The sequence below is a fragment of the Streptococcus ictaluri 707-05 genome, assembly GCF_000188015.2.
Classification (GTDB): domain Bacteria; phylum Bacillota; class Bacilli; order Lactobacillales; family Streptococcaceae; genus Streptococcus; species Streptococcus ictaluri.
In genome coordinates this window covers 460,313-517,983 of sequence record NZ_AEUX02000006.1, presented here as the reverse complement: position 1 = coordinate 517,983, position 57,671 = coordinate 460,313, and the positions used below count along the sequence as shown (strand labels likewise).

Annotated in this window: 44 protein-coding genes, 7 pseudogenes and 1 riboswitch (2 of these 52 running past the window's edge); of the genes and pseudogenes, 45 read left to right on the top strand and 6 right to left on the bottom strand. The window is 37.8% G+C overall.

All coding sequences use genetic code 11. The features are described 5' to 3' along the window. Positions 1–437: the 3' end of a surface-displayed alpha-enolase gene (eno, locus tag STRIC_RS07610; RefSeq protein ID WP_008089274.1), read on the top strand. 871 nt of this gene lie to the left of the window's left edge; only the last 437 of its 1,308 coding nucleotides appear in the window; the start codon falls outside the window, past its left edge; the stop codon is at positions 435–437. A 212-nt stretch (positions 438–649) separates the two neighbouring features. Here eno and STRIC_RS07605 read toward each other — a convergent pair whose 3' ends face one another. Further along, entirely contained in the window at positions 650–1,513 is an 864-nt protein-coding gene (locus STRIC_RS07605) for an IS982 family transposase (RefSeq protein ID WP_008088535.1), read from the bottom strand. A 143-nt stretch (positions 1,514–1,656) separates the two neighbouring features. Between STRIC_RS07605 and STRIC_RS07600 the strand changes: the two genes are divergently transcribed. From STRIC_RS07600 to STRIC_RS07585, 3 genes and pseudogenes are all read left to right on the top strand, one after another. Next, positions 1,657–1,857 carry a hypothetical protein gene (locus tag STRIC_RS07600; protein ID WP_008089498.1) on the top strand — a complete coding sequence of 67 codons (201 nt, stop codon included), beginning with the start codon at positions 1,657–1,659 and terminating at the stop codon, positions 1,855–1,857. Between the two features lie 162 nt (positions 1,858–2,019). Further along, positions 2,020–3,125 (top strand): IS3 family transposase gene (locus STRIC_RS07590; RefSeq protein ID WP_156033603.1). Its coding sequence is split into 2 segments (ribosomal slippage): positions 2,020–2,296 and positions 2,296–3,125, totalling 1,107 coding nucleotides; the frame shifts between segments, so codons are not numbered across the junction. A 19-nt stretch (positions 3,126–3,144) separates the two neighbouring features. Continuing rightward, positions 3,145–4,634, top strand: a pseudogene (locus tag STRIC_RS07585) (nuclease); the annotation flags it as partial. 55 nt (positions 4,635–4,689) lie between these two features. Here the strand turns inward: STRIC_RS07585 and STRIC_RS07580 are convergent. Then, positions 4,690–5,712, bottom strand: a pseudogene (locus tag STRIC_RS07580) (IS30 family transposase). A 9-nt stretch (positions 5,713–5,721) separates the two neighbouring features. On the opposite strand from STRIC_RS07580, the pseudogene STRIC_RS07575 reads away from it, so the two are divergent. The 27 genes and pseudogenes from STRIC_RS07575 to STRIC_RS11885 all read left to right on the top strand — a co-directional run. Then, positions 5,722–6,828: pseudogene (locus STRIC_RS07575) on the top strand (LPXTG cell wall anchor domain-containing protein); the annotation flags it as partial. A 155-nt stretch (positions 6,829–6,983) separates the two neighbouring features. Next, positions 6,984–7,085, top strand: a riboswitch (PreQ1 riboswitch). Next, positions 7,083–7,589, top strand: a complete 507-nt coding sequence (locus STRIC_RS07570) for a QueT transporter family protein (protein WP_008088759.1) — start codon at positions 7,083–7,085, stop codon at positions 7,587–7,589. (Overlaps the previous riboswitch by 3 nt.) Before the next feature lie 92 nt (positions 7,590–7,681). Beyond that, complete coding sequence (gene ligA / locus STRIC_RS07565) at positions 7,682–9,640, top strand: NAD-dependent DNA ligase LigA (protein WP_008089097.1); 1,959 nt, start codon at positions 7,682–7,684, stop codon at positions 9,638–9,640. A 13-nt stretch (positions 9,641–9,653) separates the two neighbouring features. Further along, positions 9,654–10,676 carry a diacylglycerol kinase family lipid kinase gene (locus STRIC_RS07560; protein ID WP_008089369.1) on the top strand — a complete coding sequence of 341 codons (1,023 nt, stop codon included), beginning with the start codon at positions 9,654–9,656 and terminating at the stop codon, positions 10,674–10,676. Between the two features lie 8 nt (positions 10,677–10,684). Beyond that, positions 10,685–12,958, top strand: coding sequence for a type I pullulanase (gene pulA, locus STRIC_RS07555; protein WP_008088833.1), 2,274 nt, complete (start codon positions 10,685–10,687; stop codon positions 12,956–12,958). Positions 12,959–13,085: 127 nt separating this feature from the next. Continuing rightward, positions 13,086–14,969, top strand: a complete 1,884-nt coding sequence (glgB, locus tag STRIC_RS07550; protein ID WP_008089293.1) for a 1,4-alpha-glucan branching protein GlgB — start codon at positions 13,086–13,088, stop codon at positions 14,967–14,969. An 80-nt stretch (positions 14,970–15,049) separates the two neighbouring features. Further along, complete coding sequence (locus STRIC_RS07545) at positions 15,050–16,189, top strand: glucose-1-phosphate adenylyltransferase (RefSeq protein ID WP_008088676.1); 1,140 nt, start codon at positions 15,050–15,052, stop codon at positions 16,187–16,189. Beyond that, positions 16,179–17,312 carry a glucose-1-phosphate adenylyltransferase subunit GlgD gene (gene glgD / locus STRIC_RS07540; protein WP_008088945.1) on the top strand — a complete coding sequence of 378 codons (1,134 nt, stop codon included), beginning with the start codon at positions 16,179–16,181 and terminating at the stop codon, positions 17,310–17,312. The genes STRIC_RS07545 and glgD overlap by 11 nt, the downstream gene beginning before the upstream one ends. Continuing rightward, positions 17,309–18,739 carry a glycogen synthase GlgA gene (glgA, locus tag STRIC_RS07535; RefSeq protein ID WP_008088842.1) on the top strand — a complete coding sequence of 477 codons (1,431 nt, stop codon included), beginning with the start codon at positions 17,309–17,311 and terminating at the stop codon, positions 18,737–18,739. Before glgD ends, glgA begins: the two co-directional genes overlap by 4 nt. 305 nt (positions 18,740–19,044) lie before the next feature. Beyond that, positions 19,045–19,242 (top strand): F0F1 ATP synthase subunit C, encoded by a 198-nt coding sequence (locus tag STRIC_RS07530; RefSeq protein ID WP_008089547.1) that lies wholly within the window; start codon positions 19,045–19,047, stop codon positions 19,240–19,242. A 34-nt stretch (positions 19,243–19,276) separates the two neighbouring features. Then, entirely contained in the window at positions 19,277–19,993 is a 717-nt protein-coding gene (gene atpB / locus STRIC_RS07525) for a F0F1 ATP synthase subunit A (protein WP_008089512.1), read from the top strand. Positions 19,994–20,010: 17 nt separating this feature from the next. Next, positions 20,011–20,505 (top strand): F0F1 ATP synthase subunit B, encoded by a 495-nt coding sequence (gene atpF / locus STRIC_RS07520; protein WP_008089315.1) that lies wholly within the window; start codon positions 20,011–20,013, stop codon positions 20,503–20,505. Beyond that, positions 20,505–21,041 carry a F0F1 ATP synthase subunit delta gene (locus STRIC_RS07515; protein WP_008089157.1) on the top strand — a complete coding sequence of 179 codons (537 nt, stop codon included), beginning with the start codon at positions 20,505–20,507 and terminating at the stop codon, positions 21,039–21,041. The genes atpF and STRIC_RS07515 overlap by 1 nt, the downstream gene beginning before the upstream one ends. Before the next feature lie 15 nt (positions 21,042–21,056). Then, positions 21,057–22,562, top strand: a complete 1,506-nt coding sequence (atpA, locus tag STRIC_RS07510; RefSeq protein WP_008089063.1) for a F0F1 ATP synthase subunit alpha — start codon at positions 21,057–21,059, stop codon at positions 22,560–22,562. A gap of 18 nt (positions 22,563–22,580) precedes the next feature. Next, positions 22,581–23,456 carry a F0F1 ATP synthase subunit gamma gene (locus STRIC_RS07505; RefSeq protein WP_008088946.1) on the top strand — a complete coding sequence of 292 codons (876 nt, stop codon included), beginning with the start codon at positions 22,581–22,583 and terminating at the stop codon, positions 23,454–23,456. Positions 23,457–23,615: 159 nt separating this feature from the next. After that, positions 23,616–25,022 (top strand): F0F1 ATP synthase subunit beta, encoded by a 1,407-nt coding sequence (gene atpD / locus STRIC_RS07500; RefSeq protein ID WP_008089024.1) that lies wholly within the window; start codon positions 23,616–23,618, stop codon positions 25,020–25,022. A gap of 12 nt (positions 25,023–25,034) precedes the next feature. Beyond that, positions 25,035–25,451 (top strand): F0F1 ATP synthase subunit epsilon, encoded by a 417-nt coding sequence (locus tag STRIC_RS07495; protein ID WP_008089354.1) that lies wholly within the window; start codon positions 25,035–25,037, stop codon positions 25,449–25,451. Between the two features lie 161 nt (positions 25,452–25,612). Continuing rightward, entirely contained in the window at positions 25,613–25,849 is a 237-nt protein-coding gene (locus STRIC_RS07490; protein ID WP_008089570.1) for a DUF1146 family protein, read from the top strand. A gap of 65 nt (positions 25,850–25,914) precedes the next feature. Further along, positions 25,915–27,186 carry a UDP-N-acetylglucosamine 1-carboxyvinyltransferase gene (murA, locus tag STRIC_RS07485; protein ID WP_040832256.1) on the top strand — a complete coding sequence of 424 codons (1,272 nt, stop codon included), beginning with the start codon at positions 25,915–25,917 and terminating at the stop codon, positions 27,184–27,186. Between the two features lie 3 nt (positions 27,187–27,189). Then, positions 27,190–27,378 carry a DNA-directed RNA polymerase subunit beta gene (locus STRIC_RS07480; RefSeq protein ID WP_008088884.1) on the top strand — a complete coding sequence of 63 codons (189 nt, stop codon included), beginning with the start codon at positions 27,190–27,192 and terminating at the stop codon, positions 27,376–27,378. Positions 27,379–27,408: 30 nt separating this feature from the next. Beyond that, positions 27,409–28,290 (top strand): DNA/RNA non-specific endonuclease, encoded by an 882-nt coding sequence (locus STRIC_RS07475; protein WP_008089038.1) that lies wholly within the window; start codon positions 27,409–27,411, stop codon positions 28,288–28,290. Between the two features lie 260 nt (positions 28,291–28,550). Beyond that, entirely contained in the window at positions 28,551–29,594 is a 1,044-nt protein-coding gene (pheS, locus tag STRIC_RS07470) for a phenylalanine--tRNA ligase subunit alpha (protein ID WP_040832254.1), read from the top strand. Positions 29,595–29,671: 77 nt separating this feature from the next. After that, positions 29,672–32,077: a phenylalanine--tRNA ligase subunit beta gene (pheT, locus tag STRIC_RS07465; RefSeq protein ID WP_008089246.1), complete on the top strand. Its 2,406-nt coding sequence runs from the start codon at positions 29,672–29,674 to the stop codon at positions 32,075–32,077. A gap of 77 nt (positions 32,078–32,154) precedes the next feature. Beyond that, positions 32,155–32,310 (top strand): hypothetical protein, encoded by a 156-nt coding sequence (locus STRIC_RS12695; protein WP_008089122.1) that lies wholly within the window; start codon positions 32,155–32,157, stop codon positions 32,308–32,310. Between the two features lie 214 nt (positions 32,311–32,524). Then, positions 32,525–32,911, top strand: a complete 387-nt coding sequence (locus STRIC_RS07455) for a DUF1722 domain-containing protein (RefSeq protein WP_008089258.1) — start codon at positions 32,525–32,527, stop codon at positions 32,909–32,911. Between the two features lie 67 nt (positions 32,912–32,978). Further along, positions 32,979–34,054, top strand: a pseudogene (locus tag STRIC_RS07450) (ABC transporter permease). A 10-nt stretch (positions 34,055–34,064) separates the two neighbouring features. Continuing rightward, on the top strand, positions 34,065–34,733 hold the full coding sequence (locus STRIC_RS11885) for an ABC transporter ATP-binding protein (RefSeq protein ID WP_083835432.1): 669 nt from the start codon (positions 34,065–34,067) through the stop codon (positions 34,731–34,733). On the opposite strand, the pseudogene STRIC_RS07445 reads toward STRIC_RS11885, so the two are convergent. Then, a pseudogene (locus STRIC_RS07445) lies at positions 34,648–36,201 on the bottom strand (IS1182 family transposase). The gene STRIC_RS11885 and the pseudogene STRIC_RS07445 overlap by 86 nt on opposite strands. A gap of 125 nt (positions 36,202–36,326) precedes the next feature. Continuing rightward, positions 36,327–37,250, bottom strand: a complete 924-nt coding sequence (gene ypfJ, locus STRIC_RS07440) for a KPN_02809 family neutral zinc metallopeptidase (protein ID WP_008088978.1) — start codon at positions 37,248–37,250, stop codon at positions 36,327–36,329. Positions 37,251–37,414: 164 nt separating this feature from the next. Here ypfJ and rexB point away from each other — a divergent pair, with 164 nt between their 5' ends. Beyond that, positions 37,415–40,642: an ATP-dependent nuclease subunit B gene (gene rexB, locus STRIC_RS07435; protein WP_008089022.1), complete on the top strand. Its 3,228-nt coding sequence runs from the start codon at positions 37,415–37,417 to the stop codon at positions 40,640–40,642. Position 40,643: 1 nt separating this feature from the next. Beyond that, a complete protein-coding gene (gene addA / locus STRIC_RS07430; RefSeq protein ID WP_008088689.1) occupies positions 40,644–44,279 on the top strand; it encodes a helicase-exonuclease AddAB subunit AddA in 3,636 nt (1,211 codons plus the stop codon). A 213-nt stretch (positions 44,280–44,492) separates the two neighbouring features. Here the strand turns inward: addA and STRIC_RS11880 are convergent. Next, positions 44,493–45,355: pseudogene (locus STRIC_RS11880) on the bottom strand (IS982 family transposase). A 131-nt stretch (positions 45,356–45,486) separates the two neighbouring features. Between STRIC_RS11880 and STRIC_RS07415 the strand changes: the two are divergent. The 3 genes and pseudogenes from STRIC_RS07415 (at position 45,487) to rpsU (ending at position 47,771) form a co-directional block, all read left to right on the top strand. Next, positions 45,487–46,650 (top strand): annotated as a pseudogene (locus STRIC_RS07415) (aminotransferase). 20 nt (positions 46,651–46,670) lie between these two features. Beyond that, positions 46,671–47,456, top strand: coding sequence for a transporter substrate-binding domain-containing protein (locus STRIC_RS07410; RefSeq protein ID WP_008089201.1), 786 nt, complete (start codon positions 46,671–46,673; stop codon positions 47,454–47,456). Between the two features lie 138 nt (positions 47,457–47,594). Then, complete coding sequence (rpsU, locus tag STRIC_RS07405) at positions 47,595–47,771, top strand: 30S ribosomal protein S21 (protein WP_000048058.1); 177 nt, start codon at positions 47,595–47,597, stop codon at positions 47,769–47,771. A 123-nt stretch (positions 47,772–47,894) separates the two neighbouring features. On the opposite strand, the gene mscL is transcribed toward rpsU, so the two are convergent. Continuing rightward, the gene (gene mscL / locus STRIC_RS07400) at positions 47,895–48,269 is read right to left on the bottom strand and encodes a large conductance mechanosensitive channel protein MscL (protein WP_008089111.1); all 375 of its coding nucleotides are present in this window, start codon (positions 48,267–48,269) and stop codon (positions 47,895–47,897) included. A 126-nt stretch (positions 48,270–48,395) separates the two neighbouring features. On the opposite strand from mscL, the gene dnaG reads away from it, so the two are divergent. The 9 genes from dnaG to STRIC_RS07355 form a co-directional block, all read left to right on the top strand. Further along, on the top strand, positions 48,396–50,207 hold the full coding sequence (gene dnaG, locus STRIC_RS07395) for a DNA primase (protein WP_008089050.1): 1,812 nt from the start codon (positions 48,396–48,398) through the stop codon (positions 50,205–50,207). A gap of 8 nt (positions 50,208–50,215) precedes the next feature. Continuing rightward, positions 50,216–51,325 carry an RNA polymerase sigma factor RpoD gene (gene rpoD / locus STRIC_RS07390; protein ID WP_008088972.1) on the top strand — a complete coding sequence of 370 codons (1,110 nt, stop codon included), beginning with the start codon at positions 50,216–50,218 and terminating at the stop codon, positions 51,323–51,325. Positions 51,326–51,555: 230 nt separating this feature from the next. Continuing rightward, a complete protein-coding gene (locus STRIC_RS07385) occupies positions 51,556–51,894 on the top strand; it encodes a metal-sulfur cluster assembly factor (RefSeq protein ID WP_008088853.1) in 339 nt (112 codons plus the stop codon). 13 nt (positions 51,895–51,907) lie between these two features. Next, complete coding sequence (rfbD, locus tag STRIC_RS07380) at positions 51,908–52,861, top strand: dTDP-4-dehydrorhamnose reductase (RefSeq protein ID WP_083835431.1); 954 nt, start codon at positions 51,908–51,910, stop codon at positions 52,859–52,861. Between the two features lie 119 nt (positions 52,862–52,980). After that, positions 52,981–54,135 (top strand): beta 1-4 rhamnosyltransferase Cps2T, encoded by a 1,155-nt coding sequence (gene cps2T, locus STRIC_RS07375; protein WP_008088732.1) that lies wholly within the window; start codon positions 52,981–52,983, stop codon positions 54,133–54,135. Then, entirely contained in the window at positions 54,125–55,075 is a 951-nt protein-coding gene (locus STRIC_RS07370) for a glycosyltransferase family 2 protein (RefSeq protein ID WP_008088888.1), read from the top strand. Before cps2T ends, STRIC_RS07370 begins: the two co-directional genes overlap by 11 nt. Beyond that, positions 55,059–55,862, top strand: a complete 804-nt coding sequence (locus STRIC_RS07365) for an ABC transporter permease (protein ID WP_008089419.1) — start codon at positions 55,059–55,061, stop codon at positions 55,860–55,862. Before STRIC_RS07370 ends, STRIC_RS07365 begins: the two co-directional genes overlap by 17 nt. Then, positions 55,862–57,067 (top strand): ABC transporter ATP-binding protein, encoded by a 1,206-nt coding sequence (locus STRIC_RS07360; RefSeq protein ID WP_008089500.1) that lies wholly within the window; start codon positions 55,862–55,864, stop codon positions 57,065–57,067. The genes STRIC_RS07365 and STRIC_RS07360 overlap by 1 nt, the downstream gene beginning before the upstream one ends. Positions 57,068–57,091: 24 nt before the next feature. After that, a protein-coding gene (locus STRIC_RS07355) for a glycosyltransferase family 2 protein (protein ID WP_008089083.1) crosses the window boundary here: on the top strand, positions 57,092–57,671 show its 5' portion. 428 nt of this gene lie beyond the right edge of the window; only the first 580 of its 1,008 coding nucleotides appear in the window; it begins with the start codon at positions 57,092–57,094; its stop codon lies off the right edge, out of view.

Sequence of the window (57,671 nt, the reverse complement as noted above, 5' to 3'; positions counted from 1 at the left end):
TCGAAGATGGTATGGATGAAAATGACTGGGATGGTTGGAAAGTTCTTACTGAACGCCTAGGCAAACGTGTTCAATTAGTTGGTGACGACTTCTTCGTTACAAACACTGAATACCTTGCTCGTGGTATCAAAGAAAACGCTGCTAACTCAATCCTTATCAAAGTTAACCAAATTGGTACATTGACTGAAACTTTTGAAGCTATCGAAATGGCTAAAGAAGCTGGTTATACTGCTGTTGTATCACACCGTTCAGGTGAAACTGAAGATTCAACAATCGCTGATATCGCAGTTGCAACTAACGCTGGACAAATCAAAACTGGTTCATTATCACGTACAGACCGTATTGCTAAATACAACCAATTACTTCGCATCGAAGATCAACTTGGTGAAGTTGCACAATACAAAGGTCTTAAATCTTTCTACAACCTTAAAAAATAATCTGATTATTCATTAAAGGTCAAGAAATATTGATTCTAAAACATTCTAGAAAGTTATCCTAGAATGTTTTTTTGTTTTTACAGTCGTCAGTTATTAAAGAGACAAGTCAATAAAAAATACTTTCTAGACTTGACTAGAGCTCTATCTTAGTGAAATAATATAGTGAGAAATGTCGTGTCAGACGATAAAAAATTTAAAATATACCCATGGTGCTAGTTAATTTCAAAATATCTCAAATTGTAAGCTAGTATGATTTGTTCAATCCTCAATTGCAGCCCTGTCATGCCCCTATCCAGTGTTCGTTCCATATCAAAAAGGGAACAAAGTTCTGAAAATCTAGTCTCAATGGTTCGTCTCATAGCCATTAGTTTCCAATGATTATGCTGTTTAGCCCCTTCCATATTTTGACGCAAGGGAGTCCAGAGGTGATAGCCATTTTGCTTCAACTCATCTTTCAGCTCACGGTTAAGGTAACCTAAGTCTGCTAAAATGACGGATTGTTCACACCTTTCTAGCAACTCGTAAACTGCCTTAATATCATGAACAGAGGCTGGGCTGACAACATAATTCAGAATGTAGCCTGATAAGGTCACTAGCATGTGAACCTTAAAACCGTAAAACCACATATGTTTAGAGGCGGTGTAACCAATATTAGCTATCCCATTGAAAAGTCTGACCCTGTGGTTACGAATAGATTGACAAAGTGGCAAAGGAAAGCTGTCTATAATAACAATGGTATTGGGAGAAATTTGAGTGTTCATTGCCTGACGAATCACTTGAACCAGCCAAATCAACTGTCTTGCACGCCTATTAAAGCGACTTCTTTCTAGTAATGTACCGCAGGGAAATAGCTGACAAATCCTATAAAAGTGACGTTGTGATTTAATACCTAGTTCAGCTTGTAATAGCAGTAAAACTAGAAGAGATTGGTCTGAAACTTTGGACAGACAGACGTTGCGACGGTGTTTGAAGTCTTCCGGACAATAATCTTGATAAAACTGAGAACAAATTTTTGATAATTGACGCATATTCCATTGTAAGTGATGGGATTTAGCTGTATACTGTAAGTGGCTCATTTGGACTAACCTCCTGTTTGTGTAGGCACTTACAGTATAGTCCTTTTGGGCTTTTTATTGTATTTTGAGATTAACTAACACCACGGGTAAAGTTTCTGTTACAATAAGCATGTAATAAATCGCATGATGCGAAAGGAGTTTTTATGTTGAATAGGAAATTTTTCACTTATGCCTCATTATTGGCTTTGGTTGCTGTTCCAGCAGTTTTAGAAGACGCATCAAACCAAAATCAGAGTCAAGTAGTGTATGCAGCAGAAGTGACTAACTCTGCTCCAGAATTGGTAACAGATAGCTCAAGTATTCCGACAACTGTAGTTGATACGGAAAAACTATGGAACCTATGAATGCTACCAGTGATTCAGACCTTACGGATGCTTCTGTTGCTTCGGAGCCTGTAGCGACTCCTGAAATGCCAGCAGTTAGCGCTGATAGTAAACCTGAATAGGTTACACTAAACTAGACAGAATTTATAAAGTGTTCTACACTAAAGAAAATAGGAGAATATTATGTCTAGAAAAATACGTCGCCACTTCACCGATGACTTTAAGCAACAAATCGTTGACCTTCACAATGCAGGGATGAAACGAAGTGAGCTTATCAAAGAATATGAGTTAACCCCATCAACCTTCGATAAGTGGGTACGTCAGGCTAAAACAACTGGTTCCTTTAAAACTATTGATAATCTTACAGATGAGCAGCGTGAACTGATTGAACTCCGAAAGCGTAATAAAGAACTCGAAATGCAGTTAGATATCCTAAAGCAAGCGGCGGTGATTATGGCACGAAAAGAGAAGTAATCACTGCTAATAAAGACAAATATAGCATTTCAGCCATGTGTCGTTGGTTGAACATTCCTCGTTCTAGCTATTACTACAAGGCTGTTAAACCAGTCTCTGAAGCGGAACTTGAAGAAAATATCAAAGCTATTTTTCTCGAAAGTAAGGCCAGATACGGGGCTAGGAAAATCAAGAAATGTTTGGAAAATGAAGGCATCCAGCTGTCTCGTCGTCGGATTCGTCGCATCATGCACAAACTCAACTTAGTATCCGTTTATCAGAAAGCAGCCTTCAAGCCACATTCAAAAGGGAAGAATGTGGCAGCTATTCCTAATCACTTAGCCAGACAATTTCATCAAGAAAAGCCTCTAAATGCTTTAGTAACAGACTTAACCTACGTTCGTGTCGGTAATAGCTGGGCTTATGTTTGCTTGATTATTGATCTCTTCAATCGTGAAATCATCGGTTTGTCAGTTGGTTGGCATAAGACCGCCGAATTGGTTAAACAAGCGATTCAGAGCATCCCTTACGCTCTGACCAAGGTCAAGATCTTCCATTCTGATCGTGGGAAGGAGTTTGATAATCAGCTGATTGATGACATGTTGGAAGCTTTTGGAATCAATCGTTCTCTAAGCCAAGCAGGCTGTCCCTATGACAATGCGGTAGCTGAGAGCACCTATCGCGCTTTCAAAATTGAATTTATTCATCAAGAAACCTTTCAGTCACTGGAAGAATTAATCCTTAAAACGAAAGATTATGGGCACTGGTGGAATTACCATCGCATTCATGGCAGTCTCAACTACCAGACACCCATGACATGGAGATTAATTGCTTAAAGAAAAAAGCACTTTATAAATGTTGTACAGAAAAGTGTTGCCTTTTCAACCAATTGAGGAAGTTAGAAAAAGTCCAGAAAAACAAGCTTACACAGTCTATGGCAAAATCATTAGTCCTGTAGACGGTTGGGGTGGAAAAGGATTTTATATCCAAGATAATAGCGGTTCAGGACTTTACATTTACCCTAATAAAAAAGACCTTGGCTTTAAAATGGGTGATGTGGTTGAGCTTACAGGAACTTTAACACAGTATAAGGGTGAGCTTCAGCTTAAGGACATTACAGCCTCTAAAAAAATCTCAGGCGACGTCGCAGCACCAGTAGTAGAAACAACTATCCCAGAACTTGAGAATACAAAACAAGCTACTTTAGTCAAGCTTTCTAATGTAACAGTTGGTAAAATTAAGTCTGAACAATATGAAACCTCTTCTTTTAAAGTCACCGATGCTTCTGGCAATCACGTGGCCGTTCGATTGGATAATCGCACAGGAATTAAAACCTCTGATTTGATGACCAAAGTCAATGAAGGTGATTTTATTAACTTAACAGCTATCCATTCAATGTTTGAAGGCAAACGTCAACTTAAACCATTTAGCTTGGAACAATTTGAAATTGTCAAGCAAGCGGTTCGAAAAGAAGAAGTGACACCGGAAAATCAAGTCGTCAAAATCGGTCAAATCCAAGGAGAAGGACACGTTTCTCCGCTAGTTAATCAATCTGTTACTGTAAAAGAAGTGGTTGTGACTTACCTTGATGACAAGATTCATTTTTACGTTCAAGATTTGAAAGCTGATAATAACCTAGTCACATCAGATGGTATTCGTATTTTTGCTAAGAATTTCAATGTTAAAGTAGGAGACGTTTTAACCATTACAGGAACAGTTGAAGAGTTCTTTGGTAAAGGTTATGAGGAAAGAAAACAAACTGATCTTACAATCACACAGATTAAAGCAAATAAAATCACGAAAACTGGTCAAGCCGCTGTTCCAGCGCACTTGTGCTAGGTAAAGATCGTTTAGCTCCAAAAGATATCATTGATAACAATGGCTTATCGCTTTTTGACCCTCAAGAAGATGCTATTGATTTCTGGGAGTCAATGGAAGGAATGTTAGTGGCGGTTGATAATGCTAAAGCTGTTGGACCGATGAAGCATAGTGAAATCTATGTTCTGCCAGGCACTTCAAATCGTACTTTAACCAATTCTGGTGGAGTCTTATTACAACCAAGTGTTTACAATACAGATATCATTCCAATTCTATTTAAAAAAGGTAAACAAACGATAAAAGCTGGAGATTATTTTACTGGTAGACTTGCTGGACCTGTATCCTATAGCTTTGGAAATTATAAGGTTTTTGTTGATGATACCAAGTTACCAAAATTCCAAGATGGACAATTACAGCCTGAAAAAACACATATTGTTAAAGATTTCAATAAGTTGAGCATTGCTTCTTACAATATTGAAAACTTCTCAGCTGATAAAAAATCAACTAAAGATGAAAAAGTAAAACGAACGCAAGTTGTCAAGTCAAGTACAACCAGTTCATAGATAACTAGAGTTCCAGATGTTAAGCTGTTCGGGATAGCTCAAACAGGAATTTTGAGGATTGATATTGAAGAAGTCGTCTTGGGCGCTCATTGATGGCAGTAATATAATTGTCAAGTTCTTCAGAGGTTAGTGGATTAAGTGAGACTCCTTTAGGGACATATTCTCTGAGGAGGCCATTGAAGTTCTCGTTTTTTCCTCTCTCATGTGAAGAATAGGGATGTGCAAAGTAAACTTCAACAGCTTCTAAGTTTGAGAGTAAACTAAACTCAGAACCATTATCCGCTGTGATGGATGCAATAGGATACTGACTGATGAGATGCGTGACAGCACGGTTAATGGTTTGGGACTGCTTGTCTTCTAGCTTAACTCCTAGTGCATAGCGTGTCTGGCGCTCTACCAAAGTCAACATAACAGCTTCACCTTTGGTTTTCTTGCCGAGAACCAAATCAATCTCCCAATGCCCAAATTCAGAACGATCATTAATATATTCTGGACGTTCTTCGATAGATTTACCTAAAGTCTTCTTATTCGTCTTCATGACTTTCTTAGAACGTTTTCTGATACTAACCATCTTAGGCAAATCGATTGGTTTAATAGCTAATACCCCCTCTTTGATATAACGATAAATCGTTTTGGTAGAGGGGACGACTTCTTCAGGATGGTTCACTTTGTAAGTCTGAACAAAACTATCCACACTATGGAGACGAATGTTAGCCGTCAAGGCAGATTCTAATTGTTCAATGAACCTAGCGGAGCAGTCATTCAACTTGAGATAAGAACTCTTTTGACGATTGGTTTCATAGACACGTTGCCCACTATCAGCGAAATAGGCGTTGTAAGAAGGTTTGTTTTCCATTCTTATCCTTTACCTGTTCTACTGAACCACGTTTATTTCTCGGCAGATTGTAGAACGGTGACGACCCAAGAGTCGAGCAATCTCAGCGGGTTTCTTTCCCATTTTAAGATAAGCAGCAATTTCACCCCGTTCTGTGGCTGAAAGATGAGAATAGGATGATTTTCTGGTAGAATTAATGTTGGACATGTTCATCTGCTTTCCATACTGAATTGGGGAATTCTAGTATATCAGACGAACATGTCTTTTTTGTTGCACTTCATTTTACAACGCGGGAAAGTAAAACGAATTGCGAATTCCTTCATCCATGACTTGAATTCACCAGACATTATTGGATTAATTGAAGTTCAAGATAATAATGGACCAAAAGATGATGGCACAACAGATGCAAGTCAAAGTGCACAACGTCTCATTGATGCGATTAAAGCTCTTGGCGGACCAACTTATGTGTATGTTGATATTGCTCCAGAAAATAATGTGGATGGTGGCCAGCCAGGTGGTAATATTCGTACAGGTTTCCTTTACCAACCATCACGTGTCAGTCTATCAGATAAACCAAGAGGTGGCGCAAATGATGCGGTAGCATGGGAAAATGGTGAGCTTAATATGAGCCTTGGTCGTATTGCTCCAACTAATGCTGCATGGAAAGATGTCAGAAAATCATTAGCAGCTGAATTTATCTTCCAAGGAAATAAGGTAGTTGTCATTGCTAACCATTTGAACTCAAAACGTGGAGATAACGCTCTTTACGGACGCATACAGCCTGTGACATTCAAATCAGAAGAAAGACGTCATGTACTTGCTAAAATGTTAGGTGACTTTAATGACTTTGAATTTACAAAGACTATTGCTTTGATTGAAGAAGGTAACATGGCTAACTTAGTCAGTCGTCATGAGCTTTCAGATCGTTATTCATATTTCTACCAAGGTAATAACCAAACACTTGATAATCTTTTAGTGTCTAACAACCTTTTAGGACGTTATGAATTTGATATGATTCATGTCAACTCACCATTTATGGAAGCTCATGGTCGTGCTTCTGACCATGATCCATTGCTTGTTCAATTGTCATTTGCTAAAGATACTACTATCAAAGATGATAAGGTGATTAATGGTCCTAAAGAAGCTGCTAAAGGAAATATGCCTCAACAACTTTCTACTAAAAAAGCAACTGTAGTAGCTGCGACATCTTCAAGAGCGCTTCCTAAAACAGGTGAAAAATCTGCTTTCGTGATGAATCTATTTGGAATGGCTACGCTTCTATCAGTTTTCGGTGTATTGTCTAAACGTAAAGAGTTAGACTAATTAGGTAACTATCATTAACTTCAAACGGGTTCATGATGGTCATTAGTAGGCAAAAATGAAAAGACAAGTAAGCTGTCTGCAAGGAAAAGCAGATAAGACTTACTTGTCTTTTTCTAATTTACAGAAGAAAAAAGAGACTTGAAATTTTGACAAATTGTGCTAGAATGAAGAAGTTGCCTAGCAATCCTTGGTGCTTAGTTCCTTTCACCAAGCATATTATACGCGTAAAAAATGACACCAAAGGAGAGATACCAATGAAAACCTTAACTGTCCGTGACCATGTTCATATTGCTTTAGTTGCTGCTTTATATGTGGTACTAACGATTACACCGCCCTTAAATGCTATTTCTTATGGCATGTATCAATTTAGGGTTTCAGAGATGATGAACTTTTTAGCCTTTTATCATAAAAAGTATATCATTGCTGTTACCATTGGTTGTATGATTAGTAATTTTTACAGTTTTGGTTTGATAGACGTTTTTGTTGGTGGAGGCTCTACCCTTCTTTTTGTAACCTTAGGTGTCTTATTATTTGAAAAATATAAAACTGTCTATCTTTTAAATAGCCTATTTAATAAAGCTTTTCTGTATTTTTCCATCTTTTTTTCAATTTCAATGGTAACAGTCGCTATTGAACTGTATTTCTTTGGAGCACCTTTTTTCCTAACTTGGATGACTACAGCAGTTGGTGAGCTAGCTTCCTTACTTATCGGCTCCGTTATTATTGATAAATTATCCAAGCGAATTAATCTTAGTCAATAAAACAACAGGGTCTACTCTATCAGGTAGGCTTTTTTTCGATGGAAGCGGCAGCTAGTTAGCTTATTTAAGGGTTTTTGTGATAAAATAAGATTATGAAAAAACGCATAAGTGAATTGACAGATTTATTAAATCGCTACCGTCAAGAATATTATACCAACGATGCACCGTCTGTTTCTGATAGTGAGTATGATAAGCTCTATCAGGAATTGGTCGAACTGGAAGAAACCTATCCTGAGTATGCATTGAAAGATAGTCCTACCCAGTTGGTAGGGGGAACCTTGCTAACGGGCTTTGAAAAATATCAGCATCAGTATCCGCTATATAGTTTGCAGGATGCTTTTTCACGTGACGAATTAGATGCTTTTGATAGACGAGTTAAAGCTGAATTTCCTAAGGCTCAGTATATGGCTGAATTGAAAATTGATGGCTTATCTATTTCATTGATTTATAAAGCAGGTCGCTTGCAGGTTGGGGCTACTCGAGGAGATGGTAGTGTTGGGGAAAATATAACCGAAAATATTAAGAAACTAAAAGATATTCCCCATCTCTTAGCAGAAAAGATTGATATCACTGTCCGTGGAGAGGCCTATATGCCAAAAGAGTCTTTTCAAGTTATTAATGAAGAAAGACGTGAAAACGGTGAAACTGAATTTGCCAATCCAAGAAATGCGGCGGCAGGAACCTTAAGACAACTTGATACAAAAGTAGTGGCCAAACGCAATCTAAAAACCTTTTTATATCAAGAAGCCAGTCCGAATGCTTTAGAAAGTCAAGAATCAGTCTTGAGCCACTTAGAAACATTAGGTTTTTCTGTTAATTCTAGGTACCTGCTTAGCTCTTCAATGGATGATATTTGGGATTTTATTCAAGCAATTGCTTCTGAAAGAGACAAGTTACCTTATGACATTGATGGTATTGTTATAAAAGTCAATCATCTGGCTATGCAAGAAGAACTTGGTTTTACCGTTAAAGCACCTAGATGGGCTATCGCATACAAGTTTCCTGCGGAAGAAAAAGAAGCCGAAATTCTATCTGTGGATTGGACGGTAGGACGAACAGGAGTGGTTACGCCAACCGCAAATTTAAGTCCTATCAAATTAGCTGGGACAACAGTTAGTCGTGCTACTTTACATAATGTGGATTATATTGCCGAAAAAGATATCCGAATAGGTGATACAGTTGTAGTTTATAAAGCGGGCGATATTATCCCTGCTGTATTGCGCGTGGTTGAAGATAAGCGTAAAGAAACCTTTCCGATGCCAATTCCTAAGCATTGCCCTTCTTGCCAGAGTGACTTGATCCATTTTGAAGATGAAGTTGCCCTGCGCTGCATCAATCCGCTGTGCCCTAGTTTAATCCAACGAAGTTTAGAGCATTTTGCCAGTCGAAATGCTATGAATATTGCAGGTTTAGGCCCTGCTATTGTTGAAAAATTATTTACAGCAGGCCTAGTTCATGATGTGGCAGATATCTATCGTTTAACAAAAGACAACTTACTTCAACTAGAAGGGATTAAAGAGAAATCGGCCGAAAAGCTTTTAAATGCTATTCAAGCTTCAAAGTCAAATTCAGCTGAAAAATTACTCTTTGGTTTGGGAATTCGACATATCGGAGCAAAGGCTAGTCGTTTGATCTTAGAGACCTTTGGAGATTTGGAAAGTCTTTTAGCTGTTGAAGAAGAAGCCATTGCTCAAATTGATGGTTTAGGCCCTGTTATCGGGAAATCTCTGTCTTATTACTTCCATCAAGAGGCTGTCTCCATATTATTATCGGAATTAAAAGCTGCAGGCGTCAATCTCACTTATCTAGGTCAAAAAGTCGATACTAGCGCAGAACTCTTTGGCTTAACAGTCGTTCTAACAGGGAAATTAGAGCAGTTAACCCGTAATGAAGCCAAAGAAAAGTTAGAAGCTCTTGGCGCCAAAGTCACAGGCAGTGTTTCTAAAAAAACAGATTTGCTGCTTGCTGGTAGTGATGCAGGTTCTAAGCTGGAAAAAGCTCAAAAACTAGGAATCAGAATCGAAGATGAAGCTTGGTTACTCAATCTTTAAATGAGGTGATAAAATGAAAAAACAAATGAGAGCACGTCTCATTTACAACCCAACTTCTGGACAGGAAATGATGAAAAAAAGTGTTCCAGAGGTTTTAGAAATTTTAGAAAGTTTTGGCTATGAAACATCCGCTTTTCAAACAAAGCCAGATAAAAATTCTGCTTTTAATGAAGCTAAGCGAGCGGCTCAAGCAGGCTTTGATTTATTGGTAGCTGCAGGAGGCGATGGAACCATTAATGAAGTGGTTAATGGTATTGCTTCCTTAAAAAAACGTCCTAAAATGGCTATTATTCCTACTGGAACAACTAATGATTTTGCCAGAGCTTTAAAAATTCCAAGGGGAAATCCGACAGCAGCGGCTAAGCTTATTGGTAAAAAACAAACCATTCAAATGGATATTGGTCGTGCTAGGAAAGATACTTACTTTATTAATATTGCAGCTGCAGGCAGTCTGACAGAATTGACTTATAGTGTTCCTAGCCAGTTAAAAACCATGTTTGGTTATTTGGCTTATTTGGCTAAAGGAGTAGAGCTTTTGCCGCGTGTTAGCAATGTTCCTGTTAAAATAACCCACGATAAAGGGGTTTTTGAAGGGAATGTGTCAATGATTTTTGCAGCTATTACCAATTCAGTCGGTGGCTTTGAAATGATTGCCCCTGATGCCAAATTGGATGACGGCATGTTTACCTTGATTTTAATCAAGACAGCAAATCTTTTTGAGATTGTTCATCTCTTGAGACTGGTTTTGGATGGAGGAAAGCATGTTACCGACCGTCGTGTAGAATATATCAAGACCAGTAAAATTACCATTGAACCTCAATCAGACAAACGCATGATGATTAACTTAGATGGTGAATACGGAGGTGATGCTCCGATTGTGCTTGAAAATTTAAAAAACCATATCACCTTTTATGCGGATACTGATTTGATTTCAGATGATGCCTTAGTCTTAGACCAAGAAGAGCTAGAAATAGAAGAAATTGTTAAAAAATTTGCACATGAGGTAGAAGACTTAGAGCAGGAAATGGAGGAATAAGCTTAGCCATGGATAATGCTATTATCGTACATTACCATAGTCGCACAGGAAATTATTTTGATTTGAGTTTGTGGCAATGGCAAGATGGTAAATTAGGAAAAGACGCTTATTTTTCCCGATTTGACAGTTTTGGGGCTGTTGCTCATCTTAACTATGCTGCTCCTTATTTTTTAAGCCATGCTTATGTGATTGTTAAAGATCAATATTGGCGTCACAAAACCATTGATTACCGTATTGAACGAGATTATGGTATTGCTAAGACAGAGATTTGGCTAGTGGATGGAGATGATACTGTCTACTATTCAAGACAAGCAGCAGTTGCCAGTCATTCTTATAGTCGACGTTCAAGCCATGCTTTTGACCGACGCTGGGGTTTTCAAGGCTGGTTAGGGTATAGTTATCAGCAAAATCAGACTACTTTTCGTCTATGGGCTCCAACAGCTGAAAAAGTGGAGTTAATTTTGTATGCCTCTACAGATCAGACGTCAAGTGTCTCTCAAGTGATTGCTATGACGAGGGGCTCAAACTACAATCCTGACGACCATACTCAAAATACGCAGGGAGTCTGGCAAATCGCTTTAGAGGGTGATTATAATTATCAAGCTTATCGTTATCGGGTTTATTATCGCAAACGAACCTTCCGAGATAGTCGAGATCCCTATGCTATTGCTACTACAGCAAATGGTAAACGATCAATTGTTATTGACCCAAGTCACTTAAAACCAGAAGGTTTTTCGGTTAAGCAAGGAGAAGAAGCTGTTTGGAGACTAGACAATCCTAATCAAGCTCTGATCTATGAAATGCATGTTCGTGATTTTTCTAAATCAGAAACTTCAGGAGTTAGTCGTGAGAATCGAGGGAAATTTAAAGGACTAATAGAAACTGGAACCAGAAACCCTTATGGGGATATGACGTGTTTTGATTATGTGAAGTCCTTAGGTATTACTCATGTTCAGCTTCAACCTATTTTCGATCACCATCAGACTTTTCAAGAAGATGGTAGCTATGCCTATAATTGGGGTTATGATCCAGAGAACTATAATGTGCCAGCGGCTACGTACTCTAGCAACCCTCATGAGCCAGCTACTCGTATTTTAGAACTGAAAGAGGTTATTCAAGCCTACCACGATGCTGGATTGAATGTCGTCATGGATGTGGTATATAATCATACCTTTTCTTCTCGAGACTCTGCTTTCCAACGAACAGTTCCTGATTATTACTATCGGATGACACCAGATGGTCGTTTTCAAAATGGTTCAGGTTGTGGAAATGAAACAGCTAGTGAAAAAGAAATGTATCGCAAGCATATGATTGATTCGATACTTTACTGGGTTAATGAATATAATATTGACGGTTTTCGATTTGATTTGATGGGGCTCCATGATATTGAAACCATGAATCTTATCAGACAGGCTCTTAACAAAATTGATCCTCGTATTTTGGTATATGGTGAAGGATGGGATATGGGAGTTGGTCTAGCGCCTGAGCAAAAGGCCAAAAAAGTAAATGCAAATCAAATGCCTGGAATCGGATTTTTCAATGATGATCAACGAAATGCGGTTAAAGGGGCAGAAGTCTATGGCGCATTTGAGCAAGGCTTTGCTTCAGGTGCTGCCACAGAAGATATTGTGGCTAAAGCTATTCTAGCTAGTGATGAGTTAGTAGATTATATTAGTCCAAGTCAAGTTGTTAATTATGTTGAAGCACATGATAATTACAATCTTAATGATCTGTTTTGGGCTTTAAATCCTGAGGATAGTGATGAGCAACATCGCAAACGTGTGCAGTTAGCCTCTGCCATGAATATCATGATGCAGGGCCTTTGTTTCATGCATATTGGACAGGAATTTTTAAGAACAAAATTGTTTCCAACAGGGGATAATAGTAGTTTAACGCAATCTGATAAAGAGAGGGCTATGAACTCTTACAATGCTCCAGATCAAGTTAACCAGATTGATTGGCGCAAGGTCACTTGGGAAAAAGAAACCATTACCTTTATGAAAAAATTAATCTTTTTGAAAACTAAAACACCCATCTTTTCATATCCAAGTTTTGAAAAAATTAGACAGCATGTCTATATAGAAAAAGCTGATAAAAACACTGGTTACATCAGCTTTACCATAGATGATGAGAGAAAATACCGTATTATTTTCACGAATTTTAGCAAACGCTTGCCTTCATCAGATAAGAATGTTATAATTGAAACAAATGATAAGCGCTTTCAAAGATATACATCAAATATAGACGATTTGACTGCCATGATCCTTGACATCACGCAATAGCCTGAGACTACTCAGGCTATTTTTGTTTATTGGTAGCAACTCTTTTGCTAGATGAAGCATTAAGTTGTTAGCAGCTCCCTATAATTACTAATTAAGATAAGATAGAAAAATCAAAGAGGGTAACAGGATGACTGATGATTTAGCATTGTACACATTTGGAACAGGTGAAAATGTTTCATTATATCATTATTTAGGAGTACATCCCTTTGTCCATGATGGTAAAGAAGCTTATGTTTTTAGAGTTTGGGCTCCAAATTCCGAATCAGTTAGCTTAATTGGTGATTTCACAGGCTGGCATGAGAATCCACTGGCTATGCAAAAAAATCAGGCTGGTGTCTGGGAAATCATCACAGAATTGCCACAAGAAGGCAATATCTATAAGTATTTGGTCAAGCGTCAAGGTGGTCATGTTGTGGAAAAAATTGATCCTCTTGCTTTTCAGTTTGAATCTCGTCCAGGAACAGGAGCCATCGTTAAAAGGATAAAACCTAGAAAATGGAAAGATGGCCTTTGGATGGGACGACGAAAAAAATTAGGCTTTAGAAAACGGCCCGTTAGCATTTATGAAGTACATGCTAATTCATGGAAGAAAGATCAGGAGGGTAATCCTTATGACTTAAAGGGCTTGAAAGAGCATTTAATTCCTTACTTAAAAGAGATGAATTACACACATGTTGAATTCATGCCAGTGATGACTCATCCTTTAGATATGAGTTGGGGTTATCAGTTAATGGGCTATTTTGCCTTTGAATCAACCTTTGGTAATCCAGAAGATTTTCAAGACTTTGTAGAAGCTTGCCACCTTAATAATATTGGTGTTCTGATTGATTGGGTACCTGGACACTTTACACAAAATGATGATGCCTTAGCTTACTATGACGGTACAGCAACTTTTGAATATCAAGATCCTGATAAAGCTAGGAATTTTGGATGGGGTGCTCTCAATTTTGACTTAGGAAAAAATCAAGTCCAATCTTTCCTTATTTCCAGTGCTATGTTTTGGCTAGAAACCTATCATATTGATGGGATTCGTGTTGATGCTGTTAGTAATATGCTTTACTTGGATTATGATCAAGGGTCTTGGAAGCCCAATATTTATGGTGGTAACCAGAACCTGGAGGGGGTAGGCTTTCTCCAAAAACTCAATCGCATTATTAAAGAGAGATATCCTGATGTCATGATGATTGCTGAAGAATCGAGTTCAGGAACGCCAGTTACAGCTTCGATAGAAGAAGGAGGGCTGGGCTTTGACTACAAATGGAATATGGGATGGATGAATGATATTTTAAGATTTTATCAAGAAGATCCCTATTTTAGACAATTTCATTTTGAGTTATTAACCTTTAGTTTTGTATATTGTTTCAATGAACATTATATTTTACCATTTTCACATGATGAAGTTGTTCATGGTAAAAAAAGCATGCGACAGAAGATGTGGGGAGATGACTACAATCAATTTGCTGGCCTAAGAAATTTACTGACTTATCAAATCTGCCACCCAGGCAAAAAGTTACTTTTCATGGGTTCAGAGTTTGGTCAATCTTTAGAGTGGAAATACTACGATCAGTTAGAATGGCAAGAAAGTAATCACTATTTTAATGCGAGATTATCACATTTTGTAGCCACCCTTAATCAATTTTACAAAGACCACAATATGCTTTGGCAAAATGATGAGACTTATGCAGGAATCGATATTATTGATGCTGATAATAAAGAAGAGTCAGTTCTATCTTTTTGCCGGGTTAATGATAAAGGAGATATTTTACTTTGTGTCTTCAATATGACGCCTGTTGAGAGACAAGGTTTTAAAGTGGGAGTTCCTAAAGCAGGTATTTATGAAGAAATTTTCAATACTGAGTTAGAGACATTTGGAGGTGTTTGGAAGGAGCATAATCCTCTTACTTCTACTCAAAAAGAAGAATGGAAGGAGTATCAAAATACCTTACAAATGACTTTACCAGCACTAGGAGCTAGTATTTGGAAGGTCAAAAGAGATTTTAAAAACGAATAATAAGTTAAGGAAACAATAAAGGAATCGATATAGTGTTTGTTTAAGTGGCAATTTGATGCCAGTCACGAAAGGATATCAGCATGAAAGATGAAATGTTAGCTTTGATTTTAGCAGGTGGCCAAGGTACACGATTAGGGAAATTAACCCAAAATATTGCTAAGCCAGCTGTACAATTTGGTGGGCGTTACCGCATTATAGATTTTGCACTTTCTAATTGTGCCAATTCAGGGATTCATCATGTCGGAGTTATTACACAATATCAGCCACTTGCTTTGAACCATCATATTGGCAATGGCTCTTCATGGGGACTTGATGGCATTAATTCGGGTGTAACCATCTTACAACCTTATTCTGCTACAGAAGGCAATCGTTGGTTTCAGGGAACCAGTCATGCTATCTATCAAAATATTGATTATATTGATAGTATTAATCCTGAGTATGTGTTGATTTTATCGGGAGATCATATCTACAAAATGGATTACGATGACATGCTTCAAACTCACAAGGATAATATGGCAAGTCTTACGGTAGCTGTTATTGATGTTCCATTAAAGGAAGCAAGTCGTTTTGGGATTATGAACACTGACACAAGTGATCGTATCGTTCAATTTGAGGAAAAACCAGCTAATCCTAAATCAACCAAAGCTTCAATGGGGATTTATATTTTTAACTGGAAACGACTAAGAACCATGTTGATTGATGCTGAAAAAAATAACTTGGACATGTCAGATTTTGGTAAAAATGTTATTCCAAGCTATTTAAAAGCAGGAGAACGCGTTTACACCTATAACTTTGATGGCTATTGGAAAGATGTTGGTACCATCGAATCTCTTTGGGAAGCCAATATGGCTTATATTGGGGAAGACAATGCTCTACATAGTCGTGACCGTTCTTGGAAAATGTATTCTAAAAATCATATTGCACCGCCTAATTTTATCACTCAGGATGCTCAGGTTAAGGACTCATTAGTAGTAGATGGAAGCTTTGTTTCAGGTAAAGTTGAACACTCTATTTTATCAACAAATGTTCAAGTGAAAAAAGGAGCCCACATTAAAGATTCCTTTATTATGAGTGGAGCGATTATCGGTGAAGGAGCTCAAATTACTCGTGCCATCATTGGGGAAGGGGCTGTTATTGGAGATGGCCTAGTCATTGATGGTAGTGATGAGGTTCAAGTAGTCGGTTACAACGAAGTCTTGGGGGTATCAAATGAAAATTGACAAATATTCAGCCATCTTAGGTAGCTCAATTGGTTACTCAGAGATGAAAGGTTTAACAGATTCACGTCCATTAGCTAATTTGCCCTTTGATGGTAAGTACCGTTTGATTGACTTTCAACTCTCTAATCTAGCTAATGCAGGTGTACGAAGCATTTATGGTATTTTTCGTGGTCAAAATATTCGCTCTGTCTTTGATCATATTCGCTCAGGCCGGGAATGGGGATTCAATAGTCTATTAAGTCATTACTTTTTAGGGTTTTACAAGACCAAAGATGATGCTAAAGAAACTGATAAAGATTATTATGATCAAATTTTGACCTATTTGAAGCGTTCAGGCTCTGACCAAACCATCTACATGAGTTGTGATATCCTTTGTAATATTGACTTAGAGCAAGTGATTCATCTTCATAATGCCAATCAACGCCAAATGACAGTAGTCTATAAACGTATGCCTGTACAATCGATTTCTCAATCTAATAGTATTTTGGATATAGATGAAAGAGACACTGTTTATGGTAGCAGAGAAGAAGTCATAGCAAAGGATTTTGAAAAAATGTCGGCAGACATTTATATTGTTAACACCTCTTGGCTAATCCAAGAAATGGAAAAAGAGGCCCAAAAAGAAAAACCACTTAAACTACGTTTTTTGCTTAGACACTTAGTTGTTTATGAAGGGGCACTGGGCTTTGAATATACGGGTTATTTAGCTAATATTCATTCGGTTAAATCTTATTATGATGCTAATATGGATATGCTGGATCCTCAAAAGTTTTATTCGCTCTTATATGCTAATCAGAAGATCTATACCCGAGTTAAGAATGAAGAAGCGACCTATTTTGATCAGGCTTCTGAGGTCAGTAATGCCCAGTTTGCTTCTGGCAGTATAGTCAAAGGTAAGGTAGAGCATTCTATTGTTTCACGCAATTGCTATATTGGTTTAGGAGCCAGTGTTAGCCATAGTATTTTGTCCCCTAAAGCGACTATTGGTGAGGGTGCTAGCATTTTCTATGCTATTATAGACAAGCAAGTTTCGATTGCTCCTGGAGTTACTATCCAAGGAAGTCCTATGACTCCTATTGTCGTAGCAAAAGGAACTGAGGTAACAGAGGATTTAATAAAATGAAAATAACGTTTGTAGCCGCAGAAGCTGCTCCCTTTGCTAAAACAGGTGGTTTAGGTGATGTCATAGGTGCATTACCTAAAGCTCTTGTCAAAAAAGGACATCAAGTCAGTGTCATTCTTCCTTATTATGATATGATTGACCATTCATTTGGAGATGAAGTTGAAGATGTTTTGTATTTTTATACAAATCTGAGTTGGCGTCGACAATATGTAGGTATTAAGAAACTCACCAGAGATGGCATTAGCTTTTATTTTATTGATAACCAATATTATTTTTTCCGTGGTAAGATTTATGGGGATTGGGATGATGGTGAACGTTTTGTCTATTTTCAACTAGCAGCTCTTGAATCACTAGAAAAATTGAATGACATTCCTGATATTTTACATGTTCACGATTACCATACTGCCATGATTCCATTTTTATTGAAGGAAAAGTATCATTGGATTAATGCTTATCGAAATATCAAAACCATCCTGACGATTCACAACATGGCATTTCAAGGTCAGTTTGATCCTGCTATGTTAGGTGACTTATTCGGGGTTGGAGCAGAGCGTTATGAAGACGGTACCTTACGGTGGAACCATTGTCTCAATTGGATGAAAGCGGGGCTTTTATACGCTAATCGTATCACGACAGTTTCCCCAACCTATGCAGAAGAAATTCAAACTAGTGCTTTTGGTAAAGGTTTGGATCAAGTGATGCGTATGGAACGTGGAAAACTCTCAGGCATAACAAATGGCATAGATACAGATCTCTATAATCCTCAAACAGATCCTTATATTGAGGCGCATTATATGGTAGAAAATCTTTCTCAAAAACAAGTTAATAAGAAAGCTTTGCAAGAAAGATTAGGTTTACCTATAGAAGCTGACATCCCCTTAATAGGAGTTGTGTCACGATTGACAGATCAAAAAGGGTTTCATTTGGTAGTAGACGAGTTAGAATATCTCTTGCAACAAGATGTGCAACTAGTTGTTTTAGGAACTGGAGATTATAGGTATGAAGAGGCTTTTACTTATTTTGCCCAGAAATACCCTCATAAATTAGCAGCAATTATTTCATTTGATTTGGCTTTAGCGCAACAAATTTATGCCGGATCAGATTTATTCTTGATGCCAAGTGCTTTTGAACCTTGTGGACTTTCACAAATGATGGCAATGCGTTATGGAAGTCTTCCTATAGTACATGAAATAGGTGGTTTGAAAGATACTGTTCAGCCTTACAATCCTTTTGATCATAGTGGAACTGGATTTAGTTTTAACCACTTTTCAGGTTTTTGGTTAACCAATACCTTATTATTTGCCCTTGATATCTATCGTAATCGAAAAGAGGACTGGCGACAACTCCAAGTAAATGCCATGACAAAAGATTTTTCATGGGATACAGCTAGTCAAGCCTATTTGAACCTATATCAAGAGATTCTCTAAAAGGTGATGGCTAGAGTAACTTTGGTACTCACCCTACTAAATTGTTATCAAATAAATGATAAGACCAGAAAAAACGGCATATGCCGTTTTTTCTGTACGGGAATACCTTGGAAACTGGTGACTTTTTTTGTTATACTGTTAATGTGACGCTATTTTTTAAGAGAAAAGACCAACATTTTTTGAAAAACTTTAAAAAAGGTTAGTATTAGTCTAAGAATGCGTGTTTAGACTAAAGAAATCTGTTGACATTCTTAATTTTAAGGAATAGAATAACAAAGTAAAAAAATTTTAAGGAGTATTCTACTATGAATCCTATTTTCGCATTGGCTTTTGCCTGTTTTGGTGTCTCTCTTGCCGAAGGTTTTTTGATGGCAAACCTTTTCAAAGCAGCATCTCGTCAACCAGAAATTCTTGGTCAATTACGTTCACTAATGATTTTGGGTGTTGCCTTTATTGAAGGTACTTTCTTCGTTACCCTTGTTATGGCCTTCATTCTTAAATAACAGCCTATTTAAAAATAGAAAAGGAGGGTGTTAGATGGAAGAAGCTAAATTACCTATGTTAAGGCTTGGTCCAATAACCTTTAATTTGACCCTACTTGCTGTTTGTATCGTCACGATTGCGATTATTTTTGCCTTTGTCTTTTGGGCAAGTCGCCAAATGAAATTGAAGCCTGAAGGGAAGCAGACCGCTTTAGAATATTTAATCAGTTTTGTTGATGGTATAGGAGAAGAGCATTTGGACAGTCATGTACAAAGGTCCTATTCGCTTTTACTCTTCACCATTTTTCTCTTTGTAGCTGTCGCCAATAACCTGGGCTTGTTTACCAAGTTAGAGACAGTTAACGGCTATAACTTATGGACATCACCAACTGCCAATTTGGCATTTGACTTGGCTTTATCCTTATTTATTACCATTATGGTTCACATTGAAGGGATTAGACGTCGAGGACTTGGTGCCCATTTGAAACGTTTGGCCTCACCATGGCCAATGACTCCCATGAATTTACTTGAAGAGTTCACAAATTTCTTATCACTTGCCATCAGGTTATTTGGTAATATTTTTGCCGGGGAAGTTGTTACGAGCTTGATTGTTCAATTAGCAAACTATCGCTTCTATTGGTGGCCAATTGCTTTCCTTGTAAATATGGCATGGACAGCTTTTTCAATCTTTATTTCCTGCGTACAAGCTTTTGTATTTACAAAATTAACAGCGACCTACCTAGGTAAAAAAGTCAATGAATCAGAAGAATAAGGAAGGAGAACAAACGAATGTCAGTCACATTTGGTGAACTCGTTGGGAATTTTATTCTAGTAACAGGTTCTGTAATCGTCTTGTTACTCTTGATCAAAAAATTCGCTTGGGGTGCAATAGAAACTATTCTGAAGACACGCTCAGAGCAAATATCACATGATATTGAACAAGCCGAGCAATCACGTCTAAGTGCTCAAGCTCTTGAAAAAGAAAAGCAAGCTAACTTAGATCAAAGTCGTTCAGAAGCAAGTAAAATTATTAGTGAAGCAAAAGAAATTGGTCAATTACAAGGTGATAAGCTAGTAGCAGAAGCTACTGATGAAGCAAATCGCTTAAAAGAAAAAGCCTACACAGATATTGAGCAAAGTAAATCTGAAGCAATTTCGGCAGTTAAGTCAGAAATGTCAGATCTTACTGTTCTTTTAGCAGAAAAAATTATGGGAGCCAATCTTGATAAGGCTGCACAAAGTCAGCTTATTGACAGTTATCTGGATGAATTAGGAGAAGCCTAATGACCAAAAAAGAAGAAGCTCTTATCAAACAGTATGCAAAAAGTCTTGTCGAAGTTTGTCAAGAGCAAGGAGCTCTTGATAGCTTACAAGCAGATGTGCTTGCTATTTTAGAGACTTTTGAAACAACTGAACTCCAAAAAACTTTGGAAAGTTTAGCTGTTCCACACGCTGAGAAAGTTCAATTAGTCAAATACCTTCAAGGGGATCAGTCACTTTATTTGAATAATCTTTTAGAGGTAATTTTGCAAAACGAACGTGAGAATTTCCTCTATGAGATTCTCCAAGCAGTACTAACTGAATTAGCTCTAGTTTCTAATCAGTATGATGTTTTTGTAACAACGGCTTTACCTTTAAGTCAAGAACAAAGAGATCGTGTCCGTCAGGTGGTTGCAACTAAATTTGCAGTCCAAACCGGTCGTTTGATTGAAAAAGTAGATCCTTCTATTATCGGAGGATTTATTATCAGTGTTAACAACAAAGTCATTGACACGAGTATTCGTCGTCAATTGCAAGCCTTTAAAATGAATATTAAATAGAAAGTGGTGTGACTTTTGGCAATTAATGCACAAGAAATTAGCACTTTAATTAAAAAGCAAATTGAGAACTTCCAGCCAAATTTCGATGTCACAGAAACCGGAATCGTTACCTATATTGGTGATGGTATTGCACGCGCTCGTGGCTTAGATAATGCCATGAGTGGTGAACTTCTTGAATTTGAAAATGGTGCCTATGGTATGGCTCAAAACCTTGAGTCTAATGATGTGGGTATCATTATTCTTGGTGATTTTTCAACAATCCGTGAAGGAGATGTTGTTAAACGTACTGGTAAAATCATGGAAGTGCCGGTTGGTGAAGCTCTTATTGGACGAGTGGTAAACCCACTTGGACAACCTGTAGATGGACTAGGTGATATTGCAACAACTGGATTTAGACCAGTTGAAGCTCCAGCGCCTGGTGTTATGCAACGTAAATCAGTCTTTGAACCATTACAAACAGGTTTAAAAGCGATTGATGCTCTAGTACCAATCGGTCGTGGCCAACGTGAGTTGATTATCGGTGACCGTCAAACAGGTAAAACATCTGTAGCAATTGACGCCATCTTGAACCAAAAAGGTCAAGATATGATCTGTATCTATGTGGCTATTGGACAAAAGGAATCAACTGTTCGTACACAGGTTGAAACCTTACGTCGTTATGGAGCCCTAGATTATACCATTGTGGTAACGGCATCTGCTTCTCAACCATCGCCTATACTCTTTATTGCACCTTATGCTGGTGTGGCAATGGCTGAAGAGTTTATGTATAATGGCAAACATGTTCTGATCGTTTATGATGATTTATCAAAACAAGCGGTAGCTTATCGTGAATTGTCACTCTTGCTTCGTCGTCCTCCAGGTCGTGAAGCTTATCCAGGGGATGTTTTCTACTTGCACAGTCGCTTGCTAGAACGTTCTGCCAAAGTTTCTGATGATTTAGGTGGTGGCTCTATTACAGCTCTACCATTTATTGAAACACAAGCAGGTGATATCTCAGCTTACATTGCAACAAACGTTATCTCAATCACAGATGGCCAAATTTTCTTGCAAGAAAATCTCTTTAACTCAGGAATTCGTCCGGCTATTGATGCGGGTTCATCAGTATCTCGTGTAGGTGGTTCCGCTCAAATTAAAGCGATGAAAAAAGTTGCTGGTACCTTACGTCTTGACTTAGCGTCATATCGTGAGTTAGAAGCCTTTACTCAATTTGGTTCAGACTTGGATGCGGCAACACAGGCTAAGTTGAATCGTGGTCGTCGTACCGTTGAAATTTTGAAACAACCGCTTCACAAACCATTACCAGTTGAAAAACAAGTTGTTATTTTATATGCTTTGACACATGGTTTCTTGGATGATGTTCCAGTTGATGATATTTTGGCCTTTGAAGAAGCTCTCTATGACTACTTTGATGTGCATTATGATCATTTATTTGAAACGATCCGTACAACAAAAGACCTTCCTCAAGAAGCAGAACTTGATGCTGCAATTCAAGCATTCAAAGAACAATCGAACTTTAAGTAATAGAGGGAGGATACTAGTATGGCAGGCTCTCTAAGTGAAATTAAAGCTAAAATTATTTCAACGGAGAAAACAAGTAAAATCACTAGTGCCATGCGTATGGTTTCTTCTGCAAAACTTGTGAAATCTGAGCAAGCAGCTCGTGATTTTCAAATTTACGCTTCTAAAATTCGTCAAATTACAACTGATTTTTTAAAGGCAGATTTAACACTGGGTTCAGAAAACCCAATGTTAGCCACCCGCCCTGTTAAAAAGACAGGCTATATCGTGATTACATCCGATAAAGGCCTTGTCGGTGGTTATAATTCTAAAATCCTTAAATCTATTATGGATATGATTACAGAATACCATGCCGATGGTGACTACGAAATCATCTCCATTGGTAGTGTGGGTTCTGATTTCTTTAAAGCTAAAGGTATGAATGTTGCTTTTGAGCTTCGTGGTCTAGCTGATCAACCAAGCTTTGAAGAAGTTGGTAAGATTATTTCACAATCAGTTGATATGTTTGTAAATGAGATTTTTGATGAACTATATGTTTGTTATAATCATCATGTCAACAGCTTGACTAGTCAAGTACGTGTTCAACAAATGCTCCCTATTTCGGATTTAGTTGCGGAAGAAGCAACCGAAGAAGGGGTAACAGGATTTGAATTAGAGCCAAATCGTCATGTCATTTTAGACCAATTATTGCCTCAATTTACAGAAAGTTTGATTTATGGGGCTATTATTGATGCTAAAACTGCTGAGCATGCTGCGGGTATGACTGCTATGCAGACAGCCACAGATAATGCTAAAAACGTGATCAACGATTTGACCATTCAGTATAACCGTGCTAGACAAGCAGCAATCACACAAGAAATTACAGAGATTGTTGCAGGAGCAAATGCATTAGAATAGGATTTTACAATCTTGTTCTGTTTCCAATAGAACGAGACTTATCCGTTTTATCTCAAAGAGATAAAGTAACAATTGAGTTAGCTATTGATTCGTTAATACTTTAGAATTTAACGGAGTCAAAAAAGCTTAGCTCAGACAATCACAAATAAGGAGAAATAAATGAGCTCAGGCAAAATTGCTCAGGTTGTTGGACCGGTTGTAGACGTTATGTTTGCTAGCGGCGATAAACTACCTGAGATTAATAATGCATTGATAGTTTATAAAGATAGTGATAAAAAACAAAAAATCGTTCTTGAAGTGGCTCTCGAGCTCGGGGATGGACTTGTTCGTACCATCGCTATGGAATCAACTGATGGGCTTACTCGTGGATTAGAAGTTCTTGACACAGGTCGTGCTATTAGTGTACCTGTTGGTAAAGAAACTTTAGGTCGTGTTTTCAATGTTCTTGGAGAAACCATTGACTTGGAAGCTGACTTTGCAGAAGACGCTACTCGCGAACCAATCCACAAAAAAGCACCAGCTTTTGATGAATTATCAACATCTTCAGAAATTCTTGAGACAGGGATTAAAGTTATTGACCTTCTTGCCCCATACCTAAAAGGTGGTAAAGTTGGGCTTTTCGGTGGTGCCGGAGTTGGTAAAACTGTCCTTATCCAAGAATTAATTCACAACATTGCCCAAGAACACGGTGGTATTTCAGTATTTACCGGTGTTGGGGAACGTACACGTGAAGGAAATGACCTTTACTGGGAAATGAAAGAATCAGGTGTTATTGAAAAAACAGCCATGGTATTCGGTCAGATGAATGAACCACCAGGAGCACGTATGCGTGTTGCCCTTACTGGTTTGACAATTGCTGAATATTTCCGTGATGTTGAAGGCCAAGACGTGCTTCTTTTCATTGATAATATTTTCCGTTTCACACAAGCAGGTTCAGAAGTATCTGCCCTTCTTGGTCGTATGCCATCAGCCGTTGGTTACCAACCAACACTGGCAACAGAAATGGGACAATTACAAGAACGTATCACATCAACCAAAAAAGGTTCTGTTACTTCCATTCAAGCTATCTACGTGCCAGCCGATGACTATACTGACCCAGCGCCAGCAACAGCATTTGCTCACTTAGATTCAACAACTAACTTGGAACGTAAATTAACGCAAATGGGTATCTATCCTGCGGTAGATCCATTGGCTTCTAGCTCACGCGCCCTTTCTCCTGAAATTGTTGGTGAAGAGCACTATGCCGTAGCGACTGAAGTTCAGCGTGTGTTACAACGTTACCGTGAATTGCAAGATATCATTGCTATTTTAGGGATGGACGAACTATCTGATGAAGAAAAAACGCTTGTTGGACGTGCTCGTCGTATTCAATTCTTCCTATCTCAAAACTTTAACGTCGCAGAACAATTTACTGGACAACCAGGTTCATATGTTCCTGTAGCAGAAACAGTTAAAGGCTTTAAGGAAATTCTAGAAGGCAAATACGACCAAATTCCAGAGGATGCTTTCCGAAGTGTTGGTCCAATTGAAGATGTACTAGAAAAAGCTAAAAAAATGGGCTTTTAATGAGGTGATACCATGACACAAATGACTGTTCAAGTGGTAACGCCAGATGGAATCAAATATGATCACCATGCTAAATTTATTTCAGTAACTACCGCTGATGGTGAGATGGGTATTCTACCTAATCACATCAACATCATTGCACCTTTACAAGTTCATGAGATGAAAATTCGCCGAGCAGGTGAAGATGATCGCGTGGATTGGATTGCTGTTAATGGTGGGATTATTGAAATTAAAGATAATGTGGTTACTGTTGTCGCTGATTCTGCTGAACGTGACCGTGATATTGATGTCAGTCGAGCAGAGCGCGCTAAACAAAGAGCAGAACGTGACATTGCACAGGCTGAAACCACTAAAAACATTGACCAAGTACGTCGCGCCAAAGTAGCACTAAGACGTGCCTTGAACCGTATCAGTGTTAGTCAGAAATAAAAATTGAGTCTTATTTACTTGTTTATCCAAGTGCCACCTTTAGCATTTGGATTGACTGGTAATGTGGCTCTTTTTTAATGAAGTGATTAAGGATAAGATTCTTTTTGTAGAGATCTATTACTAATAGGGCTTATTTTTACCATTTTTGGTATAATAAACTTATGGAATTAATAACTTATATTTTAAAATTGACTTCTTACCTGCTCTTTATTGGTATTAGCTACCAATTATTAATGACTCTCTTTGATTGGCATAAAGTCATTCATCAACGTCCAGAAAATAGTGGTAAACTAAAACTTTTTTTATTTTTTATAGCTATTGTCATCGGCTATGTGGTGAGTAATTTTATGTTAGAGTTAATCCAAATGAGTCAGTCTCTCTTTTTCATGCTCCGTTAAGGCTTCAAATGAGGAAGTATGTTATAATTTTAACTAGGATTAAGAGATAGAAAATGGAGACTGTTGTGGATAAAATCATTATTGAAGGTGGTAAGACTCACCTAAGAGGAGAGGTTGTTATTGAAGGGGCTAAAAATGCGGTTTTACCACTTTTGGCGGCAACTATCCTACCTTCACAAGGAAAAACAATTTTACGTAATGTTCCGATTCTTTCGGATGTCTTTACCATGAATAATGTGGTTAGAGGCCTGGATATTTCTGTTGACTTCCACCAAGAGCAAAACGAAATCGTTGTGGATGCTTCAGGAGATATCTTAGATGAGGCCCCTTATGAATATGTCAGTCAGATGAGAGCTTCAATTGTGGTTTTAGGTCCCATTTTGGCTCGAAATGGACATGCTAAGGTTTCCATGCCAGGTGGCTGTACGATTGGCAGTAGGCCAATTGATTTACATTTGAAAGGCTTGGAAGCTATGGGAGCTCACATCACACAAAGTGGAGGGGATATTAATGCAAAGGCAGAACGTCTTCATGGAGCAACTATTTATATGGACTTTCCCTCTGTTGGAGCTACTCAAAACCTTATGATGGCTGCTACTTTGGCACAAGGGGTTACAGTTATTGAAAATGCTGCGCGTGAACCTGAAATTGTTGACCTTGCACAATTGTTAAACAAAATGGGTGCTAAGGTTCGTGGTGCTGGTACTGAAACCTTGACAATTACTGGTGTAGACCAACTGACAGGTGTCGAACACGATGTGGTTCAGGATCGTATTGAAGCGGGAACTTTTATGGTAGCTGCAGCCATGACATCTGGAGATGTTTTGATTAAAGATGCTGTTTGGGAACATAACCGTCCTTTGATTTCAAAACTTATCGAAATGGGTGTCTCAGTGACAGAAGAAGCTAAGGGTATTCGTGTTCAATCTGATGTGACACAATTAAAACCTGTTACTGTCAAAACCTTACCTCATCCAGGTTTTCCAACAGATATGCAAGCCCAATTTACGGCTTTGATGGCAACTGTCAAAGGGGAATCCACTATGGTTGAGACTGTTTTTGAGAACCGTTTCCAACATTTAGAGGAAATGCGTCGCATGGGCTTACAATCAGAGATTTTAAGAGACACAGCTTTGATTCATGGAGGCCAGGAACTTCAAGGAGCACCTGTTATGTCAACAGATTTGCGCGCAAGTGCAGCACTGATTTTGACAGGGATGGTAGCGCAAGGCAAAACAACGGTTAATAAATTAAGTCATTTGGATCGTGGCTATTATCAATTTCATGAGAAATTAGCGCGATTGGGCGCTAATATTAAACGTGTTAGTGAGGAATAGTCTATGACAAGTGGCTGGAAATATGTTTTAAAGCAATTAGCTTTAATTATTCTTGTTGCTCTTTTAGCCTGTTTGTTTTTGGCTATTGGGCTAATGATCGGGTACAGTTTCATGGGTGATGGACAAAATCCCTTGTCTATTTTATCTCCCGACAAATGGACTGAAATGTTTAATAAGTTTATGGGGAAGTAGGCTAAGCCTACTTTTTCTTTGAGAGGAAACATGTCAAAAAGAAAGAAACAAACACAAGTTATCAATTCCTTGTTATTGATACTCTTAATCCTAGGTAGCAGCTATTTAGCCAGCAGTAATTTTTTAGCAGATAATCATCCTTTAAAAGAACTTTATCATCATCTTGTAGGCGACTCAGATTCTTCTCAAAGAAGGATAACATCATCTCATCCATCAAGGCCATCAGAGGCTCTGGCTAGTTCGGTATTAACAAATCAGGTTAAAGATCAGCTAGGGTCTTCTATTGAATGGAATGGAGCAGGAGCATTTGTTATTAATCAAAACAAGACGACTTTAAATGCTAAAGTTAGTAGTCTTCCCTATGCTCAAAATGAAACTAAAGTGGTTCAAGGTCAAGAGGTAGCATGGCGTGCCAACGCCCTGTTAAGTAAAGAGACTCGCCAATATCAAAAACGTCATCAAGACTCAACTCCTTATCGCTATTTTAAGCCAGCTGGTTGGCATCAACTGCATGGCTTAAAAGGGGAATATGATCATGCTGTTGATAGAGGTCATCTTTTAGGATATGCAATTGTGGGAGGCCTAAAGAGCTTTGATGCATCAATGACTAATTCAGCTAATATTGCTACCCAATTAGCTTGGGCTAATCAGGCAGATGAGGTAGATTCAACTGGCCAAAATTATTATGAAGGACAAATCCGTCGTGCTTTAGATGCTCATAAGCGGGTCAGGTATAGTGTGACGCTTATTTATGAGGGAAAAAACCTTGTGGCAAGTGGAAGTCATTTAGAAGCGAAATCAGCAGATGGTAGTTTGGAATTTAATGTCTTTATTCCAAATGTCCAAAAAGGATTAGTTGTGGATTATTATAGCGGTAAAATCAGACTTGGAGAGCCTCAACCAGCAGAATAAGGATTGTCAACTTTATTATTTTTTGATAGAATAGAACTAATTGAATAGCAGTCTAAGAGACTAGTACTAATAGGGAAATTAATAGGGAGTGAGGGCCGTGGACTGGAAGCCTTCTTAAGGGAACTATCAGGAATTCACTCAAGAAATGACTATAATTAAGGTCTGATACATTCAGATGAAAACGGATGGTACCGCGTGTCAACGCTCCGCTACAGCAGGAGATTGGCACTTTTTTTATGGGCCAAAAAGAAGGGAATAACATGGATTTACAAACACAACTTGAAACTTTAAAAAGTGAAACCCTTGAAACACTTCAAGGAATGACAGGCAATGATGGCAAAGCATTACAAGAATTACGAGTAGCTGTACTTGGAAAAAAAGGTTCTTTAACGGAGCTTTTGAAGGGTCTTAAAGATTTGTCAAATGACATGCGTGCACAGGTTGGAAAACAAGTCAACCAAGTACGTGATGTTTTGACAAGTGCCTTTGAAGAGCAAGCAAAAGTCGTTGAAGCTGCTCAAATTCAAGCAAAGCTTGAGGCTGAAAGTATTGATGTGACGCTACCAGGTCGTCAGATGCCAGTTGGTCATCGTCATATTTTGACACAAACCAGTGAAGAAATCGAAGATATCTTTTTAGGGATGGGCTTTCAAATTGTGGATGGATTTGAAGTGGAAAAAGATTACTACAATTTTGAGCGTATGAATCTTCCTAAAGATCACCCAGCGCGTGATATGCAAGATACTTTTTATATTACAGAAGAAATTTTGTTAAGAACTCATACTAGCCCTGTGCAAGCTCGTACGCTAGATGAGCATGATTTTTCAAAGGGACCGCTAAAAATGGTCTCACCAGGGCGTGTTTTCCGTCGTGATACCGATGATGCAACCCATTCACACCAATTCCATCAAATTGAAGGGTTGGTCGTTGGTAAACATATCTCTATGGGTGACCTAAAAGGAACCTTAGAGATGATTATCAAAAAAATGTTTGGTGAAGAGCGCCGTATTCGTCTACGTCCATCCTATTTTCCATTTACAGAGCCATCTGTAGAAGTGGATGTTTCTTGCTTCAAATGTGGTGGTAAGGGCTGTAACGTTTGTAAGAAAACAGGTTGGATTGAGATTTTGGGAGCTGGAATGGTCCACCCACGCGTTTTAGAAATGTCTGGCGTTGACCCAGAAGTCTATTCTGGATTTGCCTTTGGATTAGGTCAAGAACGTATTGCTATGTTACGTTACGGTATTAATGATATTCGAGGCTTTTATCAAGGGGACTTGCGTTTTTCAGAGCAGTTTAAATAAGCTCAAAAATCTCTTATCAACAAAAGAGTCATGAAAAGTCGAATTAGTTAGAAATATAGAAAGAATGCGATAGAAATATGTTAGTATCATACAAATGGTTAAAAGAACTAGTTGATCTTGAGGTCTCACCTGCTCAACTAGCCGAAAAAATGTCGACCACAGGAATTGAAGTAGAAGGTGTTAGCATGCCTTCAGAAGGCTTATCTAAATTACTTGTAGGTCATATTGAGTCCTGTGAAGCTATTCCAGAGACACACCTTCATCTATGTCAAGTTGATACAGGTGATGAGGAGCTTCGTCAGATTGTTTGTGGAGCACCAAATGTGAAGGCTGGAATCAAGGTCATTGTAGCCGTTCCAGGTGCACGTATTGCAGACAACTACAAAATCAAAAAAGGTAAAATCCGTGGTATTGAGTCTCTTGGGATGATTTGTTCCCTTCAAGAACTTGGTTTATCAGATAGCATTATTCCAAAAGAATTTTCAGAAGGAATTCAAATCTTGCCAGCTGATGCCATTCCAGGTGATAGTATCTTCCCTTACTTGGGACTTGATGATGAGATTATCGAACTGTCTATCATGCCTAATCGTGCAGATGCGCTTTCCATGCGTGGCGTAGCTCATGAAGTAGCAGCAATCTATGGCAAATCAACACACTTCCCAGAAAGACATCTAGTTGAAGAAACCACTGAAATGAGTGATTTACTAGAAGTTTCAATTGAAACGGATAAGGTCTTGACCTATGCTAGTCGTGTTGTTGAAGGGGTCAAAGTAGCACCAAGTCCACAATGGTTACAAAATCTACTTATGAATGCTGGTATTCGTCCGATTAATAATGTTGTTGATGTGACGAATTATGTTCTTCTTTACTTCGGTCAACCCATGCATGCTTTTGACCTTGATAAATTTGATGGTCATAAAATAGTAGCTCGTCAGGCTCGTGAGGGTGAGCGTTTAGTGACTTTAGATGGTGAAGAAAGAGAACTCATAGTAGATGATTTAGTGATTTCGGTGAATGACAAGGCTGTTGCTTTAGCAGGAGTTATGGGTGGTAAAGAAACTGAGATTGATGCCAACTCAAGTCGTGTTGTTCTTGAAGCAGCTGTTTTTGATGGTAAAAGTATTCGTAAAACCAGCGGTCGCTTAAATCTACGTTCTGAAAGTTCTTCACGTTTTGAAAAGGGTGTTAATTACGATACTGTTATTGAAGCCCTTGATTTTGCAGCTGCTATGTTGCAATACTTAGCAGAAGGAAAGGTCTTAAAAGGTTACCTACAAGCTGGAAGTCTACCAACGGAACCAGTTGCAGTGTCAAGCAGTTTAGATTATGTCAATGTGCGTTTGGGAACCGACTTAAGCTATGAAGATATTCAAGCCATTTTTGCTAAACTAGGATTTGACATTAGTGGGGATGCGACCTCATTTACTGTTTTTGTTCCTCCTCGTCGTTGGGATATCAGTATTCAAGCAGATCTTGTTGAAGAGATTGCTCGTATCTATGGTTATGGTCGCTTACCAACGACACTACCAGAAGCAGGGGGAACGGCTGCAGAATTAACTGCAACACAGGTCTTACGTCGCAAGGTGAGGAGTCTAGCAGAAGGTCTTGGTTTAACTGAAATAATTTCTTATGCCTTAACAACACCTGAAAAAGCTAGAGAATTTACTGTAACCCCAAGTCATTTAACAGAGCTAATGTGGCCAATGTCTATTGAGCGATCAGCACTTCGTCAGAATATGGTTTCTGGTATGCTTGATACGATTGCTTACAACGTAGCTCGAAAACAAAGCCATTTAGCCCTTTACGAAATTGGAAAAATCTTTGAGCAAGAATATGATCCAAAGGTTGATTTACCAAAAGAGCTAAATCACTTTGCCTTTGCTTTAACTGGCTTAGTTGCTGAAAAAGATTTTCAAACGACTGCTCAAGCTGTGGACTTTTATTACGTAAAAGGTATTTTAGAAGTTATCTTTGATAAGTTAGGTTTAAGTGTTGAATACTTACCAACTAGAGAAATGGCAAGTATGCATCCTGGCCGAACTGCTTTGATTCGTCTCGAAGGTCAAACCATTGGATTTGTAGGACAAGTTCATCCACAAACTGCTAACAACTATGATATTCCAGAGACTTATGTTGCAGAAGTTGATTTAAGCGCCCTTGAGCTTGCCATGACAGATAAACTTCACTTCCAAGAAGTGACTAAATTCCCTGCTATGACACGTGATATTGCTCTTTTAGTAGATAGTGAGATCAGTCATCAAGCCATTCTTTCTGCCATTGACGCTGCTAAGGTCAAACGCTTAACCAAAGTGAAACTGTTTGATATTTACACAGGATCTAATATCCAAGAAGGTAAAAAATCAATGGCTTATAGCCTCACTTTCCAAAATCCAAGTGACAACTTGAGAGATGAGGAAGTGACAACCTATATGGAAAAAATTACCAAATCCTTGATGGATACCTTGTCAGTAGAAGTGCGATAAGTTACCGATTTTGAAACCATCCTTAGTGATGGTTTTTTTGTTATAATGAAAGAAAATGAGATAGAAAAGAGACGAATATGTATAAAAGCACCATCAAAGGTCAAGGACTCTACCAGACAAGAACCGAAGGTTATGGCGAAGCCATTGATTTATTTGGAACGACTGATAGGGGCGAAACCCCAATGAGCTTAATGCTTATTGCTTTGTCTTCTTGTATAACCATGTGTGTATAGGGGTATTATTGGCGTCATTTTAAGCAAAAAGACATTGCGGTTGAGCTTAAAGCTAGCTATCATGAGGAAGGTTTTCAGATTCATCTCACTATTTTAGATAATCAGGTCAGTGATAAAAAAGAGGCTCTCTTGGCTTATATTGATGCCAATTGTCGGGTCAAAAAGTTATTGCGAAAAGATATTGTTGTTACGATAACAATAGAAGGGGCGAAAGATGAGTGATCAGTCACTAGTTCGTTATCAACAAGAGTGGGCCTATCAAAAGTATTGGGTTATGGCGCATTCTCAACAGATTTATCAGCAATTAAGGCTGTTATTTAGGTATAATGATTGGAGCTCTGAAAAGGCTGATCAGTTTAATGTCTTGATTCAAGAAGCAGAAAGCTTAGAGCCAAATCTAAAGACACTTCGTGTGGCATATCAGCATGTTTGGGGCTACTTTAAAAAAATAGCAAGTTCAGAAGAAAAAGCTTATTTTAAAGAGCTGGATGAGGCCTTAGTTTCTCGTCAAGATGACATGCTTTACTTTTTGCAAGAAATGACAAGTTGTTATCAACCTCCTTATTTATTAAATTGTCGTCTAATGACCAAGGGTCTTTAATTTTTCAGATAAAACATTTTTTTAATCCTATTCTATGCTATGCTTAGAGAGACTAAGGAGGGAAAATATGTTTTTAGCTATCAAAGAAATGAAACAAGCCAAACTGAGGTATGGCTTAATCTTAGGCTTACTCTTTTTAATAGCCTATTTAATGTTTTTTTAACGGCACTAGCCTTTGGTTTAGTGCAAGAAAACCGCTCTGCTATTGATAAGTGGCAAGCAGATACAGTGTTTTTAACAAAGGATGCTGATGCCAATCTCAATTTATCACAGTTAGTGTTAAAGCAAAAAGATCAGATTGAAGCAGATCAAGTAACTGCCCTTGGGCAACTCAATGGTGTTGCTTGGACAGTTTCTAACCCCAAAGAAAAAGATAAAGAAAAACTGAGTCTTTTTGGGATTGAAGAAGATTCTTTTCTTGAGCCAAAAGTGATTGAAGGAGAGCAATTATCTTCAGATAATGAAGTTATTATTGATAAAAGTGCAGCCCTTAAAGGCGGTTTTAACATTGGAGATGACTTGTCCTTATCAACGACGGATAAAACCTTTAAGATTGTAGGTTATACAGAAGGAGACCGTTTTAGTGTGGCTCCAGTTGCTTATTTACGTCTAAAAGCTTTTCAAGAAGCCAAGTTTGGTCAGGCAGCCCAAAAACAAGACAATCAGGTCAATGCTTTTGTGGTGAAAGGAAAAGTCAGTGACTATCCTAAAGAAAGTTTGCAAAAACTGTCGATAGAAAGCTTTATCACTAAATTGCCTGGTTATAATGCCCAAGTCTTGACTTTTGCCTTTATGATTGGTTTTTTAGTTCTTATTTCTGCTATTATCATTGGGATTTTTATGTATGTCTTGACCATTCAGAAAGCACCTATTTTTGGTATTATGAAGGCACAAGGGATTGCTAATAAAACCATTGCAAACGCGGTCTTAGCGCAAACCTTTATTTTGACAACAGTAGGTAGTGCCTTAGGTCTTCTTGGAACTTGGTTAACTTCATTGGTTTTACCAGTGGCCGTTCCTTTTCAAAGTAATTGGTACTTATATAGCATTATTTTAGTGTCTATGATAACCTTTGCTCTTTTAGGAACACTCTTTTCAGTTTTAGCTATTGTTAAAATTGATCCCTTAAAAGCTATTGGTTAAGGAGGTTGTGATGTCTATTTTAGCATTTAAAGAAGTTACAAAATCATTTAAAGATGGTGATCAAACAATTCAAGCCCTAAAATCAACAGATTTTTCAGTTGAGGCTGGGGAATTCGTTGCACTTATTGGTCCATCGGGATCTGGGAAATCCACTTTTTTGACGATTGCAGGAGGCTTACAAACACCAACCAGCGGTCACATTTTTGTCAATGGGAAGGATTACACCAATCTATCCGAGAAAAAAAGAGCAGCGCTACGTTTTAAAGATATTGGTTTTATTTTGCAAGCCTCTAACTTTATTCCTTTTTTAACCGTTAAGGAACAGTTACAATTGGTAGACCATTTGACCAAGGAAAAGCAAAAAGAAAAGCGTGATCAACTATTCGAGGAACTTGGCATTACCAAGTTAGCGAACAAGTTGCCACAAGATATTTCAGGTGGTGAACGGCAAAGGGTAGCTATTGCACGAGCCCTCTATCACAATCCAGCTCTTATCTTAGCAGATGAACCCACTGCTAGCTTGGATTCAAAAAGAGCCTATGAAGTTGTGGAACTTCTGGCCAAAGAAAGCAAAGAACAACAAAAAGCCATTGTTATGGTAACCCACGATAATCGAATGACAGATTATTGTGATAAGGTTTACCGAATGGAAGATGGTATTTTGAGTCGAGATAAGTAAAAAAGGTTGAGACATATGTCTCAACCTCAGATTGAAGACAAACTGGTCTAAACCTCCAGTTTGTCTTTTCTTTTACTATCATTATGATGATTTGCCTCATTTTGGCAACTTTCAGGCAAAGAAATAAGGCTATTCCAGCCATCCATTTGCTGTATTTTTTCAGATTTAAACACGCTAAAGTAAGCCCAAGGGTTGCCCCCATTTTGGACTTTCCTTTTAATCTCGTATAGCGTAAGTTATGGTATTCTTTAGCTGTCCCAAACAAGCGTTCAATAGTCTCTTTACGCTGTTGATAACGCTCTTTCATCCCTAGTTGGTGTCGGATGTCTTCGCAGACTTCTAAGTCATCTTTCCATAAATGACGTGTGATGACTTTTTGGTGGTTCTTCGACTGGGTACAAACTGATAAAAGAGCACAAGTCTGACAAATAGCTGGATCGCTTTTATACTCACGGTAACCGTCTCGATTAGTCGTTGAATAGTGCAAAGGTTGGTTTTCTGGACAAAGATAGACATCATAATACTCATCATAGATAAATTCTTTTGGCCGAAGCAGGTCCTTTTTACTATGAGGTCTTGTATAGGGAAAAACTGGTATGACACCTAGAGTTAATAAGTAATGAGCGATGCTTGGGGTTTTATAACCAGAATCAGCAATGAGATAGTGAGAGTTCAATGCTTTAATCTTGTCAAAGAGTTCAGGAAATGCCTGACTATCATGGACATCTCCAGCGTGAATACTATACCCCAATGCCCAACCATGTTTATCACAAGCAACTTGAGCGTTATAAGCGAAGACTTGTTTATGCTCTCCTTTATGAAACCAACCACTATCAGGGTCTGTTGTAGACATTTTCTTACTTGCGGGCTCTTTTTCTTTGGCGAGCCTTAAGGACTTTTTTCCGTGTTTCTCCCTATCTTTGGCAATTTCCTTCTCCAATTGGTCACTCATAAATTTAGCTTGTGCCTCAACTTCCTGGTTGATGTATTTGTGATGATTAGCAGCTGCCTTGATATGAGTCCCATCCACAAAGATTTCGGTAGGATCAATCAAACCAGCATTGAGGCAGAGACCTAGAATATGAGAAAAGATGGCTTCAATGACTTGTTTATCTTGGAAACGACGGCTGTAGTTCTTGCCGTATGTTGTGAAATGAGGCGCCTTATCTTCTAGAGTCAAGCCAAGAAACCAGCGGTAAGCTAAATTGACTTCAATTTCTTTGATAGTTTGACGCATAGAACGAATGCCAAACAGACATTGAATCATAGGAATCTTAATCAACATAACGGGATCCAAACTAGGACGACCATTATCAGCACAATAACTATCTTCAACTAAGTCATAAATAAATGAGAAATCAATGGCTTGGTCAATTTGACGTAAGAGATGGTCTTTAGGGACCAACTCATCTAAGCTATAAAAGCCAACTTGATTACGATTTTAGTTCGGATTTTCTTTGTGGAACATAGAGAGACCTCCTAGAGATTCTTGTCTTTATTATAACTCTTAGCGAACAAAAAAGCTCTAGAAATTCATTTTTCTAGGGCTTTGTCTTCAATCTGAGGTTGAGACATATGTCTCAACCTTTTTTATTATAAATTATTATACGCTACACTGAATGTATCACCGTGCTCAAAGTCACCATATTGGAAACCTATGTTGAACCAGCGTTGTCTCTGTTCAGATGTCCCGTGGGTAAAACTATCTGGAACAGCTCGACCATAAGCCTCTTCTTGAAGGGTGTCATCTCCAACGGCATGAGCAGCAGCCATAGCTTCTTCGATATCCCCTTTTTCAAGAAGTCCTTCCCCTTGAACATACTTGGCCCAAGCACCTGCATAGTAGTCTGCTTGAAGTTCTAATTGGACATTTAGTTGATTTGCTTGCGCCTTTGATTTGCCTAGTCTTGCTTGAGCGTATTTATCCATAAGTCCCACTTCATTTTGAACATGGTGCCCAACCTCATGAGCAATAACGTAGGCCATAGCAAAATCTCCTTTAGCACCATATTTTTGAGATAGCTCATCATAAAAGGAAATATCGAGATAGACTTTCTTATCTCCAGGACAGTAGAAAGGTCCAGAAGCTGCTTGACCTGTTCCGCAGGCTGTTGCGGTTGCACCTGTGTATAATACCAAGGTAGGTTTTTGATAGGTCAACCCTTTTTCTTTGAATTTAGTGGTCCAGTAATCTTCTGTTGAGGCAAAAACTTTGCTGACAAAATCAACTTGTTCCTCGCTAGCTTTGTCACCACTTGTTCTTGTAATTTGTCGTGATTGGTAGGAACTACTATTAGGTTGATCACCGGTGAAGATACCAGATAAACCGCCACCCCCCATTACTAATAATAGAAGAAGGATGACCAGTTTGGTTTTCCATCCTCCTCTTGAAAAGAGAAGTTGCAGTAGGAGTCCCCCTCCTCCGCCACCACCAAAGCCTCCTCCTCCAAAAGAACCAGAGGATTGCCCACGTCGATCTTCAACCTGTTGACTTTTTCTTAAATCATCTGTTTTCATAAATCTACCCTCGTTTTTTATTTGATTCTATTATAGAACAAATTTTTAATAATTGCTTGTTTGACTTCTTAAATTCAGCTTATTTAAGAGGATTTCAAATGGGAAAAGAAAGCTGCATTTGCTATAATATAAGAATAAGTAAGCGGTCTAAATGAAGGAGACTTATGAAGTTACGATATACAGATGTCAGTCATGACATGACAGAACTATTAGTAAAAGAAGCAAGTTCTTATGCAAATAAGGGATTTCGTGTCTTTTACATCGCTCCCAATTCCCTTTCCTTTGAAAAAGAAAGGGCTGTTTTGGAGTATCTCCCACAAGAGGCATCTTTTGCCATAACAGTCACTCGCTTTGCTCAAATGGCGCGTTACTTGACTCTTAAACAGGAGAAACAAAAAGAAAATCTGAGCGAAACGGCTCTGGCTCTGGTCTTTTACAGAGCAATGAAGACTCTTGAACCAGGACAATTAAAGGTTTTTGATCGCTTACAAACAGACCCAGCCTTCATTCAACAATTGGTTGATTTGTATAAAGAATTACAGACGGCTAATTTAAGTGTTTATGAATTAAGTGCTCTAGAAAGCTCTGAAAAACAAGCTGATTTCATTACTATTTTTGAAGTAGTCGATGCCATTATGGCTGAACAATCCTTTGAGACTGCTAGCCCTTTAGCGACATTGCTGAGAGCTGTGAAGTCGGGAGATCTTGATGAACAACTGAAAAAAACAGTACTTGTTATTGATGGCTTTTCACGATTTTCAGCTGAAGAAAAAGAACTCCTAAGTTTGTTAAATGATAAGTGCCAGGAAATTGTCATTGGAACTTATATTAGTCAAAAAGCTTATGGGAAAACCTTTGTTAAAGGAAATATCTATCAAGCAGCCATTGATTTTTTGAGAGAACTTTCCTCGCTTTTCCAAACCAAAGCCCAGTATATCACCTCAGATACCACATATCCAGATGCTTTTTCAAGAGTGACACAACTCTTTGAAGCTAATCATGATTATAGTCAAAGTGATTGGCAACTGCCAGAGACTGATAAGCAATATATTGACATTTGGCAGTCAAATAATCAAAAAGAAGAAATTGAACATGTTGCCAAGGCCATTAGACAAAAATTGTATCAAGGCTATCGCTACAAAGATATCTTAGTACTTTTGGGAGATGTCGACGCTTATCATTTACAGGTGGGGCATATTTTTGATAAATTCGAAATTCCTTATTACTTTGGTAAGGCGGAATCCATGTCTGATCATCCTTTAGTTCAGTTTATTGATTCGCTTGAAAGAAGTCGTCGCTATAATTGGCGTCGTGAAGATATCCTTAATCTTGTTAAATCAGGACTTTTTGCCAATTTTACAGAAGAAGCGATGGACCGCTTTGAGCAATACCTTGATTTTGCTGATATCAATGGTTACACTAAGTTTTCTAGAGATTTTACCATCAATTCATCCCGTCAATACCCTTTAGAAGAGCTAAATGAGCTACGTGAAGCTATCTTTAATCCTCTTAAGGACTTATTTAAAAGTCAAAAACAATTGGGAAGCTCTTTACTAGCGAAATTGATGAACTTTTTTAAAGCTATCCAATTTTTGGATAATTTTAAAGTCCTAAGCCAAGGCCAATCTGAAGCTGAATATGAAAAAGATAAAGAAGTCTGGAAGACTTTTACAGACATATTAGAAGACTTTCAACTGATTTTTGGTCAGCAGAAGATGTCATTGGATGATTCCTTGTCACTTTTGAAAATTGGTATGCAGACGGCTCACTATCGCACGGTTCCTGCTACTGTAGATGTGGTAGCTGTTAAGTCTTATGATTTGATAGAACCACATGCCAAGCCCTTTGTCTTTGCCATTGGTTTAACACAATCTCACTTTCCAAAACAGGTTAAAAATAACAGTTTGATTTCAGACCAAGAACGCCAAGCCATTAATGACTTAACTGAAATCTATCAACAATTTGATATTCCAACGAGTGACCAGGTTAAGAAAAGTCATCAAACGGCCCTGTCCCTCTTAAATGCGGCGACTAACCACTTGGTTTTAAGTGTGCCTCATTTTTTAAATGATGTTCCAGAAGAGCTTTCTCCTTATCTCAAAGAATGGCTTAGCTTTGGCTTGCCGCTTATTGAGAAGGGACGTCATCACTTGTCACGAGAGCCTGAAGACATTGGTAACTACAAGGCCCTTTTATCACGTCTTATTAACCTCAATCGAGATGACATGCTAGCTCTTATGACCGAAGAAGATAAGAACTTTTGGACAGTTGCTTTACGCTATGTCAAGAAGCGCTTAAAAGAAGACCATATTGTCTTGACTAGTCCTAAAAATCATTTGATCACAAAGAAAGTGGCATCACAAGTCATAGAAGCTAGGTTTCCAAGTGATCAACCCCTATCCTTGTCGGCATCTGCCTTACGAATTTTCTATAATAACCAATATCACTATTTTTTGAAGTATGTGCTTGGTTTGCAGGAGCTAGAGTCTATTCATCCGGATGCGCGTATTCATGGCCAATACTTGCATCGCGTTTTTGAACGACTTATGAAAGACCATAGAGACCTTTCTTTTGATGCTAAATTAAGAGAAGCTATTGGAGAAACCAATCAAGAAAAAACCTTTCAAGCCGTCTACTCAGATAACCTTGAGGCAGGCTATAGCCTTGGCGTCTTACAAGATATTGTTCAGGTAACAGCAAGTGTGTTAGAAAGAAACCAAAACTTGAAGGTGATTGCTCAGGAAAAGGTATTTCAATTAGATTGGGATCAAAAAGTCTTGGTAAGAGGGGTAATAGATCGCATAGACCAATTACATGATGGTAGTTTAGGAATTGTTGATTACAAATCGAGTGCTAATAAATTTGATATTGGCCATTTTTACAATGGGTTGAGTCCGCAGTTGGTTACCTATTTAGCAACACTAAAAGAGTCGAGTGATCCCAATCACTTATTGCCAATTTTTGGGGCTATGTACCTACATCTACAAGATCCAAAGCTAGACTTGTCACAGTTTAAAGCACTAGATCAAAAGTTGGTAGAAAGTGTCTATAAGGAACTCACTTATAAGGGGATTTTCCTAGAGGAAGAAAAAGAGCACTTATCAAACGGTAGCTATCAAACGGCAAATGCCATCTATCAAAAAGAAGAACTCGAAACCTTACTAGCTTATAATAAAAAACTCTATCTTGATGCTGCCGACCAAATCAGAAAGGGCCACTTCCTCATCAATCCCTATACGGAAGATGGAAAGTCAGTCCAAGGGGAACAACTAAAAGCCATTACACGCTTTGAAGCAGATTTAGACCTGGGTCAGGCGAGACCCCTATTAAGATTACCTGCTAAAGAAAAAAGGCAAGCCTTCTTGACCTTAATGAACGAGGAGATTAGATGACATGATGACTAAAGCTTTTTTAACGCCTGACGAAATCGCCAGTCTTCAAAAAGAAGAGGCTAGATCGAGCAAGCCTCAAAAACGAACAGGACCACAAATTGAAGCCATTTATAGCCATGGACAAAATATTTTAGTCTCCGCCTCTGCCGGTTCGGGAAAGACCTTCGTCATGGTAGAACGTATCTTGGATAAAATCCAACGTGGCATTGGCATTGACCAACTTTTTATCTCTACCTTTACGGTCAAAACGGCAACAGAATTAAAAGAACGTCTGCAAAAACGCTTACAAGAGACCATAGCTAATAGTAGAGAAGACATCGAAAAATCATACCTGAATGACCAATTACAAGCCCTAAATCAGGCAGACATTGGTACCATGGATGCCTTTACTCAAAAGTTGGTTAGCCAATATGGCTATACCTTAGGAATAGCCCCTAATTTTCGCATTTTACAGGATAAATCCGAACAAGATATCTTAAAAAATGAGATCTTTAGTCACTTATTTGAGCAATACCTGTCTCAAGACAAGCGACAGCTTTTTAAAGCCTTGGTCAAAAACTTTTCGGGTAATCGCAAAGATAGCTCTGCGTTTAGAAGTGTGGTATATCTCTGCTTTCACTTTAGTCAGTCTACAGATAATCCCTATAAATGGTTAAAAGAGCATTTCTTAGTTGCCAATAACTTATATCAAGATTTTGCTGATATTCCTGATCAGGAAGTAAATCTCTTTTTGTCTGTTATTGGTCAAACGGCAGATAGCCTACGTGATTTAACAGATTTAGAAGGTTATCCACAATATACCAAAGCTGGTAAAAAGTCGGCCAAGTACCTTAAGCATTTAGAGATGATTGACAAACTCAATGAATGGGTCACACACTTTGAGAGCTTATATGGCAAAGCCCAATTAAGTCAACTAGCCAAAGATATAACAGCCCTTATTCCTTCAGGAAGTGAGGTAACTGTTGCTGGGCATAAATATCCGATTTTTAAAGACTTACAAAGGCAGTTGCTGGCTTTTAGACATCTTGAGACAGTCTTTCATTTTCAAGATGATATTAGTCAACTTCTGGAGTTGCTTCAAGCCTTTGTCATTGATTTTTCACAACAGTATTTAGAAGCTAAAAAACAAGAGAATGCATATGAATTCTCTGACATTGCCCATTTTGCTATTGCCATTTTAGAAGAAAATGAGACTATCCGAAAGACCTATCAAGAGCGCTATCATGAAGTTATGGTGGATGAATATCAAGACAATAATCACATGCAAGAGCGCCTTTTAGAACTCTTATCAAATGGACACAACCGATTTATGGTTGGGGATATGAAACAATCCATCTACCGTTTCAGACAGGCAGACCCAACTATCTTTGGACAAAAATTTAAGACTTATCAAGACGATCCCAGCCAAGGCAAGTTGATTTTGTTAACAGAGAATTTCCGAAGCCATTCTCAAGTCATTGATGCCACAAATAGCGTCTTTAGTCATCTAATGGATGAATCATTGGGAGAAATCAATTATGATAAGGATCAATTGTTAAAAGCGGGTAGTCCTTCTCAACAAGAAACCTACCCTCAAAATCGAACACAAGTTTTACTTTATAATACAGATCAAGAAGAAGACTTAGCGGAGACACTTGAAACAGACGGGATTTCAGCTAATGAAGTGAAAATTGTCCTTAAAGAAATCATAAGGCTTCATCAAAAAGAGAATGTTCCTTTTAGTGATATCACCTTATTAGTTTCTTCTAGAACTCGAAATGATGCCATATTTCAAGCGTTTAATGATTACGGGATTCCATTAGTGGCTGACGGTGGACAGGAAAATTACCTCAAATCAGTTGAAGTCATGGTGATGCTAGAAACGCTTCGTAGCATTAATAATCCTTTGAATGATTATGCTTTGGTGGCCTTAATGCGCTCTCCCATGTTTTCGTTTGATGAAGACCAGTTAGCAAGAATTGCCCTGCAAGAGTCACCTAGTCAGCACCAGGAAGCTTTCTATGAGAAATTAGTCAATGCCCTTGAGCAAAAAGGAGCTCATCCTGAGTTAATTGGTTCTGAAATGACTGCTCAACTGAATGCTTTTGTTGAGACTTTAAGTTCTTGGCGACGTTTTGCCAAGAAGCGTTCCTTATACGACTTGATTTGGAAGATTTATAATGACCGCTTTTACTTTGATTTTGTGGCAACACAAGCAAAAGCTGATCAAGCACAGGCTAACTTGTACGCACTAGCGCTTAGAGCCAATCAGTTTGAAGCCTCTGGCTATAAGGGCTTATCGCGATTTATTAGAATGATTGATCGTATTTTAGAAACGCAAAATGATTTGGCAGATGTGGAAGTTTCCCCACCTAAAGAAGCTGTTAATCTGATGACCATTCATAAGTCTAAAGGGCTTGAATTTAAATACGTCTTTATTTTAAACTGTGATAAGCGTTTTGCTATGAATGATTTGCATTCCACTATTATCCTTAATCGTCAAGAAGGAGCAGGCATAAAGTACTTAGCTGACGTCAAAGACCTATTAGGAGAAGAGGTTTTACCCGCTGTTAAAGTTATAATGGCCACATTACCCTATCACTTAAATAAAGAGGCACTGCGTCTTGCTACCTTATCAGAGCAAATGCGATTACTTTACGTTGCCATGACAAGGGCTGAAAAAAGGCTTTATTTGATTGGAAAAGCTAGTCAAAAACGCTATGAAGAATTAGCGTTTGACCACCAGGAAAAAGGCCGACTCCCCTTCTCTCTTAGAGAAGGCATGATGAGTTTTCAAGAATGGCTAATGGCTATTGCCACGGTATTTTCAAAAGAAGAGCTTCATTACGATCTTATTTTTTTGCAAGAAAAGGACTTACAAGCAGAAGCTATTGGGCGTTTGGAATCTTCTCAGAAACTTGATTCAGATGATTTAGCTCATAACCGTCAAACAGATGATTTAGCGCGTGCTATTGACATGTTAGAAAAAGTGTCTGAGTTAAATCAAAGTTACCAGGCGGCTATCCATTTACCAACTGTTCGAACGCCTAGTCAGATTAAAAAATATTATGAGCCGATAATGGATAATGAAGGTGTCGCTCTTATTGATAAAGCTTATCAAGCTCATGATGATTTTGAATTACCTGATTTTGCGAAACAAAATAAGATAAGTGCTAGCCAAATTGGGTCGAGCTTGCATGAACTCATGCAGCGTATTTCTGTGACAGAAGCGGTGACTGAAGAAGCGATACAAGAGGCTTTAAGCTTGGTAGGAGAAGACCAAGAAGTGAAAGAAAAACTAGATCTTCAAAAAGTTTATCAATTCTTTCATGAGACTGAACTTGGCCAGCTCTTGCAAAAGCATCATGATAAACTTCACCGTGAAGCTCCTTTTGCTATCTTACGAAAAGATTTTGCAAGTCAAGAAAAATACGTTGTTCGTGGGATTATTGATGGTTATCTCTTGTTTGATGATCATATTGTTCTCTTTGACTACAAAACAGATAAGTTTAACAATCCATTAGACTTAAAAGATCGTTACCAAGAGCAACTCAACTTGTATGCCAAAGCGTTAACGCAAGCTTACGGCATCAATCAGGTTGATAAATACCTTATTTTAATGGGATCGCATCAGTTAGAAGTTTTAAAACTTGATTAATGACAGAAGACTTTTAAAGACTGATGAAAAGGAACTGAGTAAAAAACAAAATGAATAATATTGTATGATATCTTTGCTTTAAAATCATTGATATCATGCAATTTTTTATTTTTGACAATTGATAAAATCAGGATGAAGTTGATTTTTTGTCTAGTTTTTTTCTTCTATTTTTGATAAAGACTTGACATTTGAATAATTATTCTACCCATGGTGCTAGTTAATTTCAAAATATCTCAAATTGTAAGCTAGTATGATTTGTTCAATCCTCAATTGCAGCCCTGTCATGCCCCTATCCAGTGTTCGTTCCATATCAAAAAGGGAACAAAGTTCTGAAAATCTAGTCTCAATGGTTCGTCTCATAGCCATTAGTTTCCAATGATTATGCTGTTTAGCCCCTTCCATATTTTGACGCAAGGGAGTTCAGAGGTGATAGCCATTTTGCTTCAACTCATCTTTCAGCTCACGGTTAAGGTAACCTAAGTCTGCTAAAATGACGGATTGTTCACACCTTTCTAGCAACTCGTAAACTGCCTTAATATCATGAACAGAGGCTGGGCTGACAACATAATTCAGAATGTAGCCTGATAAGGTCACTAGCATGTGAACCTTAAAACCGTAAAACCACATATGTTTAGAGGCGGTGTAACCAATATTAGCTATCCCATTGAAAAGTCTGACCCTGTGGTTACGAATAGATTGACAAAGTAGGCAAGGAAGCTGTCTATAATAACAATGGTATTGGGAGAAATTTGAGTGTTCATTGCCTGACGAATCACTTGAACCAGCCAAATCAACTGTCTTGCACGCCTATTAAAGCGACTTCTTTCTAGTAATGTACCGCAGGGAAATAGCTGACAAATCCTATAAAAGTGACGTTGTGATTTAATACCTAGTTCAGCTTGTAATAGCAGTAAAACTAGAAGAGATTGGTCTGAAACTTTGGACAGACAGACGTTACGACGGTGTTTGAAGTCTTCCGGACAATAATCTTGATAAAACTGAGAACAAATTTTTGATAATTGACGCATATTCCATTGTAAGTGATGGGATTTAGCTGTATACTGTAAGTGGCTCATTTGGACTAACCTCCTGTTTGTGTAGGCACTTACAGTATAGTCCTTTTGGGCTTTTTATTGTATTTTGAGATTAACTAGCACCACGGGCTTATTCTGTATTTTATATAAAAATACCTATAGGAGGTTAAGGTATGGAATTGCCAGCATTTGGTGTAGAAGAATGGCTTAATGAAAAGGAGCACTTGGCTAAATATGATATTGCTGGTTCTTCTGTTTTGGCCTTATCTTTAGAGGAGTTATTAACCTTAAGTGGACAAGATCCCAACCAGTTTTATGTTGATTTGCAAAGTCTTGTGTTGGATTACGGATGGATTGAGGGATCTATGGCCTTTAAAGAGGATGTTGCCGCTTTATACCAAAATCAAAGTTCTGATAATGTTTTACAAACCAATGGTGCTACAGGAGTCAATTTGTTAGCCATCTACGGCTTAATTAACAGAGATGATCATGTCATCATCCAATATCCAGGCTATCAACAACTCTATGATATGCCCCGATCCTTAGGAGCAAAGGTTGATTTATGGCATGCTAGGGCAGAAGACAGGTGATTACCTGATTTAGCCGACTTGGAGAACCTCATTAGACCAGAGACAAAAATGATTATTATTACTAATGGTAATAATCCAACCGGAGCTTACATGACAGAAAGCTATCTTAACGAATTGATCACGATTGCCCGCAAATATGATCTTTATATCTTATGTGATGAAGTCTACCATTCTTTTTCGTCGACGCGCTTTTTGGCAGTTGCTGATTATTATGATAAGGGTATTTCGACCAACAGTATGTCCAAAACCTTTTCTTTACCAGGTATCCGTGTGGGATGGCTTTTGTCTTCTTCAGAGATTTGTCGCCAACTGCAAACTTATCGAGATTATACTATGATTAGTGCGGGTGTGATTAGTGACCAACTAGCTACTTTAGCCTTACAAGCAGCAGCTCAGATTTTAGACCGCAATCAACATATCATTGAAAAAAACTTGGCCATATTAGATCAGTGGGTTTCGCAGGAAGAAAAGGTTTCCTACATCAAGCCCAATCAGGTATCCATAGCTTTTGTCAAATTAAATATTCAAGAAGATATCCAAACATTTGCTAATGACTTGTTAGCTGAGTACGGTACCTTAGTAGTTCCAGGAACTTGCTTTGGTCAGGAGGGTTACATTCGCATAGGTTATGGATGTTCAACAGAGTGCTTAGAAGCAGGTTTATTGGCCTTATCTCAAAAATTAAAAAATATTCAATATTATATTGACTTTAGTATAATAATTCAATATAACAAGGACTATCATTAATAAAAAGGAATAAATATAACATGATGAAGAAATTAATAGTAAGTAGTATAGCCATCTTATCTCTGATCACATTAGTTGCCTGTGGGCAAAATAAGGACAACCAATTAGAAGCTAACATCAAGGAAAAAGGAAAACTTGTGGTTGCAGTAAGTCCAGATTATGCTCCTTTTGAATTTAAGGCTCTTATTGATGGCAAAGATATCATTGTAGGGGCTGATATTGACTTAGCTAAAGCTATTGCTGACGAATTAGGGGTGACACTTGAGTTATCTTCCATGAGTTTTGACAATGTCTTATCTAGCCTTCAAACAGGAAAAGCAGATATTGCTATTTCGGGGCTCTCTTATACTAAAGAACGTGCTAAGGTTTATGATTTTTCGAAACCCTACTATGAAACAGAAAATGCTATCTTAGTGAAAGCCACAGATTTGAAAGATTATACAGAAATGTCAAATCTAGATGGGAAAAAAGTAGCTGTTTTAAAAGGAAGTATTGAAGAAACTTTAGTTAAAGAGCAACTTAAAAAAGCTAATACTATTTCCTTAACCGTTATGGGAGAGGCTATCAATGAATTAAAATCTGGACAAGTAGATGCTGTAGACTTAGAAGGGCCAGTAGCGGCTGGATTTTTAGCACAAAACCCTGATTTAGCTTTAGCTTCTTTAAAATTAACAACGGCTGATGGCGATGCTAAAGCAGTAGCAATGCCTAAAGGTAATAAAGACCTCAAAAAGACCATTGATAAGGTAATTGAAAAGCTTGAGAAAGAAGATAAGTATAAAGATTTTATTAAGGAAGCTGCTTAACAGGAAAAGCAGTTGATTAATCAGTTATTAAGACTTATGAATGAAAATTTTCAAAAAAGAGCATTGACTTTCTTTTAAAAATTAGGTAATATGGTTTAGAACGTGAAAATGTTACAATATCTTGAGGAGGTGAAACACATGTCAAAAACAGTAGTACGTAAAAATGAATCACTTGACGATGCTCTTCGTCGCTTCAAACGTTCTGTTACTAAAGCTGGTACTCTTCAAGAATCACGTAAACGTGAATTCTACGAAAAACCTTCTGTAAAGCGTAAACGTAAGTCAGAAGCAGCTCGCAAACGTAAAAAATTCTAATTTATTTAGATAATAAAAACAACCTGCCATTGGTAGGTTGTTTTTTGTCTGTTGAGGGTTTTCCATAAAAAAAGTCCTAGAAAAAGTTTCTAGGACTTAAATGAATAATCAGAATGAAATGGTTTATTTACGTGCTAATAAATCACGAATTTCAATTAAGAGTTCTTCTTGAGTAGGAGCAGCAACCTCGACAACTTTTTCCTCTTCTTTCTTAGGCATTGCTTTTTCAGCTGCTTTTACAACAAAGAAAAGACTGGTACCAACGATAAGGAAGTTAATCACAGCACTTAAGAAACTACCATATTTAACGCCATTCCAAGTTAATTGAGCGATATTTTCCACATTGGCAGCTTTTAAAGCTGGATTTAAGATAAGTGGCGTAATAATGTCATTGACAAATGATGTCACAATAGCACCAAATGCACTACCAATGATAACAGCCACAGCAAGGTCAATAATATTTCCTCTGAATAAGAATTGTTTTAGTTCTTTAATCATTAGAATTCCCCCTTTTTTTAGTTAAATTAATCATATCATAATTAAGTATCAAAATCCAATGGAATTACTTAGGTTTTTAAATTTACAAAGCCCCTCTCCAATGGTATAATAAAATGTAAAACTATAATGGGATTTTTATGGGGAGGTGTAGATTTGGCAATTGACAAAGAAATGATTTCCCAGGTTAAAAATAGTGTCAACATTGTTGATGTCATCGGAGAAGTTGTCAAATTGACACGTTCTGGCAGACACTATCTTGGACTGTGTCCCTTTCATAAAGAAAAAACTCCCTCCTTCAATGTTATTGAAGATAGACAATTTTACCACTGCTTTGGTTGTGGAAAATCTGGGGATGTTTTTAAATTTATAGAAGATTATAGACAAGTTCCTTTTTTAGAGAGTGTCCAAATTGCTGCTGATAAGGCAGGGATATCGGTAGATATTGCACCGACACATGAGGTATCCACAAGTCCTAAGCAAGGTGTACACCAAAACTTAATAGCACTACATGAAGATGCGGCTAAGTTTTATCACGCGGTTTTGATGACCACTAAGATTGGTCAAGAAGCGAGACAATATCTCTATGAAAGAGGACTTGATGATGCCTTGATTGAGCATTTTCGCATTGGATTGTCTCCGGATGAAAATGATTATCTCTATCAGCGTTTAGCCAAAACTTATCAAGAAAAAGACTTGGCTGATTCAGGACTCTTTAATTTATCAGAACGCTCTAATACCATGTATGACGCCTTTAGAAATCGGATTATGTTCCCTCTTTCTGATGACAAGGGACGAGTCATCGCCTTTTCAGGGCGCATATGGTCAGAAGCTGATTTGAATAAGCAACTAGCTAAATACAAAAATTCAAGAGGGACAGTTCTCTTTAATAAATCTTACGAACTCTACCATTTAGATAAGGCTAAGCCTATTATTACAAAAACTCATGAAGTCTTTCTAATGGAAGGTTTTATGGATGTTATCGCTGCTTATCGATCAGGTTGTGAGAATGCGGTAGCTTCAATGGGAACGGCTCTAACTCCAGAACATGTATTTCACCTCAAGCAAGTTACCAAAAAGGTCATTCTTACTTATGATGGAGATGATGCGGGTCAAAATGCTATTGCTAAGTCGCTGGAGCTGCTCAAAGATTTTGTGGTGGAAATTGTAAAATTACCCAATAAGATGGATCCGGATGATTTTGTTCAAAAGCATTCCCCTCAAGCTTTTACGGAACTGTTGAAACAATCAAGAATTAGTAGCATTGAGTTTTTGATTGACTACTTAAAACCTGAAAACATGGATAATTTACAAGCTCAAATTGCCTATGTCGAAAGGATAGCTAAGATAATTGCTAGTTCCCAATCAATTACAGCTCAGAACTCTTATATTAATAAAGTGGCTGATAGCTTGCCTGATTTTGATTATTTTCAAGTGGAGCAGTCTGTCAATGCGGTACGAATTCTAGATAGGCAAACTAGACAAAATCAACCTGCACCGGTTGCCAGGGAGATTAGTCTTCCTGTGACTAAAAGCGTGACAGCCTTGGTGAAGACAGAAAGGCATTTATTGCATCGTCTCTTACATCATGACTATCTCTTAAATGAATTTCGTCACCGAGAAGATTTTGCATTTGATACGCCTAATTTTCAGGTCATCTATCAACAGTTGAAAACCAATGGAGAGCTGACATCTTATGACTTATCTCAATTACCTGAAGATATTAGCCAGGCTTATTATCAAGTCTTAGAAGAAAGTCTCCCCCTTGATATTGCTCCCGGTGAGATTGAAGATATTTTAATGAAGCGCACAAAGTTGATGGAGCAAAGAGAAGTGCATAAACAAGCTAAGCAAGTTAGAGAGTCTAGCAACAAAGGTGACCATCAACAGGCTCTAGAAGTTTTAGAAAACTTAATTGCTCAAAAAAGAAGAATGGAATAGAGGAAAATATGGCAAAAGAAAAAGAAATTACAACTTTTAATGTTCAAGTGGCAGAGTTTATTCGTCATCACAAAAAAGATGGAACAGCAGTAGACGATGAAGTCACTGAGAAACTTGTGATTCCATTTACTTTAGATGCTGATCAAATTGATGATTTGCTTGAGCGATTAACAGACGGTGGTATTTCCATTACAGATAAAGAAGGAAATCCTTCTTCTAAATACATTGTTGAAGAGCCAAAACCCGAAGAACTAACAGATGAGGAGTTGATTGGTAGTAACTCTGCTAAAGTCAATGACCCTGTTCGTATGTATCTTAAAGAAATTGGGGTTGTTCCTTTGCTTTCAAGCGAGGAAGAAAAAGTACTTGCAGTTGCGGTTGCGCAAGGAGACCTTGAAGCTAAGCAACGTTTGGCAGAAGCTAACTTACGTTTGGTGGTTTCTATTGCCAAACGCTACGTAGGTCGTGGTATGCAATTTCTGGACCTTATTCAAGAAGGTAATATGGGGCTTATGAAAGCTGTTGATAAATTTGATTATTCCAAGGGCTTTAAGTTTTCGACTTATGCCACTTGGTGGATTCGTCAAGCTATCACACGTGCCATTGCTGATCAAGCACGTACCATTCGTATCCCAGTACACATGGTTGAAACTATCAATAAATTAGTGCGTGAGCAACGTAATTTATTACAAGAACTTGGACAAGATCCAACGCCAGAGCAGATTGCAGAGCGTATGGAAATGACACCTGATAAGGTTCGTGAAATTCTAAAAATTGCTCAAGAACCCGTTTCTTTAGAAACACCAATTGGGGAAGAAGATGACAGTCATTTAGGTGACTTTATTGAAGATGAGGTTATTGAAAACCCTGTTGACTACACAACGCGTGTTGTCTTGCGTGAACAATTAGATGAAGTATTAGACACTCTTACGGACCGTGAAGAAAACGTTCTTCGTTTACGTTTTGGTTTAGATGATGGTAAGATGCGTACGTTAGAAGATGTGGGTAAGGTTTTCAATGTTACTCGCGAACGTATTCGTCAGATTGAAGCTAAAGCGCTTCGTAAACTTCGCCATCCAAGTCGTAGCAAACAATTAAGAGACTTTATTGAGGATTAAAAAGGTCCGGGGGACCTTTTTAACGGCGAGCTTGAAATAAAAAACGAGCCTCGGAAAACAGTGTGGTGTCTAACCGCTCTCTGGAAACGAAAAAAGGAGCGCTAGACTGGGAGTGCTTTCGAAGTGGCGAGTTAAAAATTACATTTGAAAGAAGCAAAGATTGAAGAGTGTCGGATAGGTGTTCTTCAATCTTTGATCGTATAGATTGGAAGGTAGGAGAGTGATACGTCGTGACAGATGATAAAAAATATTCTGAAGAACAAGTTGCAAAAATAAAGGATCGTATTCTTGAAGCCTTAGAAACTGTTATTGACCCTGAGCTTGGGATTGATATTGTTAATTTAGGTCTGATTTATGAAATCCGTTTTTCGGATAATGGTTATACCGAAATCGATATGACGCTCACCACAATGGGGTGCCCGTTAGCCGATTTATTAACTGATCAAATTTACGATGCCATGCGAGATGTTCCGGAAGTAACGAAAGCTGAAGTGAAGTTAGTCTGGTATCCGGCATGGACAGTTGATAAGATGAGTCGATATGCAAGAATTGCATTAGGTATTCGATAATAGTAGTCAAGGGATGAAATATTCCCTTTTTTGGTGTAGAATAAGTGAAGAAAACCTAAGGATTCTTTTGGTACTTCAGTCAGAAAGAATCATAGCTCAAAGGAGAAAAAAGATGATTTTAATTACAGGCAGTAATGGTCAATTAGGGACAGAGTTGCGTTACTTATTGGATGAAAGACAGACTGAGTATGTTGCTGTTGATGTGGCAGAAATGGATATTACTGATTTAGATAAGGTGGAAGAAGTTTTTGCTCAAGTCAAACCAACCTTGGTTTATCATTGTGCAGCTTACACAGCTGTTGATGCAGCAGAAGATGAAGGAAAGGCCCTGAACGAGGCTATTAATGTTAAGGGAAGTGAAAATATCGCTAAAGTTTGTGGTCAATATGGCGCAACCTTGGTTTATATTTCAACCGACTATGTTTTTGATGGTGAAAAACCAGTTGGTCAGGAATGGGTTGAATCAGACACACCTGATCCTAAAACCGAATACGGTCGCACCAAGCGTTTAGGTGAAATAGCTGTTGAAACCTACGCACCACAATCTTATATTATTCGTACAGCATGGGTTTTTGGTCATTATGGCAAAAACTTTGTTTTCACCATGCAAAACCTTGCTAAAAATCATTCACGTTTGACAGTCGTCAATGACCAACATGGTCGTCCAACTTGGACTAGGACATTAGCTGAATTTATGTGTTATTTGGCAGAAAATAAAAAAGACTATGGGTATTACCATTTATCAAATGATGCTAAAGAAGACACAACTTGGTATGATTTTGCTAAAGAGATTCTTAAGGATACCGACGTTGAAGTGGTACCGGTTGATTCTTCAGCCTTTCCTGCTAAAGCAAAACGCCCTTTGAATTCGACGATGAATCTAGACAAAGCTAAAGCAACCGGTTTTATCATTCCGACTTGGCAAGAAGCCTTAGCTGCTTTTTACAAACAAGACCTTAACAAATAAAGCAAAAAAAAGAGAGTTGATTAGTCGTTTTCAGCTCTTTTTCCTTGTTTAATGGTCGCCTAGATACTATAAATATGGTATAATAGGACAGATTATATTTTAGAATGGGGTAGTATGCTATGCAAGATGTTTTTATCATTGGAAGCCGTGGATTACCCGCTAAATATGGTGGTTTTGAAACCTTTGTGGATGAAATGATTAGTCATCAAAAAAGTCCCGATATTCACTACCATGTGGCTTGTTTAAGTGATAGTAAGCATCACAGTCACTTTGATTATAAAGGTGCTGATTGTTTTTACATCAATCCTCCCAAACTTGGCCCTGCCAGAGTTATTGCTTATGACATCTTAGCTATTACTTATGCCTTGTCCTTTTGCCAAAAGCACCAGATTAAGGCACCTATTTTTTATGTCTTAGGCAATACCATTGGAGCTTTTATGGCGCCATTTGTCAGAAAAATTCATCAAGCAGGTGGTCGTTTCTTTATCAATCCCGACGGACTAGAATGGAAACGTTCCAAATGGTCTAGGCCTGTTCAAGCTTATTTGAAATATGCTGAGCAACAAATGACAAAGACTGCTGATTTAGTAATTTCAGACAATCAAGGAATTGAGACTTATATTCAATCAGCCTATCCATGGTCTAAGACGACTTTTATTGCTTATGGAACAGAGACAAAAGCATCCACGCTTCAAGCACAAGATCAAAAAGTAAGAGATTATTTTGATTTTTTTGACATTAAAGAAAAACAGTATTATCTCATTTTAGGACGCTTTGTGCCTGAAAACAACTATGAAAAGGCTATCTCTGAATTCATGGCCTCTTCAAGTCAACGCGATCTAGTCATTATTTGTAACCATGACAATAACCCTTACTTTGAAGAGCTATGTGCCAAGACTGCTTGCGATCGAGATAAACGTGTTAAATTTTTAGGCACTCAGTACGATAAGGATTTGGTGACTTATATCCGTGAGCAAGCTTTTGCTTATATTCATGGTCATGAGGTTGGAGGGACTAATCCAGGCCTTCTCGAAGCTTTGGCTCATACCAATACTAACTTAGTCTTAGATGTTGATTTTAATCGATCTGTTGCTAAAGAAGGAGCTCTTTACTGGTCTAAAGAAAAGGGTCAACTAAGAGCCTTGATTAATCAATTAGATCAAGTTCCAGAAAATTTATCATTAGGAGAAGTGGCCAAACAGCGTATTTTAGATGATTATACTTGGGAAAAAATTGTAGGGGAGTACGAGGCTTTATTTTTAAATGAACATTAATATATTGTTATCCACTTACAATGGAGAACGCTTTTTAGCCGAACAGATTAAAAGTATACAACAGCAAACAGTGACGAATTGGAATCTTTACATTCGAGATGATGGCTCTAGTGATGGAACACGGGCAATTATTGAGAAATTTGTTTCTCAAGATGAGAGGATTCACTTCATTAATCCTAATCAACAAGAAAATTTTGGTGTGATTAAGAATTTCTACACCCTTTTAAAACATAAAGAAGCTGATTTTTATTTTTTTAGTGACCAAGATGATATTTGGTTAAAACAGAAATTAGAGTGGACTTTAGAAGAAGCTAAAAAGCATGATAGTAAGAGTCCTTTGTTGGTTTATACTGATTTAAAAGTGGTGAATCAGTCACTGGAAGTGACTCACGAAAGCATTATTAAAACACAATCTCATCATGCTAATACAAGTCTGCTTCAAGAACTAACTGAAAACACAGTGACAGGCGGAACCATGCTAATCAACCATGCCTTGGCCAAGCATTGGAAGACTCATCAAGGATTATTGATGCATGATTGGTATCTTGCTTTACTCGCAGCAGCCCTTGGAAAGCTAGTTTATCTAGAAAAACCAACAGAGCTTTACCGTCAGCACGATAGTAACGTTTTGGGAGCTAGAACCTGGTCAAAACGCATGAAAAATTGGCTTAGACCACATCAGTTAGTCAGTAAGTATTGGTGGCTGATTGATTCTAGTCAGCAGCAAGCAAAATTATTATTAGAATTACAATTAAAACCAAATGATCAAGAAATGATTGAGGCTTATGTTCATCTCTTAGAGAGACCGTTTTATGAACGAATAAGGGCTATAAGACGATTTGGATTCCGGAAAAATAGATGGTTTCATACAATGGTCTTTAATTTCCTAATCCTTACAAAATTTGGTTACAGGAGACATAGAAATGGAATTATTGAGTAAAAAGAATCGTATTCTTTTGAAAGAACTAGTAAAAACAGATTTTAAATTACGTTATCAAGGAAGTGCTATTGGCTACTTATGGTCCATTTTAAAACCTTTGATGATGTTTACCATTATGTATTTGGTTTTTATTAGATTTTTACGTTTAGGAGGAAGTGTCCCCCATTTTCCGGTAGCACTTTTGCTAGCTAACGTTATCTGGTCCTTTTTCTCTGAAGCAACCAGTATGGGGATGGTATCTATCGTGACCAGAGGAGATTTGTTACGAAAATTGAACTTTTCAAAGCATACTATTGTCTTTTCTGCCGTCTTAGGTGCTCTCATTAACTTTTCTATCAATCTCTTAGTGGTTTTGATTTTTGCACTTATTAATGGTGTTACTATCTCAAGTCATTTTTATCTAGCGATACCATTGTTTATTGAGCTAATTGTGTTGGCAGTTGGCGTGGCTTTGCTTTTATCGACCTTATTTGTCTATTATCGTGATTTAGCACAAGTATGGGAAGTTTTGATGCAAGCAGGAATGTATGCGACACCAATCATTTACCCAATTACGTTTGTCTTTGATCAGCACCCACTAGCAGCAAAGATTTTGATGTTAAATCCTTTAGCTCAAATGATTCAGGATTTACGATACTTATTGATTGACCGAGCTAATGTTACGATTTGGCAAATGTCAGATAATTGGTTTTACATCATGATTCCTTATGTCATTCCTTTCATTGTTCTGGCAATTGGTGTCTCAGTTTTTAATAAAAATGCTAACAAATTTGCGGAGATTATCTAATGACAGAAAAAGAAATTGCAGTTAAAGTTGAACAAGTTAGTAAATCTTTTAAATTACCAACCGAAGCGACCAAGAGTTTTCGATCTACTTTAGTCAATCGCTTTAGAGGAATAAAAGGTTATACTGAACAAAAAGTTTTAAAAGATATCAATTTTGATGTTTATAAAGGTGATTTTTTTGGAATTGTGGGACGAAACGGATCAGGAAAATCAACTCTTTTAAAAATTATTTCTCAGATTTATGTGCCAGAAAGAGGACAGGTCTCTGTTCAAGGCAAAATGGTTTCCTTTATTGAATTGGGTGTAGGTTTTAACCCAGAACTTACTGGTCTTGAGAACGTTTATATGAATGGTGCCATGCTTGGGTTTACCAAAGAAGAAGTTGATAGCATGTATGATGATATCGTGGATTTTGCAGAATTGCATGAGTTCATGAATCAGAAATTAAAGAATTATTCTAGTGGGATGCAGGTTCGTCTGGCCTTCTCAGTTGCTATCAAAGCACAAGGGGATGTTCTTATCTTGGACGAAGTATTAGCCGTTGGTGATGAGGCTTTTCAACGAAAATGTAACGACTATTTCATGGAACGAAAAGAAAGTGGTAAAACAACTATCTTAGTAACCCATGATATGGGAGCTGTGAAAAAATATTGTAACCGTGCGGTACTTATTGAAGATGGACTGGTAAAAGCATATGGCGAACCATTTGATGTGGCTAACCAGTATAGTGTTGATAATACAGATACAAGTCATGACGGCGATGAAGTACAAACACAATCAGTATCTGATATCGCTCAAAATTTAGATGTTAAATTACTTTCTGACAAAAGAATGACACCAAATCAGACTATTTCTTTTGAAGTTACCTATGATGTCCTAAAAGAAGAGCCGACCTATATTGCTTTTTCGTTAACAGATATTGATCGAAACATATGGGTTTATAACGATAATTCAAAAGATCAACAGAGCTGTGGAAGTGGCAAACAAAGGATTAAATATCATTGTCAGTTGTCACACTTAAATGATATCAAACTCAAATTGGAAGTTACGGTTAGAGATAAAGATGGTCAGATGTTACTCTTTTCATCAGCTCAGCAGTCACCATTAATCTTACTTCAAAGAGATGATATTTCTCCAGATGATTTATCAGCATTAGATTCGGCTAGTGGTTTGTACCAAAGAAATGGTCAATGGGAATTTAACTGATTTTTAGCAATTAGAAAGAGTAATATGGAAAAAGTTTCCGTCATTTGTACAAATTATAATAAAGGTCCATGGTTATCAGAAGCCATCGATAGTTTTTTACGTCAAAAAACACAATTTGACTTTGAAATTATTCTTATTGATGATGCTTCAACAGACCATTCCAAACAAGTATTAGAGGCTTATCAAAAGCAATTTCCAGATAAGATACGTTTGATTTTTAATTTGGAGAACCTTGGTATCACTAGAACTTGGGTTAAAGCTTGCCTAGAAGCTAAGGGGCAGTATATTGCTAGATGTGATGGTGATGACTATTGGACAGATGATTATAAATTGCAAAAGCAAGTAGACAGTTTAGAGGATAATCCAGATTCGAAATGGTCTAATACTGATTTTGATTTCATCACAAGTGAAGGAGAATTAGTGCATGCACAAGCCTTCAAGTCAGGTTTTACGCCTCTAACAGATACTTATGAAAAGATGTTAGCTCTAAAAGGAATGACTATGGCATCGACTTGGTTAGTTGATGCTGATTTGATGAGACAAGTGAACCAAAAAATTAATTTGGATACATCTGATGACACCTTTGATATACAGTTGGAATTAT

Excerpts from the sequence above, each read along its gene's own strand:
- ypfJ (WP_008088978.1), bottom strand. The coding sequence starts at position 37,250 with ATGAAAACAGATGATTTAAGAAAAAGTCAACAGGTTGAAGATCGACGT.
- ligA (WP_008089097.1), top strand. The coding sequence starts at position 7,682 with ATGAAAAAACGCATAAGTGAATTGACAGATTTATTAAATCGCTACCGT.
- STRIC_RS07490 (WP_008089570.1), top strand. The coding sequence starts at position 25,613 with ATGGAATTAATAACTTATATTTTAAAATTGACTTCTTACCTGCTCTTT.
- atpD (WP_008089024.1), top strand. The coding sequence starts at position 23,616 with ATGAGCTCAGGCAAAATTGCTCAGGTTGTTGGACCGGTTGTAGACGTT.
- STRIC_RS07475 (WP_008089038.1), top strand. The coding sequence starts at position 27,409 with ATGTCAAAAAGAAAGAAACAAACACAAGTTATCAATTCCTTGTTATTG.
- STRIC_RS07455 (WP_008089258.1), top strand. The coding sequence starts at position 32,525 with ATGAGTGATCAGTCACTAGTTCGTTATCAACAAGAGTGGGCCTATCAA.
- glgB (WP_008089293.1), top strand. The coding sequence starts at position 13,086 with ATGACTGATGATTTAGCATTGTACACATTTGGAACAGGTGAAAATGTT.
- STRIC_RS07480 (WP_008088884.1), top strand. The coding sequence starts at position 27,190 with ATGACAAGTGGCTGGAAATATGTTTTAAAGCAATTAGCTTTAATTATT.
- STRIC_RS07360 (WP_008089500.1), top strand. The coding sequence starts at position 55,862 with ATGACAGAAAAAGAAATTGCAGTTAAAGTTGAACAAGTTAGTAAATCT.
- mscL (WP_008089111.1), bottom strand. The coding sequence starts at position 48,269 with ATGATTAAAGAACTAAAACAATTCTTATTCAGAGGAAATATTATTGAC.
- STRIC_RS07530 (WP_008089547.1), top strand. The coding sequence starts at position 19,045 with ATGAATCCTATTTTCGCATTGGCTTTTGCCTGTTTTGGTGTCTCTCTT.
- STRIC_RS07545 (WP_008088676.1), top strand. The coding sequence starts at position 15,050 with ATGAAAGATGAAATGTTAGCTTTGATTTTAGCAGGTGGCCAAGGTACA.
- STRIC_RS07600 (WP_008089498.1), top strand. The coding sequence starts at position 1,657 with ATGTTGAATAGGAAATTTTTCACTTATGCCTCATTATTGGCTTTGGTT.
- pheT (WP_008089246.1), top strand. The coding sequence starts at position 29,672 with ATGTTAGTATCATACAAATGGTTAAAAGAACTAGTTGATCTTGAGGTC.
- rfbD (WP_083835431.1), top strand. The coding sequence starts at position 51,908 with ATGAAATATTCCCTTTTTTGGTGTAGAATAAGTGAAGAAAACCTAAGG.
- STRIC_RS07370 (WP_008088888.1), top strand. The coding sequence starts at position 54,125 with ATGAACATTAATATATTGTTATCCACTTACAATGGAGAACGCTTTTTA.
- rpsU (WP_000048058.1), top strand. The coding sequence starts at position 47,595 with ATGTCAAAAACAGTAGTACGTAAAAATGAATCACTTGACGATGCTCTT.
- atpF (WP_008089315.1), top strand. The coding sequence starts at position 20,011 with ATGTCAGTCACATTTGGTGAACTCGTTGGGAATTTTATTCTAGTAACA.
- STRIC_RS07495 (WP_008089354.1), top strand. The coding sequence starts at position 25,035 with ATGACACAAATGACTGTTCAAGTGGTAACGCCAGATGGAATCAAATAT.
- dnaG (WP_008089050.1), top strand. The coding sequence starts at position 48,396 with ATGGGATTTTTATGGGGAGGTGTAGATTTGGCAATTGACAAAGAAATG.
- STRIC_RS07410 (WP_008089201.1), top strand. The coding sequence starts at position 46,671 with ATGATGAAGAAATTAATAGTAAGTAGTATAGCCATCTTATCTCTGATC.
- STRIC_RS07515 (WP_008089157.1), top strand. The coding sequence starts at position 20,505 with ATGACCAAAAAAGAAGAAGCTCTTATCAAACAGTATGCAAAAAGTCTT.
- rpoD (WP_008088972.1), top strand. The coding sequence starts at position 50,216 with ATGGCAAAAGAAAAAGAAATTACAACTTTTAATGTTCAAGTGGCAGAG.
- STRIC_RS12695 (WP_008089122.1), top strand. The coding sequence starts at position 32,155 with ATGTATAAAAGCACCATCAAAGGTCAAGGACTCTACCAGACAAGAACC.
- rexB (WP_008089022.1), top strand. The coding sequence starts at position 37,415 with ATGAAGTTACGATATACAGATGTCAGTCATGACATGACAGAACTATTA.
- addA (WP_008088689.1), top strand. The coding sequence starts at position 40,644 with ATGATGACTAAAGCTTTTTTAACGCCTGACGAAATCGCCAGTCTTCAA.
- glgA (WP_008088842.1), top strand. The coding sequence starts at position 17,309 with ATGAAAATAACGTTTGTAGCCGCAGAAGCTGCTCCCTTTGCTAAAACA.
- STRIC_RS07560 (WP_008089369.1), top strand. The coding sequence starts at position 9,654 with ATGAAAAAACAAATGAGAGCACGTCTCATTTACAACCCAACTTCTGGA.
- STRIC_RS07570 (WP_008088759.1), top strand. The coding sequence starts at position 7,083 with ATGAAAACCTTAACTGTCCGTGACCATGTTCATATTGCTTTAGTTGCT.
- cps2T (WP_008088732.1), top strand. The coding sequence starts at position 52,981 with ATGCAAGATGTTTTTATCATTGGAAGCCGTGGATTACCCGCTAAATAT.
- STRIC_RS11885 (WP_083835432.1), top strand. The coding sequence starts at position 34,065 with ATGTCTATTTTAGCATTTAAAGAAGTTACAAAATCATTTAAAGATGGT.
- glgD (WP_008088945.1), top strand. The coding sequence starts at position 16,179 with ATGAAAATTGACAAATATTCAGCCATCTTAGGTAGCTCAATTGGTTAC.
- STRIC_RS07605 (WP_008088535.1), bottom strand. The coding sequence starts at position 1,513 with ATGAGCCACTTACAGTATACAGCTAAATCCCATCACTTACAATGGAAT.
- STRIC_RS07365 (WP_008089419.1), top strand. The coding sequence starts at position 55,059 with ATGGAATTATTGAGTAAAAAGAATCGTATTCTTTTGAAAGAACTAGTA.
- pulA (WP_008088833.1), top strand. The coding sequence starts at position 10,685 with ATGGATAATGCTATTATCGTACATTACCATAGTCGCACAGGAAATTAT.
- STRIC_RS07505 (WP_008088946.1), top strand. The coding sequence starts at position 22,581 with ATGGCAGGCTCTCTAAGTGAAATTAAAGCTAAAATTATTTCAACGGAG.
- atpB (WP_008089512.1), top strand. The coding sequence starts at position 19,277 with ATGGAAGAAGCTAAATTACCTATGTTAAGGCTTGGTCCAATAACCTTT.
- pheS (WP_040832254.1), top strand. The coding sequence starts at position 28,551 with ATGGATTTACAAACACAACTTGAAACTTTAAAAAGTGAAACCCTTGAA.